This window comes from Streptomyces sp. PsTaAH-124, from assembly GCF_000373685.1.
GTDB lineage: Bacteria > Actinomycetota > Actinomycetes > Streptomycetales > Streptomycetaceae > Streptomyces > Streptomyces andamanensis.
This window is the reverse complement of record NZ_KB892208.1, coordinates 115344-171593: the sequence shown is the minus strand read 5'-3', so window position 1 is coordinate 171593 and position 56250 is coordinate 115344. Positions and strand designations below refer to the sequence as shown.

At 71.9% G+C, this 56250-nt stretch carries 52 protein-coding genes, 1 tRNA gene and 1 riboswitch (1 of these 54 cut by a window edge); of the genes, 21 read left to right on the top strand and 32 right to left on the bottom strand.

The features are described 5' to 3' along the window. Positions 1–120 precede the first annotated feature (120 nt). Complete coding sequence (locus B086_RS0136300; protein WP_026253146.1) at positions 121–1587, bottom strand: sensor histidine kinase; 1467 nt, start codon at positions 1585–1587, stop codon at positions 121–123. Positions 1588–2087: 500 nt separating this feature from the next. After that, positions 2088–2738 (bottom strand): TetR/AcrR family transcriptional regulator, encoded by a 651-nt coding sequence (locus B086_RS0136295; RefSeq protein WP_026253145.1) that lies wholly within the window; start codon positions 2736–2738, stop codon positions 2088–2090. A gap of 93 nt (positions 2739–2831) precedes the next feature. Between B086_RS0136295 and B086_RS0136290 the strand changes: the two genes are divergently transcribed. Both B086_RS0136290 and nagB read left to right on the top strand, forming a co-directional pair. Continuing rightward, positions 2832–3629, top strand: a complete 798-nt coding sequence (locus tag B086_RS0136290; RefSeq protein ID WP_018571351.1) for an SDR family oxidoreductase — start codon at positions 2832–2834, stop codon at positions 3627–3629. A 330-nt stretch (positions 3630–3959) separates the two neighbouring features. Next, complete coding sequence (nagB, locus tag B086_RS0136285) at positions 3960–4745, top strand: glucosamine-6-phosphate deaminase (RefSeq protein ID WP_026253143.1); 786 nt, start codon at positions 3960–3962, stop codon at positions 4743–4745. A 288-nt stretch (positions 4746–5033) separates the two neighbouring features. Here the strand turns inward: nagB and B086_RS0136280 are convergent, their stop codons facing one another. From B086_RS0136280 to B086_RS0136265, 4 genes are all read right to left on the bottom strand, one after another. Next, positions 5034–6542 (bottom strand): glycoside hydrolase family 3 protein, encoded by a 1509-nt coding sequence (locus tag B086_RS0136280; protein WP_018571349.1) that lies wholly within the window; start codon positions 6540–6542, stop codon positions 5034–5036. A 9-nt stretch (positions 6543–6551) separates the two neighbouring features. Continuing rightward, positions 6552–7418 carry a carbohydrate ABC transporter permease gene (locus tag B086_RS0136275; RefSeq protein WP_018571348.1) on the bottom strand — a complete coding sequence of 289 codons (867 nt, stop codon included), beginning with the start codon at positions 7416–7418 and terminating at the stop codon, positions 6552–6554. Next, positions 7415–8401: a carbohydrate ABC transporter permease gene (locus tag B086_RS0136270; RefSeq protein ID WP_018571347.1), complete on the bottom strand. Its 987-nt coding sequence runs from the start codon at positions 8399–8401 to the stop codon at positions 7415–7417. The genes B086_RS0136275 and B086_RS0136270 overlap by 4 nt, the downstream gene beginning before the upstream one ends. 137 nt (positions 8402–8538) lie before the next feature. Further along, complete coding sequence (locus B086_RS0136265) at positions 8539–9822, bottom strand: extracellular solute-binding protein (RefSeq protein WP_018571346.1); 1284 nt, start codon at positions 9820–9822, stop codon at positions 8539–8541. A 463-nt stretch (positions 9823–10285) separates the two neighbouring features. On the opposite strand from B086_RS0136265, the gene B086_RS0136260 reads away from it, so the two are divergent. From B086_RS0136260 to B086_RS0136235, 6 genes are all read left to right on the top strand, one after another. Next, on the top strand, positions 10286–11050 hold the full coding sequence (locus tag B086_RS0136260; protein ID WP_018571345.1) for a GntR family transcriptional regulator: 765 nt from the start codon (positions 10286–10288) through the stop codon (positions 11048–11050). A 149-nt stretch (positions 11051–11199) separates the two neighbouring features. Continuing rightward, positions 11200–11478: a DUF3311 domain-containing protein gene (locus B086_RS0136255; RefSeq protein ID WP_026253141.1), complete on the top strand. Its 279-nt coding sequence runs from the start codon at positions 11200–11202 to the stop codon at positions 11476–11478. Then, the gene (mctP, locus tag B086_RS0136250) at positions 11475–13085 is read left to right on the top strand and encodes a monocarboxylate uptake permease MctP (protein WP_018571343.1); all 1611 of its coding nucleotides are present in this window, start codon (positions 11475–11477) and stop codon (positions 13083–13085) included. Before B086_RS0136255 ends, mctP begins: the two co-directional genes overlap by 4 nt. Before the next feature lie 145 nt (positions 13086–13230). After that, positions 13231–13737, top strand: a complete 507-nt coding sequence (locus tag B086_RS0136245) for a GNAT family N-acetyltransferase (protein WP_018571342.1) — start codon at positions 13231–13233, stop codon at positions 13735–13737. An 87-nt stretch (positions 13738–13824) separates the two neighbouring features. Then, positions 13825–13915, top strand: a riboswitch (cobalamin riboswitch). Positions 13916–14058: 143 nt separating this feature from the next. Further along, positions 14059–16431, top strand: a complete 2373-nt coding sequence (locus tag B086_RS0136240) for a ribonucleoside-diphosphate reductase subunit alpha (RefSeq protein ID WP_018571341.1) — start codon at positions 14059–14061, stop codon at positions 16429–16431. After that, positions 16431–17450 (top strand): ribonucleotide-diphosphate reductase subunit beta, encoded by a 1020-nt coding sequence (locus B086_RS0136235; protein ID WP_018571340.1) that lies wholly within the window; start codon positions 16431–16433, stop codon positions 17448–17450. Before B086_RS0136240 ends, B086_RS0136235 begins: the two co-directional genes overlap by 1 nt. Here B086_RS0136235 and B086_RS0136230 read toward each other — a convergent pair. Further along, complete coding sequence (locus B086_RS0136230; protein WP_199790809.1) at positions 17363–17626, bottom strand: hypothetical protein; 264 nt, start codon at positions 17624–17626, stop codon at positions 17363–17365. The two genes, B086_RS0136235 and B086_RS0136230, sit on opposite strands and share 88 nt — an antisense overlap. 93 nt (positions 17627–17719) lie before the next feature. On the opposite strand from B086_RS0136230, the gene B086_RS46030 reads away from it, so the two are divergent. Continuing rightward, positions 17720–18685: a GlxA family transcriptional regulator gene (locus B086_RS46030; RefSeq protein ID WP_018571339.1), complete on the top strand. Its 966-nt coding sequence runs from the start codon at positions 17720–17722 to the stop codon at positions 18683–18685. 28 nt (positions 18686–18713) lie between these two features. Here the strand turns inward: B086_RS46030 and B086_RS0136220 are convergent, their stop codons facing one another. From B086_RS0136220 to B086_RS0136175, 10 genes are all read right to left on the bottom strand, one after another. Continuing rightward, positions 18714–20120, bottom strand: a complete 1407-nt coding sequence (locus B086_RS0136220) for a cytochrome P450 (protein ID WP_018571338.1) — start codon at positions 20118–20120, stop codon at positions 18714–18716. After that, positions 20117–21220 carry an epi-isozizaene synthase gene (gene cyc1, locus B086_RS0136215; RefSeq protein WP_037874580.1) on the bottom strand — a complete coding sequence of 368 codons (1104 nt, stop codon included), beginning with the start codon at positions 21218–21220 and terminating at the stop codon, positions 20117–20119. Before cyc1 ends, B086_RS0136220 begins: the two co-directional genes overlap by 4 nt. Before the next feature lie 303 nt (positions 21221–21523). Next, positions 21524–22174 carry a peptide deformylase gene (gene def, locus B086_RS0136210; protein WP_018571336.1) on the bottom strand — a complete coding sequence of 217 codons (651 nt, stop codon included), beginning with the start codon at positions 22172–22174 and terminating at the stop codon, positions 21524–21526. Positions 22175–22249: 75 nt separating this feature from the next. Further along, on the bottom strand, positions 22250–23230 hold the full coding sequence (locus B086_RS0136205; protein ID WP_018571335.1) for a tetratricopeptide repeat protein: 981 nt from the start codon (positions 23228–23230) through the stop codon (positions 22250–22252). Between the two features lie 104 nt (positions 23231–23334). After that, entirely contained in the window at positions 23335–24555 is a 1221-nt protein-coding gene (locus B086_RS0136200) for an HD-GYP domain-containing protein (protein WP_018571334.1), read from the bottom strand. Then, on the bottom strand, positions 24552–25934 hold the full coding sequence (locus B086_RS41605; RefSeq protein ID WP_018571333.1) for an HD-GYP domain-containing protein: 1383 nt from the start codon (positions 25932–25934) through the stop codon (positions 24552–24554). Before B086_RS41605 ends, B086_RS0136200 begins: the two co-directional genes overlap by 4 nt. A gap of 132 nt (positions 25935–26066) precedes the next feature. Further along, positions 26067–26396: a mycothiol system anti-sigma-R factor gene (gene rsrA / locus B086_RS0136190; RefSeq protein ID WP_018571332.1), complete on the bottom strand. Its 330-nt coding sequence runs from the start codon at positions 26394–26396 to the stop codon at positions 26067–26069. After that, positions 26393–27088 carry an RNA polymerase sigma factor SigR gene (gene sigR / locus B086_RS0136185; RefSeq protein ID WP_018571331.1) on the bottom strand — a complete coding sequence of 232 codons (696 nt, stop codon included), beginning with the start codon at positions 27086–27088 and terminating at the stop codon, positions 26393–26395. The genes rsrA and sigR overlap by 4 nt, the downstream gene beginning before the upstream one ends. A gap of 320 nt (positions 27089–27408) precedes the next feature. Then, positions 27409–28047 carry an alpha/beta family hydrolase gene (locus B086_RS0136180; RefSeq protein ID WP_018571330.1) on the bottom strand — a complete coding sequence of 213 codons (639 nt, stop codon included), beginning with the start codon at positions 28045–28047 and terminating at the stop codon, positions 27409–27411. A gap of 92 nt (positions 28048–28139) precedes the next feature. Continuing rightward, positions 28140–28958 (bottom strand): SOS response-associated peptidase, encoded by an 819-nt coding sequence (locus B086_RS0136175; RefSeq protein WP_018571329.1) that lies wholly within the window; start codon positions 28956–28958, stop codon positions 28140–28142. A 48-nt stretch (positions 28959–29006) separates the two neighbouring features. On the opposite strand from B086_RS0136175, the gene B086_RS0136170 reads away from it, so the two are divergent. The 4 genes from B086_RS0136170 (at position 29007) to B086_RS0136155 (ending at position 32575) form a co-directional block, all read left to right on the top strand. Next, positions 29007–29729: a M50 family metallopeptidase gene (locus B086_RS0136170; protein WP_018571328.1), complete on the top strand. Its 723-nt coding sequence runs from the start codon at positions 29007–29009 to the stop codon at positions 29727–29729. A 56-nt stretch (positions 29730–29785) separates the two neighbouring features. Continuing rightward, a complete protein-coding gene (aroA, locus tag B086_RS0136165) occupies positions 29786–31117 on the top strand; it encodes a 3-phosphoshikimate 1-carboxyvinyltransferase (RefSeq protein ID WP_018571327.1) in 1332 nt (443 codons plus the stop codon). Positions 31118–31134: 17 nt separating this feature from the next. Continuing rightward, a complete protein-coding gene (gene rsgA, locus B086_RS0136160) occupies positions 31135–32145 on the top strand; it encodes a ribosome small subunit-dependent GTPase A (protein WP_018571326.1) in 1011 nt (336 codons plus the stop codon). Positions 32146–32251: 106 nt separating this feature from the next. After that, positions 32252–32575 (top strand): DMT family transporter, encoded by a 324-nt coding sequence (locus B086_RS0136155; RefSeq protein ID WP_018571325.1) that lies wholly within the window; start codon positions 32252–32254, stop codon positions 32573–32575. Positions 32576–32655: 80 nt separating this feature from the next. On the opposite strand, the gene B086_RS0136150 is transcribed toward B086_RS0136155, so the two are convergent. Then, on the bottom strand, positions 32656–33345 hold the full coding sequence (locus B086_RS0136150; protein ID WP_018571324.1) for a TetR/AcrR family transcriptional regulator: 690 nt from the start codon (positions 33343–33345) through the stop codon (positions 32656–32658). A 161-nt stretch (positions 33346–33506) separates the two neighbouring features. Between B086_RS0136150 and hisN the strand changes: the two genes are divergently transcribed. Beyond that, a complete protein-coding gene (gene hisN, locus B086_RS0136145; protein WP_018571323.1) occupies positions 33507–34307 on the top strand; it encodes a histidinol-phosphatase in 801 nt (266 codons plus the stop codon). A 243-nt stretch (positions 34308–34550) separates the two neighbouring features. Next, positions 34551–34952, top strand: a complete 402-nt coding sequence (locus B086_RS0136140) for a cyclic nucleotide-binding/CBS domain-containing protein (protein WP_026253138.1) — start codon at positions 34551–34553, stop codon at positions 34950–34952. Between the two features lie 130 nt (positions 34953–35082). Here the strand turns inward: B086_RS0136140 and B086_RS0136135 are convergent, their stop codons facing one another. Continuing rightward, positions 35083–36534, bottom strand: a complete 1452-nt coding sequence (locus tag B086_RS0136135) for a catalase (RefSeq protein ID WP_018571321.1) — start codon at positions 36532–36534, stop codon at positions 35083–35085. A gap of 143 nt (positions 36535–36677) precedes the next feature. Here B086_RS0136135 and B086_RS0136130 point away from each other — a divergent pair, with 143 nt between their 5' ends. Beyond that, positions 36678–37094: a Fur family transcriptional regulator gene (locus tag B086_RS0136130; protein ID WP_026253137.1), complete on the top strand. Its 417-nt coding sequence runs from the start codon at positions 36678–36680 to the stop codon at positions 37092–37094. Between the two features lie 168 nt (positions 37095–37262). Here B086_RS0136130 and B086_RS0136125 read toward each other — a convergent pair. The 3 genes from B086_RS0136125 to B086_RS0136115 form a co-directional block, all read right to left on the bottom strand. Further along, positions 37263–37336: transfer RNA gene (locus B086_RS0136125), tRNA-Met, on the bottom strand. 150 nt (positions 37337–37486) lie between these two features. Next, positions 37487–39433 carry an SEL1-like repeat protein gene (locus B086_RS0136120; RefSeq protein WP_026253136.1) on the bottom strand — a complete coding sequence of 649 codons (1947 nt, stop codon included), beginning with the start codon at positions 39431–39433 and terminating at the stop codon, positions 37487–37489. Between the two features lie 214 nt (positions 39434–39647). Next, a complete protein-coding gene (locus B086_RS0136115; RefSeq protein WP_018571318.1) occupies positions 39648–42536 on the bottom strand; it encodes a UPF0182 family protein in 2889 nt (962 codons plus the stop codon). A gap of 174 nt (positions 42537–42710) precedes the next feature. On the opposite strand from B086_RS0136115, the gene B086_RS0136110 reads away from it, so the two are divergent. Continuing rightward, positions 42711–43253 (top strand): PPA1309 family protein, encoded by a 543-nt coding sequence (locus B086_RS0136110; protein WP_018571317.1) that lies wholly within the window; start codon positions 42711–42713, stop codon positions 43251–43253. Positions 43254–43308: 55 nt separating this feature from the next. Here B086_RS0136110 and B086_RS0136105 read toward each other — a convergent pair whose 3' ends face one another. The 4 genes from B086_RS0136105 to B086_RS0136090 all read right to left on the bottom strand — a co-directional run bounded on the left by B086_RS0136105 (position 43309) and on the right by B086_RS0136090 (position 46485). Beyond that, a complete protein-coding gene (locus B086_RS0136105) occupies positions 43309–44406 on the bottom strand; it encodes a PDZ domain-containing protein (RefSeq protein WP_018571316.1) in 1098 nt (365 codons plus the stop codon). A gap of 58 nt (positions 44407–44464) precedes the next feature. Beyond that, positions 44465–44629, bottom strand: a complete 165-nt coding sequence (locus B086_RS45210; RefSeq protein WP_018571315.1) for a hypothetical protein — start codon at positions 44627–44629, stop codon at positions 44465–44467. A gap of 161 nt (positions 44630–44790) precedes the next feature. After that, positions 44791–45252, bottom strand: a complete 462-nt coding sequence (locus tag B086_RS0136095; protein ID WP_018571314.1) for a molybdenum cofactor biosynthesis protein MoaE — start codon at positions 45250–45252, stop codon at positions 44791–44793. A gap of 120 nt (positions 45253–45372) precedes the next feature. Continuing rightward, on the bottom strand, positions 45373–46485 hold the full coding sequence (locus tag B086_RS0136090) for an SDR family oxidoreductase (RefSeq protein ID WP_018571313.1): 1113 nt from the start codon (positions 46483–46485) through the stop codon (positions 45373–45375). A 192-nt stretch (positions 46486–46677) separates the two neighbouring features. On the opposite strand from B086_RS0136090, the gene B086_RS0136085 reads away from it, so the two are divergent. Together B086_RS0136085 and B086_RS0136080 are read left to right on the top strand one after the other, a co-directional pair. Beyond that, on the top strand, positions 46678–48141 hold the full coding sequence (locus tag B086_RS0136085; RefSeq protein ID WP_018571312.1) for a zinc-dependent metalloprotease: 1464 nt from the start codon (positions 46678–46680) through the stop codon (positions 48139–48141). After that, a complete protein-coding gene (locus tag B086_RS0136080) occupies positions 48138–48653 on the top strand; it encodes an NUDIX hydrolase (RefSeq protein WP_018571311.1) in 516 nt (171 codons plus the stop codon). The genes B086_RS0136085 and B086_RS0136080 overlap by 4 nt, the downstream gene beginning before the upstream one ends. A gap of 102 nt (positions 48654–48755) precedes the next feature. On the opposite strand, the gene B086_RS0136075 is transcribed toward B086_RS0136080, so the two are convergent. The 4 genes from B086_RS0136075 to B086_RS0136060 form a co-directional block, all read right to left on the bottom strand. Continuing rightward, a complete protein-coding gene (locus B086_RS0136075) occupies positions 48756–49511 on the bottom strand; it encodes an AIM24 family protein (protein ID WP_018571310.1) in 756 nt (251 codons plus the stop codon). A gap of 16 nt (positions 49512–49527) precedes the next feature. Further along, positions 49528–50208 (bottom strand): AIM24 family protein, encoded by a 681-nt coding sequence (locus B086_RS0136070; protein ID WP_018571309.1) that lies wholly within the window; start codon positions 50206–50208, stop codon positions 49528–49530. A gap of 11 nt (positions 50209–50219) precedes the next feature. Further along, a complete protein-coding gene (locus B086_RS0136065; RefSeq protein WP_018571308.1) occupies positions 50220–52007 on the bottom strand; it encodes a TerD family protein in 1788 nt (595 codons plus the stop codon). 173 nt (positions 52008–52180) lie between these two features. Continuing rightward, on the bottom strand, positions 52181–52777 hold the full coding sequence (locus B086_RS0136060) for a M48 family metallopeptidase (RefSeq protein WP_018571307.1): 597 nt from the start codon (positions 52775–52777) through the stop codon (positions 52181–52183). A 265-nt stretch (positions 52778–53042) separates the two neighbouring features. On the opposite strand from B086_RS0136060, the gene B086_RS0136055 reads away from it, so the two are divergent. Together B086_RS0136055 and B086_RS0136050 are read left to right on the top strand one after the other, a co-directional pair. Continuing rightward, positions 53043–54257 (top strand): TOMM precursor leader peptide-binding protein, encoded by a 1215-nt coding sequence (locus B086_RS0136055; protein WP_018571306.1) that lies wholly within the window; start codon positions 53043–53045, stop codon positions 54255–54257. Then, entirely contained in the window at positions 54250–55614 is a 1365-nt protein-coding gene (locus tag B086_RS0136050) for an ABC1 kinase family protein (RefSeq protein ID WP_018571305.1), read from the top strand. The genes B086_RS0136055 and B086_RS0136050 overlap by 8 nt, the downstream gene beginning before the upstream one ends. A 60-nt stretch (positions 55615–55674) precedes the next feature. Here the strand turns inward: B086_RS0136050 and B086_RS43475 are convergent, their stop codons facing one another. Together B086_RS43475 and B086_RS0136045 are read right to left on the bottom strand one after the other, a co-directional pair. After that, positions 55675–55884: a hypothetical protein gene (locus B086_RS43475; RefSeq protein WP_037888178.1), complete on the bottom strand. Its 210-nt coding sequence runs from the start codon at positions 55882–55884 to the stop codon at positions 55675–55677. A gap of 136 nt (positions 55885–56020) precedes the next feature. After that, a protein-coding gene (locus B086_RS0136045; protein WP_018571304.1) for a hypothetical protein crosses the window boundary here: on the bottom strand, positions 56021–56250 show its 3' portion. It continues 97 nt past the right edge of the window; only the last 230 of its 327 coding nucleotides appear in the window; its start codon lies off the right edge, out of view; it ends in the stop codon at positions 56021–56023.

The following is a 56250-nucleotide window of genomic DNA, read 5'->3' as shown; positions in this document are numbered from 1 at the left end:
TGGCCCCGGACCGATCACGGTCCGGGGCTCTTTGCTGCGCCGGGGACCCGGACTGCCACGCCGGGGACCCGAGTTGCCGCGCCAGGGACCGGGGCGCCGTCACCGTGACGGCCACGACGCCTACTTGGCGGTCCCCACCGGGATGTCGAGCAGGACGCGCGTGCCGCGCTCCGGGGCCGGGACCATGTCGAAGGTGCCGCCCAACTCGCCCTCGACCAGGGTCCGCACGATCTGGAGGCCCAGGTTTCCGGAACGGTGCGGGTCGAACCCCTCGGGCAGCCCCACACCGTCGTCCTGGACCGTCACCAGCAGCCGGCCCTCGCGCGTGCTGCCGCCGCGGACCGCGGAGACCTCGACGGTGCCGGTGTCGTCCTGGCGGAACCCGTGCTCCAGCGCGTTCTGGAGGACTTCGGTCAGCACCATCGAGAGCGGGGTGGCGACCTCGGCGTCCAGGATCCCGAACCGCCCGCTGCGCCGGCCGGTGACCTTGCCGGGCGAGATCTCGGCGACCATCGCCAGCACCCGGTCGGCGATCTCGTCGAACTCCACCCGCTCGTCCAGGTTCTGAGACAGCGTCTCATGCACGATGGCGATCGAACCGACCCGGCGGACCGCCTCCTCCAGGGCCTCCCGGCCGCGCTCGGAGTCGATGCGCCGGGCCTGGAGCCGCAGCAGCGCCGCCACCGTCTGGAGATTGTTCTTGACCCGGTGGTGGATCTCCCGGATCGTCGCGTCCTTGGTGATCAACTCGCGTTCGCGGCGGCGCAGTTCGGTGACGTCGCGGCACAGGACCAGGGAACCGATGCGGGTGCCCTTGGGCTTGAGCGGAATGGCCCGGAACTGGATCACCCCGTCACTGGCCTCGATCTCGAACTCACGCGGGGCCCAGCCGCTCGCCAGTTTCACCAGCGCCTCGTCCACCGGCGCGCGGGAGGGGGCGAGTTCGGCGGTGGCCTCGCCGAGGTGGTGGCCGACGAGGTCGGCGGCGAGACCGAGGCGGTGGTAGGCGGACAGCGCGTTCGGCGAGGCGTAGGTGACCACGCCGTCCGCGTCCAGCCGGATCAGCCCGTCCCCCACGCGCGGCGAGGCGTCCATGTCGACCTGCTGGTCGGGGAAGGGGAAGGAGCCCGCCGCGATCATCTGGGCCAGGTCGGAGGCGCTCTGGAGATACGTCAGTTCGAGCCGGCTGGGGGTGCGCACGGTGAGCAGGTTGGTGTTGCGCGCGATGACACCGAGGACGCGCCCCTCGCGCCGCACCGGGATGGACTCCACGCGCACCGGCACCTCCTCGCGCCACTCCGGATCGCCCTCGCGGACGATGCGCCCCTCGTCGAGCGCCGCGTCCAGCATCGGGCGGCGGCCCCGCGGCACGAGGTGGCCGACCATGTCGTCCTGGTACGAGGTCGGCCCGGTGTTGGGCCGCATCTGGGCGACGGACACATAGCGGGTGCCGTCCAGCGTCGGGACCCACAGCACCAGGTCGGCGAAGGAGAGGTCGGAGAGCAGCTGCCACTCCGAGACCAGCAGATGGAGCCATTCGAGATCGGAGTCGTCGAGGGCGGTGTGCTGGCGTACGAGTTCGTTCATGGAGGGCACGCCTGCGAGCGTACCCGGGCGTTTGTACGGTCCTGAAACACCCGGCGGGGCGAGGCGGCCCGGGGCTCGGCTGGGGCGGAGGGACGGCGGTCAGGCCCCCGGAGACACCCGCGGGCCGCGGCGCCTGGGAGGGACCCTCAGCCCTCCCGGCACCGCAGCCCGGAGCAATATCGGCCGTGGGGTGTGCGGTCCCGGTCGGCCGAAGGATGAGGAGCCGGAGCAGTCAGGGCAGAGAGCACCGGTTCCTCGGTCCGTCCTCCTGTGCGGGGAGAACGGAGGTTCGTGTGTTCACCTCGTGTGCACGGACGGGTCGCGCGGTCCGCGGTCCGGGATCCCCCTCGATTGTGGACTAGACCACTTGGGCCTGTCCATGAGCGGGCAGCTGTTCGTTGTGCTTTCTTCATCGAACGGCGTGATCGAACGGCCGTACAGGACCGGCCGGTCCCGCCGGGCACCGGGCGCTCACCAGGCAGCAGCCTAGCCCGCGCGGCTCAGCGGCGGGGCCAGACGGCCAGGGCAATTTCCGCGACCGCCTCCAGCTCCTCACGGCGTGCGCCGTCGCGCGCCTGCTGGGACATGCCCTGGACCAGTGCGCCGACGTACCGGGCGAGTGCGCCGGTGTCGGTGTCGGCCGGCAGCTCCCCGGCAGCGACATCGGCTCGTATCCGGCTCTCGAACGCGGCGATGTTCTCGTTGCGCCGGGCCCGCAGGGACTCCTCCACCTCCGGGGTCGTGCAGTTCGCGGCCGCGTGGATGACCAGGCAGCCGTGCGGGCGGCCCGGCGCGGTGTACTCGGCCGCCGCCTCGCGCAGCATCCGTTCGACGGCGGCGCGCGCCGTGGGCTCCTCGGCCAGGGCGCGTTCGCCGAAGGAGCCGTACCGCTCGCCGTAGTCGCGCACCACTTCGGCGAAGAGCGCCTGCTTGTCGCCGAAGGCCGCGTACAGGCTGGGGGCGCCGATGCCCATGACCCGGGTGAGATCGGAGACGGAGGTGCCCTCGTACCCGTTCTCCCAGAAGGCGAGGACGGCCTTCTCCAGGGCGGTCGCCCGGTCGAACGAACGCGGGCGGCCACGGCGCCTGGTGGCGGGCACGCGCTCCTGCTCTCCGCCGACCTGCGCTTCTTTCTCCTGCTGTGCCTCCATGGAGTGATTTTATAGCGGCCACTAGAGAACTGTCAGCGGGCTGTTGTACGGTCTTTCTGTAGCGACTGCTAGGGAAATGCGAGGGGGCCTGACATGGGCGCCATGGGAACGGACAAGCGGACCGGCGCGACCGGACGGACAGGCGCGCTCGCGGGCCGCACCGCGCTGGTCACCGGGGCCGGCAGGGGCATCGGGCGGGGCGTGGCCGAGCGGCTGGCCCGGGACGGCGCGCGTGTCGCGGTGCACTACGGCAGGAGCGCGGCGGCGGCCGAGGACACGGTCGCGGCGATCGAGGCGGCCGGCGGATCGGCGTTCGCGATCGGCGCCGAGCTGGGCGGCCCCGGCGACGCCGAGGCGCTGTGGGCGGAGTTCGACCGGCACGCGGACGGTCTGGACATCCTGGTGAACAACGCCGGGATCGGGACGTCACAGCCACTGGAGGAGATCGAGGAGAAGGAGTACGACCAGGTCTTCGCGGTGAACACCAAGGCGCCGTTCTTCCTCGTGCGCCACGGCCTCCACCGGCTGCGCGACGGCGGCCGGATCGTCAATGTCTCCTCCGGCCTCGCGCGTACGGCGGTGATGCCGGACAAGGTGGCCTATGCCATGACCAAGGCCGCGCTCGACGTGTTCACCCGGGACCTGTCCAAGCTGCTGGGCCCCCGCGGCATCACGGTCAACTCGGTCGCGCCCGGGATCATCGACACCGACAACACGGCCGGCCTCCTGCACGGCACACCGGGCGGCTGGGACCGGGCGGCGGCGATATCCGCGCTCGGCCGGGTCGGCGCACCGGCGGACGTGGCGGACGTGGTGGCCTTCCTCGTCTCGGACGGGGGACGGTGGGTGACGGGAAGTTGGGTGGATGCGACAGGGGGTTCGCTCACCTGAGGGGACGGCGGGAAGCCCGGAAAGCTCAGGAAGGCGAGGAGCGCGGGAACGCATAGGAGAGGCATGGACACATAGGAGAGAAGGAGACAGGGGGCGCAGGGGGTGGCGGGACAGGGGGCGGAGGGGTAGAGAGGAGACGGGTGACGAGGCCGCGGCGGGCGGTTCGCGGGGTGGTGGCGGGCGCGCGGGCGCGGTGTCCGTGGTGAAGGACCGATGATCGCGCGGGCCGGGTCCCGGGACCCCGATTCTGCTAGATTGGTCTAAACCACACGACCCCTCCTTTCCGGGTCCGGTCCCCTTCTCGGCTCTCCTCAGATCGGCAGGCCCAGCGTGGAAGTTGTCATCGTTCCGGATGCCAGGGCGGGCGGCGAGCTCATCGCCGAGGCCATGGCGCAGCTGCTGCGGCGGAAGCCCGACGCCCTGCTCGGCGTGGCCACGGGTTCTACTCCGCTGCCCATCTACGAGGCGCTGGCGGCCAAGGTTGCTTCCGGTGCCGCGGACACCTCCCGGGCACGGATCGCGCAGCTCGACGAGTACGTGGGGCTGCCCGCCGACCACCCGGAGTCCTACCGGTCCGTCCTGCGCCGGGAGGTGCTGGAGCCGCTGGGGATCGGCATGGAGGCGTTCTTCGGGCCGGACGGCACCGCCGAGGACGTGCAGGGGGCCTGCGAGGCGTACGACGGTGCGCTGGCCGCGGCCGGAGGGGTCGACCTCCAGCTGCTCGGCATCGGCACGGACGGGCACATCGGGTTCAACGAGCCGTGCTCCTCGCTCGCCTCGCGGACGCGCATCAAGACGCTGACCGAGCAGACCCGGGTGGACAACGCGCGCTTCTTCGACGGCGACGTCGAGCAGGTCCCGCACCACGTCATCACCCAGGGCATCGGCACGATCCTGGAGGCCCGGCACCTGGTGCTGCTGGCCACCGGTGAGGGCAAGGCGGACGCGGTCGCCGCGACCGTCGAGGGCCCGGTCGCCGCGGTCTGCCCGGCCTCGGCCCTGCAACTCCACCCGCACGCCACCGTGGTCGTCGACGAGGCCGCCGCCTCCAAGCTGAAGCTCGCCGACTACTTCCGCCACACCTACGCCAACAAGCCGGACTGGCAGGGGATCTAGGGCCTCTCCCCCTCCCCTTCTCCTCCCCTTTCTCCTCCCTCCGTCCCGCGCGGCCCGCTCCGGCCGTGCGCGGACGAGGTGCGCGAGGCGCCGGCGCCCGGTGAGAGCGACCGGCGCCTTTGCCGTACCCGTGCCTTTGCCGTACCCGTGCCGTCGCCGTGTCCCGCGCCGCCTCGGTGTCCCCTGTGTCGGCTGTGTCGGCTGTGCCGACGTCTCCCGTGCCGGGCGGGATGCCCGAAGGCGCCGGTCCCCAGGGGGTGACCGGCGCCTGTGCGGGTGCGGTGCGGGCTACTTCCCGGCGATGATCTCCGCCGCCGCCAGACCGCAGACGCGGGCGGCGCCGTGGGTGGCGATGTGGAGGGCGCCCCGGGGGGTGGCCTGCGGGACGCCCATCTCGACGACGATCGTGTCGGGGCGGGCCGCGATCAGCGTGTCCAGGGCGGCGGCCATCCAGGGATGGCGGTGCTCGTCGCGGACCACCGCCACCACACGCCGGTCGCCGGCCGCCCGCAGGGCCGCCTGTCCGGCGTCGTCGCCGCTGAAGCTGCCGGTCTCCGTGCCGGGCAGGAGCCGGGACAGTTCGGCGGCCACGCCCCAGGGGGTCTCGTCGCCGACCGCGATGTTGGCGACCGGGGTGAAGGCGGCGACGTAGGGCGCGCGGTCGAGCGGAGTGAACGTTTCCGCGACGGTGACCCGCTGGGCCCGGCGGGCCGCGCGCAGACCGACCTCGGGGTCGGCGACGACGGCGGCGCCGGTGGCCGCCGCCTCGGCGGTCCAGCGGGCGAGGGCACGGACCCGTGCGGCGGCGTCGGCGAGCCGCTCCTCGGGCAGGTCGCCGGAGCGGACCGCGCCGACCAGGGCGTCCCGCAGCCGGTCGACGGTCTCCTCGTCCGCGAGGCCGCCGCCCACGCAGATCGCGTCGGCACCCGCGGCGACGGCGAGGACACTGCCCCGCTCGATGCCGTAGGTGTCGGCGATGGCCTTCATCTCCACGGCGTCGGTGACGATCAGGCCGTCGTAGCCCAGTTCGCCGCGCAGCAGTTCGGTGAGCACCCGCCTGGACAACGTTGCCGGAAGGTCCGGCTCCAGGGCAGGCACCAGGATGTGCGCGCTCATCACGGCCTTGGTCCCGGCGGCCACGGCCGCGCGGAACGGCACCAGGTCGCGTGCCTGGAGCACCTCGGCGTCCACGTCGATGCGGGGCAGCGCGTGGTGCGAGTCGACCGCGGTGTCACCGTGCCCGGGGAAGTGCTTGGTGCAGGCGGCGACGCCCGCGGCCTGGAGTCCGCGGACGTAGGCGGCGGTGTGCCGGGCGACCAGGTCGGTGGAGGCGCCGAAGGAGCGGACGCCGATGACCGGGTTGCCCGGGTTGGAGTTGACGTCCGCCGAGGGCGCCCAGTCGAAGTTGACGCCGCACTCGGCGAGCCGCCGGCCGAGTTCGCGGGCGACGTCCTCGGTCAGCTCCACGTCGTCCACCGCGCCGAGCGCGTGGTTGCCGGGGAAGCTGGAGCCGGTGCGCACCTCCAGGCGCGTGACGTCGCCGCCCTCCTCATCGATGGCGACGAGGACGTCCTCGCGCTCGGCGCGCAACCGGGCGGTGAGGGCGGTCAGCTGCTCTGCGGTGGCGACGTTGCGGCCGAACAGACCGACCGAGGCCAGTCCTTCGCCGAGCCGGCGCAGCAGCCAGTCGGGGGCCGTGGTCCCGGTGAAGCCGGGCTGGAGGACGGTCAGCGCGTCGCGGGCGAGACGGTCGCTCGCCGCGTTGGAGGCGGTGGCACCGCCGGCGAATGTCGTCATCGGGTGGCGTTATCCCTTCACGGCGCCCGCGGTCAGGCCCGCGGCCATCTTGCGCTGTACGAGGAGGAACAGAACGACGATGGGCACCGCCATCATGGTGGCTCCGGCCATCATCGGGGCGTATTCGGTGCCGTTCTTGGTGGTGAAGTTACCGAGCCAGACCGTGGCGGTCTGGTTCTGCTGGCTCATCAGCATCAGGGCGTAGAGGTACTCGTTCCAGGCCTGGATGAAGCCGTAGACCGAGGTGGCGACCATGCCGGGGGCGAGCAGCGGGAAGACCACACGGACGAAGGCGCCGGTGCGGGTGCAGCCGTCGACCATGGCGGCTTCTTCGAGTTCCTTGGGGATGTTGACGATGAAACCGCGCAGCGTCCACACCGTGAAGGGGAGCACGAAGGTCAGATACGTGATGATCAGACCGGTCAGCTTGTCGTACTGACCCAGGTCGTTCAGCAGCAGGAAGATCGGGATGATCATGGCGACCAGCGGCACCATCTGCACCGCGAGGATGCCCACGATCACGATCTTGCGGCCCCGGAAGGCGAACCGGGAGATGGCGAGCGCGGCCAGCGTGCCGACCACGATGCCGACGCCCACGACGACCAGGGACACGATCAGGCTGCGCCCGACCGGGCCCCAGAAGTCGGAGACCTCCAGGGCGCGCTTGAAGTTGGCCGTGGTGAAGCCGGTGGGCAGCAGGCTCGGGTCCGGGTCGATGGCGTCCTTGGCCGGCTTGAACGCGGTGTTGAGCATCCAGTAGAGCGGGAAGCCCAGGACGACGAAGACCAGGAGGCCGAGCAGGTTCCAGCCGAGCTTCGGCGCCCGGCGGCGGCGGACCGCGGGGGCGGCGGTGCTCGTGCCGCTCAGGGTGCTCATTCGACCTCTCCGATCTTCAGCATCTGGCGCATGTACACGGCGACCACGCCCAGCAGCAGCAGCACGGTGATCAGGGCGATCGCCGAGCCCTGCGCGTAGTCGTTGACCACGAAGGCGCGGTCGTAGGAGTAGGTGTTGAGGATCTGGAACTCGGCCTCGGGGTGGCCGCCGCGCATGACGAACACCTGCGGGAAGACACCCATGTCCCAGATGACCGACAGGGTCGTGAGCATCACGAGGACCGGCTTGAGGATGGGCAGGGTGACATAGCGGAAGACACCCCAGGCGCCGGCGCCGTCGAGCCGGGCAGCCTCCTCCATCTCCTTGGGCACCTGCGTCAGACCGGCGCTGAGCGTGATGACGACGAAGGGCACGGCGCCCCAGACCACCAGGAGCATGATCACCGCGAGGCCCTGGGGGCCGCTGGCGAACCAGTTGTGGCCGATCAGCTCGACTCCGGGCAGCTTGCTCAGCAGCGCGTTGAGGATGCCGTAGTCGGAGTCGAAGAGCCACTTGAAGACGGTGGTGGCCACGATGACGGGCATGCCCCAGCTCGCCACCAGCGCGATGTTGATCAGCGTCTTGACCCAGCCGGAGACCCGCTGCTGGAGCAGGGCGAGCGCCATGCCGATGACCATGGTGAGGATCACGCAGCCGGCGGCGAAGACGATGGTGCGCACGACGACCGACCAGAACTCGTCGTCGCTGAGCACCTTGGTGAAGTTGGAGAACCCGACCCAGTCGGCCCCCTGGAAGCCCCACAGCTGCGGCTGCCCGAACTTCTGGAAGGACAGCGTGACCAGCCGCACCAGCGGGTAGGCCATGACCAGGGCCAGGATCAGCAGACAGGGGGCGAGCAGCAGCCATGGGGTCGCCGCGCCGCCCGACGTCCGGTTTCTGCGGGGCCGGTCCGCAGCGGCGGGTGGCGGCGCCTGCCGCGGTGGCGGCACCTTGGCAGGGGTGGTCGTGTCTGCGGCACTCATCGCGCGCTCCTCAGCGGCCGTCAGGTGGTACGAAGGCGAAGCAAGGCAAAGCCCGGCACGGCCGTACGGGGAGCGGGCCCCGTGAGACGGCCGTGCGAGAAGCAGGGCCCCGCCCGCGGCAGGGCCCTGCGCTCAGGTCACTTGGTGTTGATGACCTTGTCGATCGCGGCGTCCGCCTCCTTGGCGGCGTCCTCGACCGACTTCTTGCCGGTGCCGATGCTCTGGAGCATGGTCTGCAACACCTGGGCCTTCTCGACCTGGCCCCAGCCCGGCGCCATCGGGACGAACCAGCTGGACTCGGCCGCGGTGGCCGGGACCGCCGTCTTCGGGTCGCTCTTCAGCGTCGCGAGGTCGGTCTTGTTGTTGGGCAGGTTGCCCTTGGCGATCAGGCCCTTCTGGCCGGCGGTGCCGGTGAAGGCGTTGATCCACTCGGCGGCGACGGCCTGCGCCTTGGACTTGACCGGGACGGCGAGGTCCGAACCGCCGAGGAAGACCGGCATGTTCTTGCCGGACGGGCCGGGCATCACGAAGTTCTCGACCTTGTCGGCGAGCTTGCCGACCTTGTCGTTCTTCGGGTCGGCGGCGGTCGCGCCCTCCCAGGCGGCGGCGAAGATCATGCCGGACTTGCCCTGGCCGTAGACGATGGGCCGGTCGGCCTCGTCCTTGGTCTTGTCACCGTGCATGTACTTGTCCAGGACGGCCTTGTAGTCGTTCAGGCCCTTCAGGGACTCCGGCGAGGAGAGGTTGGCCTTCCACTGGCCGCCGTCCTCCTTGGCGATGGAGCCGCCGGCGTCGTAGACGAAGGACATGGCGGCGTACCAGTCACGGCTGGGCTGGTACCAGGCGCTGAACTTGTCGCCCTGCTTCTTCTGCACCTTGTCCAGGTCGGCGATCAGTTCCTGGTAGGTCTTCGGCGTGGTCTTCACATCGGACTGCGCGAAGATGTCCTTGCGCCAGTTGGCGACGCGGCCACCGGCGTAGTAGGGCACACCGTAGGTCTTGCCCTCGTACGTCACGGAGGCCTTGAGGCCGTCCAGCCACCCGGAGGAGTTGTCGAACTTCGACGCGTCCAGCGGGGCGAAGGCGCCCTTGACCATGTAGCCGAGCATCTCGGTGTTGCCCATCTCGACCACGTCGGGGGCCTTGTCGGTGGCGAGCACCGCGTCGAGCTTGGTGTTCTTGTCCGGCCAGCCGTAGTACTCGTGCTTGACCTTCAGCCCCGGGTGCTTCTTCGCCACCGCGTCGTCGGCGGCCTTGACCAGGTCCGGCCAGTTGTTCTGCGCGTCGACGGTGAGCCAGACGGTCAGCTCCTTGGCGTCCGCACCGTTCGAGCCCCCCTTGTCGTCGTCACTGCCGCCACAGGCCGCGATGGAGACCATCATTCCCGCGATACCGATCGCGGCAACAAGCTTGCGCTTCACGCCACCCTCCTCAGGGATGCCACAAACCCCCCTGCCTCCCCGCGGTTGAGCGACAGTCGGAAGCGTCAGCGCACACCGCCCATGGGGCCGGGACCTGGACCAATGGTGTAGACCAGTACGGGGAGCTTGGCCCAGACCAATAGGGCTGTCAAGGGTGCGCCGACCTGCTCAGGTGCTCCGTTATGGGACCGCGATATGCAGGGACCTTTCATTGCTCATGCGGTCAAACGGACGTCTCCGCTCCACTGGACCACCGGCCGTCACTTCCCCCCGGTCGCGCGCCTGTTCGCGTGGACCACCCGGGCCGGGGACGGGCGATGGACTAGACCAGCGGGGGTCACGGCGGTATACAGAGGAGATCACGGAGCGTGCGGGTGCCACCCGTCACAAGAAGCCGTGCCACGATGTGAGCCGTGGCCGACGGGAGTCGGTCGCTTCGGCACTGGAGCCGGGAAGGCAGAGCATGAGCACCGACGTCAGCAGTGCGGAGAACGAGGGTGGGGCGACCGTCCGTACCGCGCGCGTGCCCAAGTACTACCGCCTGAAGAAGCACCTGCTCGACATGACCCAGACGCAGGCGCCCGGCACGCCCGTACCGCCCGAGCGGACCCTGGCCGCCGAGTTCGACACCTCCCGCACGACCGTGCGCCAGGCGCTCCAGGAACTCGTCGTCGAGGGCCGGCTCGAACGCATCCAGGGCAAAGGCACCTTCGTCGCCAAGCCGAAGGTCTCCCAGGCGCTGCAACTGACCTCCTACACCGAGGACATGCGCGCCCAAGGACTGGAACCGACCTCTCAGCTGCTGGACATCGGGTACATCACCGCCGACGACCGGCTCGCCGCCCTGCTCGACATCACCGCGGGCGGCCGGGTGCTGCGCATCGAGCGGCTGCGCATGGCCAACGGCGAGCCCATGGCCATCGAGACCACGCACCTTTCGGCCAAGCGCTTCCCCGCGCTGCGCCGCAGCCTGGTCAAGTACACCTCGCTCTACACCGCCCTCGCCGAGGTCTACGACGTCCATCTCGCCGAGGCCGAGGAGACCATCGAGACCTCGCTGGCCACCCCCCGCGAGGCCGGGCTGCTCGGCACCGACGTCGGCCTGCCCATGCTGCTGCTCTCCCGGCACTCCCAGGACCGCACCGGCCAGCCGGTGGAATGGGTGCGCTCGGTCTACCGCGGCGACCGCTACAAGTTCGTGGCGCGCCTGAAGAGGCCGATGGACTGATCCCGCCCGGCCCCCGCCGCGCCCCTGCGCCCGGTCCCCGGACGGTGTCCGTGGAACCGGTATCCGGACAAGGGGTTCCGTTCGCTTGTCACCGTGACCTAGATTGCCTGCGCATCGCACCGGTGACCAGCACAGGAACGGAGCCGCACATGTCAGATGGGCCAGGAGTGGGCAAAGGGGTGGTGACACCCCTGCGGGTGGTCATCGGCCTCTGCCTCGTCGCGCCGTTCGTGGCGATGCTGTGGGTCGGTTCGTACGCGAAGACCGACCCGACGTTCATCGGCATCCCGTTCTTCTACTGGTACCAGATGCTGTGGGTGATCATCTCCACGGTCCTCACGGTGATCGCCTACCGGCTCTGGCAGTACGACCAGCGCGGGCGCCGCACCGGTGACTCCGCGTCCGCGAAGGGCGGTGCGGCCCGGTGAAGGACGGCGTCAACGGCGTCGCGCTCGGCGTCTTCATCTTCTTCTTCCTGCTCGTCACCGTCATGGGCTTCCTGGCCGCGCGCTGGAGGCGGGCGGACAACGAGCACAGCCTGGACGAGTGGGGCCTGGGCGGCCGGTCCTTCGGCACCTGGATCACCTGGTTCCTGCTCGGCGGCGACCTGTACACCGCCTACACGTTCGTGGCGGTGCCCGCGGCGATCTACGCGACCGGTGCCGCCGGGTTCTTCGCGGTGCCGTACACGATCCTGGTCTACCCGCTGATCTTCACCTTCCTGCCCCGGCTCTGGTCGGTCTCGCACAAGCACGGGTACGTGACGACGTCCGACTTCGTGCGCGGCCGGTTCGGCTCCAAGGGCCTGTCGCTGGCGGTGGCGCTCACCGGCATCCTCGCCACCATGCCGTACATCGCGCTCCAGCTCGTCGGCATCCAGGCGGTGCTGGACGTGATGGGCGTGGGCGGCGGCGAGAACACCAACTGGTTCGTGAAGGACCTGCCGCTGCTGATCGCCTTCGGCGTGCTGGCGGCGTACACCTACTCCTCGGGGCTGCGCGCGCCCGCGCTGATCGCGTTCGTGAAGGACGCACTCATCTACATCGTCATCGCGGTCGCGATCATCTACATCCCGATCAAGCTGGGCGGGTTCGACGACATCTTCGCGGCGGCCTCCGAGAAGTACAGCAAGGCGGGGGCGGGCGGGCTGGCACCGGCCTCGGGCGGTCAGTGGACGTACGCCACCCTGGCGCTGGGCTCCGCGCTGGCGCTATTCATGTATCCGCACTCGATCACCGCCACGCTGTCCTCGCGCAGCCGCGAGGTGATCCGCCGCAACACCACGATCCTGCCGCTGTACTCGCTGATGCTGGGTCTGCTGGCGCTGCTCGGCTTCATGGCGATCGCGGCGGGCGTGAAGGTGCAGAACGGCCAGCTGGCCATCCCGCAGCTGTTCGAGGACATGTTCCCGGACTGGTTCACGGGCATCGCCTTCGCGGCCATCGGCATCGGCGCGCTGGTACCGGCGGCCATCATGTCGATCGCGGCCGCGAACCTGTTCACCCGCAACATCTACAAGGACTTCATCAAGCCGGACGCGACGCCCAAGGAGGAGACCCGGGTCTCCAAGCTGGTCTCGCTGCTGGTGAAGGTGGGCGCGCTGGTCTTCGTGCTGACCATGGACAAGACCGTGGCCATCAACTTCCAGCTGCTCGGCGGGATCTGGATCCTACAGACCTTCCCGGCCCTGGTCGGCGGCCTGTTCACCCGCTGGTTCCACCGCTGGGCGCTGCTGGCCGGCTGGGCGGTCGGCATGGTCTACGGCACGGTCGCGGCCTACGGGGTCGCCTCGCCGACGCAGAAGCACTTCGGCGGCTCGGCCAAGGAGATCCCGGGCATCGGCGAGATCGGCTACATCGGCATGACGGCGTTCGTGCTGAACGTGGTCGTCGCCGTGGTCCTGACCTTCGTCCTCAAGGCCCTGAAGGCCCCCGACGGCGTCGACGAGACCCGTCCCGAGGACTACACGGCCGACGCCGGGGACGCCGGTGTCTCCGCCGAGCTGCCGCCCGCCACCGCGGGCAGCGCCCACTGAGCGGACGCCCCCCTTCGAGGAGGCCGACGCCCTCGACCGGGCCGACGGGCCGCCGGGAGAATCCGGCGGCCCGTCTCCGTGTCCGTGTCCCTCTCCGTGCCCATCTCCGTCTGCGTGTCCGTGTCCGTGCGGCACACTCGGGGCCATGGACCTCGTGATCAGACCGGCGCTGCCCGGCGAGTACGCCGCCCTGGGCGAGATCACCGCCGAGGCGTACCTCCGGGACGGTCTGCTGGACTTCGGCGCCGATGACCCGTACCTGGCCGTGCTGCGGGACGTCGCCGGGCGGGCGGCGGCCTGCGAGGTGCTGGTGGCCGTGGCGCGGGACGAGGTGCTCGGCGGGGTCGCCTTCGTGCCGTCCGGCGGGCCCATGGCGGACATCGCGGGCTCCGGCGAGGCCGAGATGCGCATGCTCGCGGTCGACCGCGCGGCGCGCGGCCGGGGCGCGGGCGAGGCCCTGGTGCGGGCCTGCGCGGACCGGGCGCGGGCCACCGCGGGCTGTGTCCGCCTGGTGCTGTCCACCCAGCGCACCATGCACAGCGCGCACCGCCTCTACGAGCGCCTGGGCTTCGTCCGCACCCCGCGGCGCGACTGGAACCCCTTGCCCCACCTGGACGACATCCGGCTGCTCACCTACGCGTTGACCCTCTGACACCCTCCGCAGTCGGCGCGACACAACATATGGGGGTGGCTTCCACACCCGGCACAAGATGTATGCTCATCCTCGCTGTCGTCGCAGGGGAATCCGGTGCGAATCCGGAACTGTCCCGCAACGGTGTACTCGTACGCACATGCCCTTATGGCCGCATACGAGCGTCAGTCCGAGGACCTGCCGACAGTGCGCCCGGCCGTCCGGTCCGGGTGTTGGACGTCCGGGCCTCGCGGAATGGGCCGGTGGACGCGGCGCCGTGCGCGCGCGTGTGCCGCTCCCTGCCCTCGGCGAGGCTCCGTGCCGAGCGAGGGAGAGCCACACGTGACCATCGCGCCCGCCGATCCGGTCTCAGCCGAGGGCCGCCTGGAGAACGACGGTCCCGGTGCCGCGCTGCTGCGGACCCTGACCGAGCTGACCGCCGACCTCCCCGACGCCGACCCCGGCCGGGTCGCCGCCGCCGCGCTGCGCGGCCGCTCGGCCCGCGCGGACGAGGCGGAGCTGCGGGAGCTGGCCACCGAGGCCGCGGCCGGGCTCATCTCCGAGGACCCCGCCTACTCCCGGCTCGCCGCCCGTCTGCTGACGCTCTCCATCCGGGCCGAGGCCGCCTCCCAGGGCGTCACCTCCTTCACCGAGTCCGTCGCCGTGGGCCACCGGGAGGGACTGATCGCCGACCGGACCGCCGCGTTCACCCGGCTGCACGCGGCCCGCCTGGACGCGCTGGCCGACCCGGCCGCCGACGACCGCTTCGGCTACTTCGGCCTGCGCACCGTGCACAGCCGCTATCTGCTGCGGCACCCGATCACCCGCAAGGTGATCGAGACGCCCCAGCACTTCATGCTGCGGGTGGCCGCCGGTCTCGCCGAGGACGACAGCCCCCGGGCCGTCGACGAGGTCGCCGCGCTCTACGGGCTGATGAGCCGCCTGGACTACCTCCCCTCCTCCCCCACGCTCTTCAACTCCGGCACCCGCCACCCGCAGATGTCCTCCTGCTACCTGCTCGACTCCCCCAAGGACGAGCTGGACAGCATCTACGACCGCTACCACCAGGTCGCCCGGCTCTCCAAGCACGCGGGCGGCATCGGCCTCGCCTACTCCCGCATCCGCTCGCGCGGTTCGCTGATCCGCGGCACCAACGGGCACTCCAACGGCATCGTGCCGTTCCTGAAGACCCTCGACGCCTCGGTGGCCGCGGTGAACCAGGGCGGGCGGCGCAAGGGCGCGGCGGCCGTCTACCTGGAGACCTGGCACTCCGACATCGAGGAGTTCCTGGAGCTGCGCGACAACACCGGTGAGGACGCGCGCCGCACCCACAACCTCAACCTGGCGCACTGGGTACCGGACGAGTTCATGCGCCGGGTCAACGCCGACGCGCAGTGGTCGCTGTTCTCCCCGGCGGACGTGCCGGAGCTGGTGGACCTGTGGGGCGACGAGTTCGACGCGGCCTACCGCAGGGCGGAGGAGGCCGGGCTCGCGCAGAAGACGCTGCCCGCCCGCGAGCTGTACGGCCGGATGATGCGCACCCTGGCGCAGACCGGCAACGGCTGGATGACCTTCAAGGACGCCGCCAACCGCACCGCCAACCAGACGGCGGAGCCGGGCCACGTCATCCACTCCTCGAACCTGTGCACGGAGATCCTGGAGGTCACCGACGACGGGGAGACCGCGGTCTGCAACCTCGGCTCCGTCAACCTCGGCGCCTTCGCCGACCCCGAGACGGGTGACCTGGACTGGGAGCGGCTGGACGAGACGGTCCGTACCGCCGTCACCTTCCTCGACCGGGTCGTCGACATCAACTTCTACCCGACCGAGCAGGCGGGCCGCTCCAACTCCCGCTGGCGGCCGGTCGGCCTGGGCGCGATGGGCCTCCAGGACGTCTTCTTCAAGCTGCGCCTGCCCTTCGAGTCCCCCGAGGCGAAGGCCCTGTCGACCCGCATCGCCGAGCGGATCATGCTGGCCGCCTACGAGGCGTCCACCGACCTCGCCGAGCGCAGTGGCCCCCTGCCCGCCTGGGAGAAGACCCGCGCCGCCCGGGGCGTGCTGCACCCCGACCACTACGACGTGGAGCTGACCTGGCCCGAGCGCTGGGCGGCCCTGCGCGAGCGGATCGCCGCCGTCGGCATGCGCAACTCGCTGCTGCTGGCCATCGCGCCGACCGCCACCATCGCCTCCATCGCGGGCGTCTACGAGTGCATCGAGCCGCAGGTCTCCAACCTGTTCAAGCGCGAGACGCTCTCGGGTGAGTTCCTCCAGGTCAACTCCTACCTGGTGCGCGACCTCAAGACGCTCGGCGTCTGGGACGCCCGCACCCGCGAGGCGCTGCGCGAGTCCAACGGCTCGGTGCAGGACTTCGCGTGGATCCCGGAGGACGTACGGCGGCTGTACCGCACGGCGTGGGAGATCGGGCAGCGCTCTCTGATCGACATGGCCGCGGCCCGCACCCCGTTCCTCGACCAGGCGCAGTCGCTGAACCTGTTCCTGGAGACGCCGACCATCGGCAAGCTCTCCTCGATGTACGCCTACGCCTGGAAGCAGGGGCTGAAGACCACCTACTACCTGCGCTCCCGTCCGGCGACCCGGATCGCCCGCGCCGCCCAGGCGCAGACCCGCGCCGCCGTCCCCGCCCAGCAGGTGGCCGACCCCGACGCGGTCGCCTGCTCCCTTGAGAACCCCGAGTCCTGCGAGGCCTGCCAGTAATGACCAGCACCACCCGTAACAAGAACCTGCTCGACCCGGGCTTCGAACTGACCCTGCGTCCCATGCGGTACCCGGACTTCTACGACCGCTACCGGGACGCCATCAAGAACACCTGGCACGTGGAGGAGGTCGACCTCCACTCGGACGTCGCCGACCTCGCCAAGCTCACCCCGAGCGAGCAGCACCTGATCGGCCGCCTGGTGGCGTTCTTCGCCACCGGTGACTCGATCGTCGCCAACAACCTGGTGCTCACGCTCTACAAGCACATCAACTCCCCGGAGGCGCGCCTGTACCTGTCGCGCCAGCTGTTCGAGGAGGCCGTGCACGTCCAGTTCTATCTGACGCTGCTGGACACCTATCTGCCCGACCCGGAGGACCGGGCGGCGGCCTTCGCGGCGGTGGAGAACATCCCCTCCATCCGCGAGAAGGCGGAGTTCTGCTTCAAGTGGATGGACTCGGTCGAGAAGCTGGACCAGCTGGAGAGCAAGGCGGACCGCCGGCGCTTCCTGCTCAACCTGATCTGCTTCGCCGCGTGCATCGAGGGCCTGTTCTTCTACGGCGCCTTCGCCTACGTCTACTGGTTCCGCAGCCGCGGCCTGCTGCACGGTCTCGCCACGGGCACCAACTGGGTGTTCCGGGACGAGACGATGCACATGTCGTTCGCGTTCGACGTGGTGGACACCGTCCGCAAGGAGGAGCCTGACCTCTTCGACGACCAGCTGGAGCAGCAGGTCACCGACATGCTGCGGGAGGCCGTCGAGGCCGAGTTGCAGTTCGCGCGCGACCTGTGCGGTGACGGCCTCCCGGGGATGAACACCGAGTCGATGCGGCAGTACCTGGAGTGCGTGGCCGACCAGCGGCTGACCCGCCTGGGCTTCGCTCCGGTCTACGGCTCCGAGAACCCCTTCTCCTTCATGGAGCTCCAGGGTGTTCAGGAGCTGACCAACTTCTTCGAGCGGCGTCCGTCCGCGTACCAGGTCGCGGTGGAGGGCACCGTCGACCTGGACGAGGACTTCTGAGCCTCCCGCTCACGCGTCGCGGACTCCTGGTCCCGGTGGGCCTGCTGTGCCTCCCTGATGCTGCGGTCGATGCGCCGGTCGCGCAGGATGCCGAGCACCGAGGGCAGCACCATCAGGACCAGGAGTCCGAAGGTGAAGAGCATTCCGATCAGGGCTTCTGTCTGGTCTGCGTTCATGGACACCACTGTCGCGCCGGACGCTCCTGACCGTGAGTGGCAGGACTGCCGTAGACCTTCAAATTCCTGCCATCGGTGCGGCACACTGGTGGCATGTTGCAGAACGTGGCCGCCGTCCTGCTGGACGGCGTGCACCCCTTCGAGCTGGGTGTGGTCTGCGAGGTCTTCGGCATCGACCGCAGCGACGACGGGCTGCCCCGGTACGACTTCGCGGTGGTCTCCGCCGAGGGGCCCTCGCTGGGCACCCATGTCGGCGGCCTGGGCATCACCACGCCGTACGGGCTGGACCGGCTCGACGAGGCCGATCTGATCGCCGTGCCCGCCGGGAACGACTTCGCCACCCGGGTCTACCCGCCCGAGCTGCTGGCCGCCCTCAGACGGGCCGTGGACCGCGGCGCGCGGGTGCTCAGCGTGTGCTCCGGCGTGTTCGTGCTGGGCGCCGCCGGGCTGCTGGAGGGGCGGCGCTGCGCGGTGCACTGGCACCACGCGGCCGAGCTGGTCCGGCAGTACCCGCACGCCACGGTCGAGGCGGACGTGCTCTACGTCGACGCGGACCCGGTGATCACCTCGGCCGGCACGGCGGCCGGTATCGACGCCTGTCTGCACATCGTGCGCAAGGAGCAGGGTCCCGAGGTCGCCAACAAGATCGCCCGGCGGATGGTGGTGCCGCCGCACCGGGACGGCGGCCAGGCGCAGTACATCGAGCGGCCGCTGCCCAGATCGCGCTGCGACACCGTGGGCGAGGTACTGGTCTGGATGGAGCGGCACCTCGACGAGGAGGTCACCGTCGAGCAGCTCGCCGTCCGCGCCCACATGTCGCCGCGCACCTTCGCCCGCCGCTTCCAGCAGGAGACGGGCACCACCCCGTACCGCTGGATCCTGCGCCAGCGGGTGCTGCTGGCGCAGCGCCTGCTGGAGGGCACGGACGAGACGATGGACGCGATCGCCGACCGCACCGGGTTCGGTACGGCGGCGGCCCTGCGCCACCAGTTCGTCCGCGCGCTGGGCACCACGCCGAACGCCTACCGGCGCGCGTTCAGGGGCCCGCAGGCCGCCTGAACGCGCGCTCGCCGGTCGGCGGCGGAGGTCAGCGGGGCAGCGCCCGCAGCAGCAGGCGGCGCGGGCGCAGGGTGATCCCGATGCGCGGCCTGGGGTCGGAGCCGGGCGCCTGCTCGAAGCGGTAGGCGGTGGCGATCGCGGCGGTGAGCAGGGTGAGTTCGGCCATCGAGAAGTGGTCGCTCGGGCACTTGCGGTTGCCCACGCTGAACGGGCTCATCGCGTACTTGGGGACCTCCTTGGAGCGCTCCGGGAGCCAGCGGTCCGGGTCGAAGTCCTCGTGCCGCCCGTAGGAGCGGTGGTCGCGCTGGATGGCGTAGGGGCTGTAGATGACGTCCGCGCCGGCCGGAATGCGGTAGCCGCCCAGTTCGGTGTCGGCGACCGTGCGGCGGGTCAGAATCCAGACGGCCGGATAGAGGCGCAGTGTCTCCGTGACGACATTCGCCGTGTACCGCAGTTCTCGGACGTCCTCGAATGCGACAGGGCGGTCGCCCACCACGGTTTTGACCTCGTCGCGGATCTTGTCGCCGAGATCCGGGCGCTCGGTGAGAACGAGAAGCAGCGACATGATCATGGAGCCGACGGTTTCGCTGCCCGGGGTGAGTATCGCGATCACCTGATCATGGATCTCCTGCTCCCCAATAGGCTCGCCATTCTCGTCCTTCGCCTCCAGCAAAGCCGTCAGCAAATCGTCCGGTTTTTGACCGCTTGCCCTCCGGTCCGCGACGATCTCGTCGACCAGGAGATGCAAATCGGCCAATGCGCGGTTGAATTCGCGGTTGGACCTGACCGGCACCTTGTAGAGGGGGCCCAGCGGCACCACCATGCGCTGGTACATGCCGCTGAACAGGGTGGCCAGGGCCGTGCAGATGCGCTCGGCGCGGGCGTCCATGTAGCTGCCGCGCATCAGGCACCGGGCGGCGACGCGCACGGCGACCCGGAAGGACTCCGCGGTCACGTCGAGCACCTGCCCCGAGCGCCACCGCTCGACGAGGGCGTGCGCCTCCTCGGTCATGATCGGCCCGTACTCGGGGAGCACGTCGAGCCGGAAGGCGGGCTGGATGGTGCGGCGCTGGCGCCGGTGCAGCGGCCCGTTGGCGGTGGCCACGCCCTCCTTGCCGAGCAGGCTCTCCAGCGACTCCCACAGCGGCCCGGCGATGATGTAGTCGGGGCTGAGGGCCAGCGCGCCGGTGAGGTCGGGCGCGGTGACGGCGTACACCGTCTTGGGGCCGAGTCTGAGCCGGACCACCTCGCCGTGGTCGCGCAGCCCGCCCAGGAAGGCCAGCGGGTCGCGGGCCAGCCGCAGCCCGTGGCCGAGGAGCGGCACGGCGCCGCCGGCCAGCGGCGGCCGGCCCGGCAGCCGGCCTGCCCGCGGGCCCTGACCCGCCTGTGTACCTGTCTGCGACCCGTCCTCGGGCTTCACCGACTCGACGGTCATTTCTCACCTGCCGCTTCATTGTTGACGTACGGGGGCGTGGACCGGTCGTCCCAGCTGTCGACCATGTAACGGCCGGACTCGTGGTGGAACCAGTAGACGGAACTGAACCAGTTGCGCATATTTCCGAGGCAGGCCCTGACGGCGGAAGCCCATTCCTTTCCCTGCACCGTTCCGTCCGCGAGGCCGTCGGCGAACCGTAATCCCTCCTGCTCCGCGACGAGGAATTCATCAATGCATTCCTCCACCCGGCGGCGGATTTCCGCTATGGCTTCCTCAAGACTCAGTCCCTCGTGTTTGACAAGACTTATCCCGAGGTTGTGCACCTCGTCACCCGCGATCTCCTTGGGCAGTGAACACAGATCGTTGTACCAGGCGGCGAATTCCTGGCTCAGCAGGGCCGGACGCCGGTATGCGGGATGTCTGCGGACGGAATCGGGGAGTTCGGTCCCCGCGCTCGGTTCCAGCAGATCCGTCCAGATCCAGTGGGCGAAGGTGAGGCGGCGCAGCGCGAGGTACTCCTCGACCGTGGGGACGACGCCGTGGGCGCGGTTGTGGAACTCCCGGTCGTAGGCGTCGATCACCGCGTGGAAGTGCCGGGCGAAGCGGGCGTTCCAGGTGTCCGGCAGGAACGCGTACAGCCGCAGCACGCTGTCCGCGAACCCCGCCACCAGCGCGTCCGGGTGGCGCAGATGGTCCCGGGGGGCGTCCAGCGCCGTGTGCAGCGCGCGGCGCAGCCTGCGCCAGGCGCCCGGCCGCCCGTGGACGATGTCCCGGTCGTGGCGGTCGTCCCAGAGGAAGAACCAGGCGCTGTAGTCCGCGATGGCCTGGAGCACCGCGTCCGGGGCGCCGAGGTAGTACCCCGCCATGAGGTCGGTGTAGCGCAGGCCGTCGGCGTGCTGCTCCACCTTGTCCGCGGGCATGAGCCGCTTTTCCAGCAGCCAGCCCCGGGTCTTCTCCTGGAGTGCGGGCCAATAGGCGTGCAACTGCCTGGGAAACGCGGCCTCGATCACCGGGAGGGCGAGCGACGGCGGTACCGCCGCCACCGTCGCCGTGGGTATGGATGTGGATGTCGATGTGGTGCTGTATGGGAAAGCCGGCACGAACAACCCCTCTCAGCCGCCGGTGGCGTCCGCCCCTTCCGCTGTGCCCGGCGCACGCCGTCGCGCATCCCCGCTCTCCCATTCAGCACCACAACTGACCGTTCTGGGAACGGATTTGCTTCACTCACCATCTGGGATGCCGCGAATATCCCCTTGTGTGACTGATTCTGATTCAACAGATGCGCACAAAGGATCGAATGCGCGAGTGACCGGGTGCGGACACAGGGACGGCGCCCGACCGGTAGGACGGTCGGGCGCCGTGTGCCGTACGGGGCGCTGGGGCCCCGGGTGCCGGGAGTGCGCTCAGTCGTTGGCGACGACGGGGTAGCGCGGCTCGTTCTCGGCCATCTGCCGCAGCGCGTCCTTGCGCTCCCGCTTGGAGAGCCGGTCGATGTAGAGGTAGCCGTAGAGGTGGTCGGTCTCGTGCTGCAAACAGCGTGCGAAGTAGCCGGTGCCGCGCACCTTGACCTGGTTGCCCCGCTCGTCCTGGCCGGTCACCTCGGCGTAGTCGGGGCGGGCCAGCGGCGCGTAGGCGGTCGGCACGGACAGGCAGCCCTCGTTGCTGTCGTCCAGCCGGCGCCGGTCCGCGGGCAGCTCGACGGGCTTCGGGTTGCACAGCACGCCGACGTGCCGGACACCCTCGTCGTCCGGGCAGTCGTAGACGAAGACCTTCTTGCCGACGCCGATCTGGTTGGCGGCCAGGCCCACGCCCTCGGCGGTGCGCTGGCTGGCGAACATGTCCGCGACCAGTTGCTGGAGCTCGTCGCCGAAGTCGGTGACGTCCGCGCACTCCTTGTGCAGCACCGGATTGCCGACGACCGTGATCGGCCGCGAGGTGCCCCGCTCGCGCCAGGCCGCCTCGCGCGGCTCGCAGTCCTCCGTGTCCACGACATAGCCCTCGTCGTCGACGGGGAGCACGCCCGCGTGCTGCTGATCGGTGTCCTGCTGCGCCATGACCGACGTACGCCTTCCTGCAAGCCTGAGAAGTTCTGCCCGTACAGCCTACGGGGAGCGGGACGCGCCCGTGGTTCAGCAGACCTCTTCGAGATCGCGCCAGTCACGGGAGTCGGGGCTGTCCGCGACCCAGCCGTCCAGCAGCCCGCGCACCAGCGAGGCCGGGGCCGCCACCCCGCACTCGCGCTCCGGCACCCACAGCTGTCCGTCGGTGCGGTGGCCCAGCGGTCCCGGGTGCCCCGGCTCGCTGTGGTCGTGCGGGTCCAGGTGCTCGCCGTCGCCCTCGTCGGAGGGCATCCGCGACTCCGAGCAGGTACGGCAGAGCAGCCGTACGGAGGAGGACCAGTCCTCGGCGGCGAAGCCCGCGTCGGCGGCGAGCTGTTCCAAGGCGTCCCGGTCGGCCTCGGTGGCGGCCTCCAGCAGCACCACCCAGGTGGGCACCGGCGAGGGCGCCCACAGCTCGATCTCGTCGAAGACGGGGAAGCTGTGCCCGGCCGCGGTGGTCCGCTCGCCGTGCGGCACCCCGTCGTGCAGCACGACCTCGCCCCAGCGCCGCCCGGAGGAGGGCAGCGGGATGGACAGCACCTCGATCCTGGCCGGGTCGAGCCGGCGCCCCCAGACCACCTCGGCCTCGCCCTCCGGCGACAGCCGCACCGCGGCGCTGCCCAGCTCCATGCCGACCGGCTCGCCCGCGGCGGCCGCGCCGCCGGGCACCTTCAGGCCGTACGCCTGCCAGGAGCGCCGGGCCAGCGGCCAGTCCTGGAGCGCGGTGGCGGCGATCCCCACGTTCCACCAGTCGGGCGCCCCGCTCTCCCGCTCCAGCAGGGCCACCGCCCGCAGGCCCGCGGCCCGCGCCTGCTCCCAGTCGTGCCGGAACTTGTGCAGCAGGGCGAGGTTGAACCAGGACTCCGACAGCCAGGGCTCCAGATCGGCGGCGCGCGTCAGCAGCGCGCCCGCGTCCTCGTACCGGCCGTCGCCGATCAGGGTGAACGCGCGGTCGGTGGCCTGCCGCCAGGAGGCGGAGGGCCGGTGCCGTCCCTTGCCGAAGATCCTCACGATTCCCGCCTGCCAGTTCCGTCGTATGGGCTGGCTCTGCCCCCGGACACCCTTTCCTTCGCATCCAACCACGTACGGCTTGAGGGGCGCTCATTACCCATGGGTTACCCCGCTGCGGGAGGAGTCAGACCGTCCCGGGCCAGCACCCGGGCCAGGGATTCCACCACCTCGGCCGCGTAGGTGTCCGCGGTGGCCAGCCGCAGTTCCTCCAGCGCCCGCAGCGGGCCGTGGGGTCCGCCTGCCCGCGCCTTCTCGTCGTAGGCGTTGACGGCCCGCACGATCCGCGCGGCCCGCGGCTGCTCGGCGCACGGGTCGGCCTGCCGCTCCACCACCACCGCGACCTCCCGGTCCACCCCGGCCTGCCGGACCACGGCACCGCCGAGCAGCGCGATCCGCCGCCGCCGGTCGGCCGGCAGGTCCGCCGTGGCACCCGCGGGCACCGGGTCGACCAGGCTGAGCTGGCCGATGTCGTGCATGAGCGCGGCATGCTCCAGCACGGTCAGCTCGGGTTCCGCCAGGCCCATGTCCCGGCCCACGGCCCGGCACAGCGCGGCCACCCGCCGGGCGTGTCCGTGCGGGGTGTACCCGGCGACCTCGGTGGCGCGGGCCAGCGAGGCGATGGTCTGCCGGTAGACGGCGCGCACGGCCGCGTACCGGCGCAGGGACAGCTGGGTGAGCAGCAGCGGCACACAGAAGACGGGCAGCGCCCACAGCCCGGCCACCGCCACCCCCAGGGCCATCACCGCGCCCGTGGCGCACACCGCCGAGCCGATCCCGAGCAGGCCGCGCAGCTCCTCGCGCAGCAGCGGGCCGAACGGCCAGCGGGTGCGGCGGTGCGCGGACGCCGCGGCGAGCACCGCGCCGCACAGCGAGGTGAGCACCAGCAGGGCGACCAGCAGCAGCGCGTACGCGGGGCCGCTCAGCGACCGGAAGGCGCCCTCGTCGTACAGGGGTTGGAAGCAGACGGCGGCGAAGGCGACGGTCAGGACGCGGCGGGTGAGGTGGTCGAGGGTGCCGCCCCGGCCGCGGGCGATGTGCGGGACGCCGCCGAGCAGCGTGGCGGCCAGCACCACGGCCACGACCTGGCAGGTGCCGTGCCTGCTGTGGTGCCCGGCGACCTCGCCCAGCAGCGCGTACGACAGCGCCCCGGCGGCCCCGAGCGGCGCGGACTCGCGCAGTTCGCTCCCGGGCCGGCGGGTGAGTTCCCCGGCCAGGATCAGCACGCCGAAGGCGAGGGCGGCGCCGCGCTCCTCCAGACCGGTCCACAGGGTGACCGCCAGGCAGAGCGCGGCCACGAGGAGGGCGGCGGCGCGCAGCGGGGTCATCGGGGCGGGCCGGGCGACTCAGGCACGGGGGCCGGGTTCGTCGGGGTGTTCGGGGTGTTCGGGGTGTTCGGGGTGTTCGGATTCTTCGGGGTGTTCGGGGTGTTCTCGTCGGCGGTGACCGCCGGGTGCCAGCCGTACCGGTCCAGGGCCCGCACCAGGGCGGCGACCATCCGCGGGTCGAACTGCGTCCCGGCGCAGCGCTCCAGCTCGCCCAGGGCGGCGCCGACCGGCCGGGCCCGCCGGTAGGAGCGGGTGGACGTCATCGCGTCGAAGGCGTCGGCGACGGCGACCACCCGGGCGCACTCGGGGATCTGGGCGCCGCACAGGCCGTAGGGGTAGCCGCTGCCGTCGAGGCGTTCGTGGTGGTGCAGGATCGCGGACCTGGCCTCGCCGAGGAAGGAGATGCCGCGCACCATCTCGTGCCCGTACTCGGGGTGCAGTTCGATCACGCGCCGCTCCTCGGGGGTGAGCGGACCGTCCTTGCGCAGCAGCCGGGTGGGGACGCCGAGTTTGCCGACGTCGTGCAGGATCCCGGCGAAGCGCAGCGTCTCGACGCGTTCGTCGTCCAGGCCCAGTTCCCGGGCGATCAGCACGGAGGCGCGGCCGACCCGCTCGCTGTGGCCGCGCGTGTACCCGTCCTTGAGGTCGACGGCCTGCACCAGGGCCCGGACGGTCGCCCGGTGTGCGGCGCGCTCGCGGTGGTACTGGGCGTACACCCACCAGGAGACGCACATGGGCAGCAGGACGAGGAGGGCGGCCACCGGCCCGTACCGGCTGCGCCACAGGACGGCCATCATCAGTCCGCCGAGCCCGTGCACGGCGATCGGCGCGAGCGAGCGGACGAACCGGCCGCACCGGGCGTGCCGGGCCGCGGCGCCGCGCGGGCGCCCGCCGGGCGGGGATCCCGCCGCGAGCCGCCGGATCCCGCCGTCGAGCACGGTCAGCACCAGGCAGAACGCCGTCACGGCCGCGGCGGCGGGCAGCAGGGCGTAGGGGAAGTCACGGCCGACGACGGCGTCCCGGCCGCCCAGGTCCCCGTGCACGCGGGCGGCGGCCCACCCGGCGAGGGCGAGCTGGGCGGCCCGCCAGATCCGGCGCAGCGCCTCGGGCCGCACTCCGGCCCGGACGAGCAGGGCGCCGGGCAGCGGGACGAGCGCGGCGGCGGGCGGCGGCAACAGGAAGGCCGCGGCCAGCAGGACGGGGTAGAACGGCCCGGCGCCGTGCCGCCGCACGAGCCCGTCGCAGGCCGCCGCGACCGCGGCGAGCGCGAGCACGGCCCACCAGGGCACGGACAGGCCCGGCAGCGGCAGCAGACAGGCCAGGGCGGCCAGGGCGGCACAGGCGGCGTACGCGCGGGCCAGCGGCGGAACCGCCTCCATGACGCCCCTCCCCGGTCGTGCCAGTCCCCGGCCAGTGGGCCGAGCCTAGGGCGGCGGGAGGGGGGTCCGCGGGCCGATAACCCGCGGATTAGCACGTACGGGTGAAGCCGGGGCCGAGGGGAACGCCGGGGTTCAGGACTCCCGGGGGGTCACCGGTGCCGTGGCCACATCGCGGTCGGCGATGACGGGACGGTCGGAGACGGGCTGTCCCGAGCGGATCAGGTCGAGCCGGCCCATCACCTTGGCGCGCAGGTCCGCGGGCACGTCGTCATGGCCGCAGCACCGCTTGACCAGCTTCTTCACGGCCTGCTCCAGGCCGTACTTCTCCAGGCACGGTGAGCACTCGTCGAAGTGCTGCCGGAACTTGTCGCGGTCGACGTCCGGCATCTCGCTGTCGAGGAACTCGTACAGGTGGTCGAGTACCTCACTGCAGTCCGTTTCGTGCGGCTCTCCGCAGCTCATGAGCCCGAGCCTTTCGCTTCGTTCGACTCTCCGGCGCCGGCCGGGACCAGTCCGCGCTCGCGGGCGTAGTCCTCGAGCATGCCGCGCAGTTGACGACGGCCCCGGTGCAGCCGGGACATCACCGTACCGATGGGTGTCCCCATGATGTCCGCGATCTCCTTGTACGCAAAGCCCTCGACGTCCGCGAGATAGACGGCGATGCGGAATTCCTCGGGGATCGCCTGGAGCGCTTCCTTCACGTCCGAGTCGGGCAGGTGGTCGAGCGCCTGCGACTCCGCGGAGCGCAGCCCCGTCGACATGTGCGACTCGGCGCGGGCGAGCTGCCAGTCCTCGATCTCCTCCGCGGCGCTGCGCTGGGGCTCGCGCTGCTTCTTGCGGTAGGAGTTGATGAAGGTGTTGGTCAGGATCCGGTACAGCCACGCCTTGAGGTTGGTGCCCTCGCGGAACTGGTGGAAGGACGCGTACGCCTTCGCGTAGGTCTCCTGCACCAGGTCCTCGGCGTCGGCCGGGTTGCGCGTCATGCGCAGCGCCGCCGAGTACATCTGGTCCAGGAACTCCAGGGCGTCCCGCTCGAAGCGCGCGCTGCGCTGGGCGGTCGACTCCGCGGCCGCGTCCGCACGCGCGCCCCGGCCCTCGGGCAGCTCCGCCTGGCCGTTGTCGGTCCCTGCGTCGGTACCGGGAACCGGACCCACCTCCTCAAGCGACGTCGCGAGACCGAAGGCGGCCCCACTCGTTTCGGAGGATAGACGACGATCCGGTCCGCCCGCCGCCCGAATAGGGGCGGTCTTGGCCGCGTGCAGCACCGACCAGTCGAGGTCGGCTCGGCCCGTGCGGCCTGCGCGTCCGGTGTCGGACACCGCCGGTCGCAGCCCGTCCGCAAGGTCGCGGCGGGTGACGGCCGGGCAGATGGTGGAACCCATGCGGCGGACTTCCTCTCGTGTGGCGTCGGCGCCGGGACATCAGCACTTCTGTCCGCCTCAACAGTGCGCACCGGGCCCGCATTCCCGGGCCGTCACCCGAGTGAGCCGCACCACCGCACGACACCGTCGGTGAGGACGGCCAGCGCCTGTTCCTCGGTGGTCCCCGACCGTTTCGGCACCGCGAAGCCGTGGTCGCCGTACGGGACGGTGATCAGCTCGTAGGGGCCCTCGGGGAACTCCCCGGGCTTCCCGAAGGGGTCGTTGCCGCCCTGGACCACGAGGGTGGGGACCCCGGCGCCGAGCAGTTCACCGGCCCGGGACTTCTCCGGACGGCCCGGCGGGTGCAGCGGGAAGCCGAGGGCGAGCACCGCGTGCGCGCCCAGCAGGGCCGCCGTACGGCAGGCCACGCGCGCACCCGCGCTGCGCCCGCCCGCGACGACGGGCAGGCCCGGGGCGGTGAGCGCGGGCCAGACGCCGCACCAGCCGGTGTCCAGGGTCTTCGGCGCGGGCGCCACCTTCTTGCCCGCCACCCGCCAGGGCTGCTCCACCAGGGCCACGCTCACCCCGTGCCCGGGGAGCGCGGCGGCCAGGGCCTTCAGGTCGCGGGCCTCGATGCCGCCGCCCGCGCCGTGGCTCACGGCGAGGACGAGACGCGGCCGTGCGGCCCGGTGCCAGGTGACGCGGGCGGTGCCCGCGTCCGTCTCGACGGTCTCGGAGGTGTCAGGGCTCACCCCGGAGAGGATGTCAGAAGGGCGGCCGGGCGGCCCGCCCGCGCATCTCCGGCACGGTCGGAAGGCGGCTTGCCCGCGCGTCCCCGGCACGGTCAGAAGAGGGTGCCCTCCTCCGGGGCCTCCAGCTCCTTCAGCAGCTCGGGCCCGTTGTTGCGGACGTTGCTCACCGCGGTGGACACCGGGTAGGCGCGCATCAGGCCCTCGGGCGGCGGCGCCAGCAGCGCGCGCAGGTCGGCGGGGTCCGTGCGGGCCGGGTCCAGCCAGGCGTCCCAGCGGTCAGGGGTGAGCATCAGCGGCATCCGCGGATGGATGTCGGCCAGCGACCGCGGTCCCTCGGCCGGGCCCGCCGCCAGCGGCGCCGTCTCGGCCTCGGTGGTGATCACCGAGCAGGTCACCCACCACGCCTGCGGGTGGTCGTCGGGCAGCGTGCGGTCCCGCCAGAACTCGTACAGACCCGCCATCGCGAACACCGAGCCGTCCGCCGGGGTGACGAAGTACGGCTGCTTGCGCGGGCGTTTGCGCCTGCCCTCGACCTCCAGATCGCGCTCCTCGGCGCCGGTGACCCACTCGTAGTAGCCGTCGGCGGGCACGATGCAGCGCCGGGCGGCGAAGGCGCGGCGGTAGGACGGCTTCTCGTGCACGGTCTCCGCGCGGGCGTTGATCATCCGGGCGGCGCCCTCGGGGCTCTTCGCCCAGGACGGCACCAGTCCCCACCTCAGCTTGCGCAGCTGCCGAACCGGACGCCCGTCCCCGGCGTCCTTCAGAGGACGGTCGAGGACGACGGGGACCTCCTTGGTGGGGGCCACGTTGTAGTCGGCCGCCAGGATCTCCTCGGGCCCCTCCCACTTCTCGATCCCGAAGACCTGGACAAGGTCCCCGGGACCCCGGCTCGCTGCATACCGTCCGCACATACGTGCCACACTGCCAGACTCCGAACGACGACAGGGAGCCCCTCAGGAATGGACAGCCTCGCCGCCGTCGCGCTGCCCGGCCTCTGGGACCGGCTCGTCGGCACCCAGCCCGACCCGGACCTGTGGGTGGTGCTCGCCACCGCTGCCGCCGCCCTCGCGGTGGTGGTCCCGCACACCCTGTGGCGGATATCCCGCAACGCCATCACCATCGCCCACGAGGGCGGCCACGGTCTGGTCGCCCTGCTCACCGGCCGCACGCTGACCGGGATCCGGCTGCACTCCGACACCAGCGGCCTCACCGTCAGCCGCGGCAAGCCGTACGGCCTCGGCATGATCCTCACGGCCGCGTCCGGCTACACCGCTCCCCCGCTGCTGGGGCTCGGCGGCGCCGCCCTGCTGGCCGCCGGGCACGTCACGCTGCTGCTGTGGGCGGCCACGGCACTGCTGGTGGCGATGCTGGTGATGATCCGCAACGCCTACGGGGTGCTGACCGTCGTCCTCACCGGCGGCACGTTCCTGCTGGTGTCCTGGCTGGCGGGACCGCAGGTGCAGGCCGCGTTCGCGTACGCCGTGGTCTGGTTCCTGCTGCTGGGCGGGGTGCGCCCCGCCTTCGAACTCCAGGTCAAGCGCTCACGCGGGGGCGCCGGCGACTCGGACGCGGACCAGCTGTCCCGGCTGACGCACGTCCCCGCGGCCCTGTGGCTGTTCCTCTTCCACGCGGTGTCGCTGTGCTCGCTGATGGGCGGGGGCCGCTGGCTGCTCGGGATGTGATCGTCCGCAGCGCCGTGGGGAGGGCCGGGGCGACGCCCTCCTTATAGAGTGGGCGCATGGCCCCGAACCCCGCCCACACCGCCCTCTGGCCCGCCCCGCACGCGAGCGGAGCCGTCGACGCGACGGTCCACGTGCCCGGGTCCAAGTCGGTCACCAACCGCGCCCTGGTCCTGGCCGCCCTGGCCTCCGAACCGGGCTGGCTGCGCCGCCCGCTGCGCTCCCGGGACACCCTGCTGATGGCCGGCGCGCTGCGGGAGATGGGCGTCGGCATCGAGGAGACGGTGTCGTCCAGCACCTCGGGTGCGGGCGGCTCCGGCGAGGCGTGGCGGGTGATCCCCGCCGGACTGCACGGCCCCGCCACGGTCGACGTGGGCAACGCCGGCACCGTGATGCGCTTCCTGCCGCCGGTCGCCGCGCTCGCCGACGGCCCCATCCGCTTCGACGGCGACCCGCGCTCCTACGAGCGTCCGCTGCACGGCGTGATCGACGCGCTGCGCGCCCTCGGCGCCCGGATCGACGACGACGGCCGCGGCGCGCTGCCGCTGACCGTGCACGGCGGCGGGGCCCTGGACGGCGGCCCGGTGGAGATCGACGCCTCCTCGTCCTCCCAGTTCGTCAGCGCCCTGCTGCTGTCCGGACCGCGTTTCAACCAGGGTGTCGAGGTCCGCCACACCGGGGCGACGCTGCCGTCGATGCCGCACATCCGGATGACGGTGGACATGCTGCGCGCGGTCGGCGCCCAGGTGGACACCCCGGAGTCGGGCGGCGAGCCGAACGTGTGGCGGGTCACCCCGGGCGCGCTGCTCGGCCGGGACCTGACCGTCGAGCCGGACCTGTCGAACGCGCAGCCGTTCCTGGCGGCGGCGCTGGTGACCGGCGGCAAGGTCGTCGTCCCCGACTGGCCGCAGCGCACGACCCAGCCCGGTGACCGGCTGCGGGAGATCTTCACCGAGATGGGCGGCTCCTGCGAACTGTCCGACCAGGGGCTGGTGTTCACCGGTTCGGGTGCGGTGCACGGCATCGACGTGGACCTGGGCGAGGTCGGCGAGCTGACCCCCGGCATCGCGGCGGTCGCCGCGCTCGCCGACTCCCCCTCGACGCTGCGGGGCGTGGCGCATCTGCGGCTGCACGAGACGGACCGGCTGGCCGCGCTCACCAAGGAGATCAACGAACTCGGCGGCGATGTGACCGAGACCGCCGACGGACTGCACATCCGCCCGCGGCGGCTGCACGGCGGGGTCTTCCACACCTACGAGGACCACCGCATGGCGACGGCCGGTGCGATCATCGGCCTGGCGGTCGAGGGCGTGCAGATCGAGAACGTGGCGACGACGGCGAAGACCCTCCCGGACTTCCCCGAGCTGTGGACCGGGATGCTCGGGTCGTAGGGCGCAAGGAACACGTCATGCGCCGCTACGGCAAGCACACCGACGAGGACGACATCCGCTCCCGGCCCAACCGCAAGGGCAACCGGCCGCGCACCCACATCCGCCCCAAGCACGAGGACGCCGCCGAGGGCATGGTGCTCACCGTCGACCGGGGGCGGCTGACCTGCCTGGTCGACGGGCGCACGGTCGTCGCGATGAAGGCCCGCGAGCTGGGCCGCAAGGCCGCGGTCGTGGGCGACCAGGTGGCCCTGGTCGGCGATCTGACCGGCCAGAAGGACACCCTCGCCCGCATCGTCCGCATCGAGGAGCGCTCCTCCGTCCTGCGCCGCACGGCCGACGACGACGATCCCTACGAGCGCGTGGTCGTCGCCAACGCCGACCAGCTGGCCATCGTCACCGCGCTGGCCGACCCCGAGCCGCGCCCGCGGCTGATCGACCGCTGCCTGGTGGCGGCGTACGACGCGGGTCTGACCCCGCTGCTGGTGATGACCAAGTCGGACCTGGCGCCGCCGGACAAGCTCCTGGAGCTGTACGGGGCGCTGGACATCCCCCATGTCGTCACCAGCCGTGAGGAACTGGAGAGCGGCGGTGCGGCGGACCGGGTGCGCGCGCATCTGGGCGGCCGGGTCACGGCGTTCGTCGGGCACTCCGGCGTCGGCAAGACCACGCTCGTCAACGCGCTGGTCCCCGAGGAGCGACGGCGCACCACGGGACATGTGAACGCGGTGACCGGCCGGGGCCGGCACACCACCACCTCGGCGCTGGCGCTGCCGCTGGCGGGCGACGCGGGCTGGGTCGTCGACACCCCGGGCGTACGGTCCTTCGGGCTCGCCCACATCGACCCGTCCCGGGTCATCCTCGCCTTCCCCGACCTGGAGCCGGGCACCGAGGGCTGCCCGCGCGCGTGCAGCCACGACGAGCCGGACTGCGCGCTGGACGCCTGGGTGGCGGACGGCCACGCCGATCCGGCCCGGCTGTACTCGCTGCGCCGGCTGCTGGCCACCCGGGAGCGGACCGAGGGCGACTGAACCGGGCCAGGGCGCCCGCGTTGTTTGGCAGCCCCGCGGGCAGGTAAGTGCATAATCGCACCGAGCCGGAGCGGCCACGGAACGCGCACACACGGGAGGACAGCACATGGCGTGGCTGCTGGTCATCGTCGCGGGACTGCTCGAGACCGGCTTCGCCGTCTGTCTGAAACTCTCGCACGGCTTCACCCGGCTGTGGCCCACCATCGCCTTCGCCTGCTTCGCCCTCGGCAGCTTCGGTCTGCTCACCCTGTCGCTGCGCAAGCTGGACGTAGGTCCCGCCTACGCGGTGTGGACCGGCATCGGCGCGGCGGGCACCGCGATCTACGGGATGATCTTCCTCGGCGACCTGGTGTCGACGCTGAAGATCGTCTCGATCAGCCTGGTCATCTTCGGCGTGATCGGACTCCAGCTCTCCGGTTCCTCGCACTGAGCCGCCGCGCGGGCGCGGGGGACCGGTGTCGTCGCGGGGGGCGGTGTCGTCGCCGGGGCCGGTGTCACAGAGGGTCGCCGTCACAGAGGGCGGCGGCGCAACGCTCCGCGCACCAGCGCGGCGACGTCGGCCTCTTCCGGCGGCGCGGCCACACAGGACAGCGCCAGCCTGAACACCAGTTCGCAGACGTCCGCGAGTTCGGCACCGTCCGCGGCGGGGGTACGCGACACGCCCGGCGCGCACGGCACGTCCGCTCCGCCCCGCGCGTCCCGTCCGCCCGGCACATCCGCTCGTCCCGGCCTGTCCCGGTCCTGCGGGCCGGACAGCGCGGCCACGGCCCGGTCGCGGACGGTCGTGAGCAGATCGGCGGGCGAGGGCAGTGCCCCGCGCCGGGCCGGGACGGCACCGAAGGGTGCGGCCGCCGACGGCCTCGGCACGGGCAGCCGTTCGTCCCAGCACCCGGTCAGCATGGCCCGCACCACCGCGTTGCCGTGGGCGGCCGACGCGGTCCACTCGGCCACGGCCGTCAGGCGCCGCACCGGATCACCGGCACCCGCCAAAGCGCGTTCCACACCGGCGAGATAGCCGTCCGCCTCGCTCCTGACCAGGGCCCGCGCCAGACCGTCCTTGCCGCCGAACTCGTTGTAGAGCGTCTGCCGCGACACGCCCGCCGCGGCGGCCACGTCCACCATCCGCACCGCGGACCACGGCCGCCGGGCCAGCGCCGTACGCGCGGCGTCCAGCAAGGATTCCCGCGCTGCCGGCATCATCGCCTCCCGGGGACGCGTGCAGGTCCCGTACGACGGCTCTGGGACCACAGGTTTGGCGCGCAAGAGGGCACTGTCAAGACTCCGCGACGGCATCCGGCGGACACCCCGCGTTCAGCTTCCCCTGTGGCATTGCGTCACCTCGGCCGGATACCGTTCCCCGCATGCCCGACTATCTCGACGATCTGCGCCTGGCCCACGTCCTCGCGGACGCGGCGGACGCCGCCACGATGGACCGCTTCAAGGCCCTCGACCTCAAGGTCGAGACGAAGCCCGACATGACCCCGGTCAGCGAAGCGGACAAGGCCGCCGAGGAGCTGATCCGCGGTCAGCTCCAGCGCGCCCGGCCGCGCGACGCGGTCCTCGGCGAGGAGTACGGCGTCGAGGGCACGGGCCCCCGGCGCTGGGTCGTCGACCCGATCGACGGCACCAAGAACTACGTGCGCGGAGTGCCCGTCTGGGCCACGCTGATCGCCCTGACCGAGGCGGGCGAGGGCGGCTACCAGCCGGTCGTCGGCCTCGTCTCCGCGCCCGCGCTGGGCCGTCGCTGGTGGGCGGCGAAGGGACACGGCGCGTTCACCGGGCGCAGCCTGTCGCAGGCCTCCCGCCTCCAGGTCTCCCGGGTCTCCTCGCTGCCGGACGCCTCCTTCGCGTACTCCTCGCTCAGCGGCTGGGAGGAGCAGGGGCGGCTGGACGGCTTCCTCGACCTGACCCGCGAGGTGTGGCGCACGCGCGCGTACGGCGACTTCTGGCCGTACATGCTGGTCGCCGAGGGCGCGGTGGACATCTGCGCCGAGCCCGAGCTGTCGCTGTGGGACATGGCGGCGAACGCGATCGTCGTCACCGAGGCCGGGGGCACCTTCACCGGCCTCGACGGCCGTCCGGGACCGCACAGCGGCAACGCGGCGGCCTCCAACGGCCTGCTGCACGACGAGATGCTGGGGTATCTCAACCGGCGCGGCTGAATCACCACCGGCGCGGCCGGATCGCGGCGGACGCCCGTGCGCGCCCCCGTCCGGCCGCGCACGCCCTCTTGTTGTACCCCGTCCGGCCTGCGACTCTGGGAGCCCCCTCACTTGTGAACAAGTGAATCCCCCCTCACGCGGGCCGTTCCCGCACGGGAGGCGCGCGCTTCGCGCCTCCCGTGCGGGAGTGTGCTCCGCGTGGATTCCTTGAGGAGGTGGCTCCGCCCCATGCCCGTCCCTCCCCTGCTCGTCCGTGACGCCATGAGCACGGTGGTCCTCACCATCGGCCCCGCCCACACCCTGCGTGAGGCCGCCGTCCTGATGTCCGCCCGCGGTGTCGGCGCCGCCGTCGTGCACGACCCCGACGCCGACGGCATCGGCATCCTCACCGAACGCGACATCCTCAACTCCGTCGGCCTGGGCCAGAACCCGGACGCCGAGCACGCCCACGCCCACACCACCACCGATGTGGTCTTCGCGGCCCCCGCCTGGACCCTGGAGGAGGCGGCGGGGGCCATGGCGCGCGGCGGCTTCCGCCATCTCATCGTCCTGGACGGCGGCGAGCCGGCCGGTGTGGTCTCGGTCCGCGACATCATCCGCTGCTGGGCGCCGGTGCGGCGGTACCCGGCCCGGGTACCGGTCTGAGCCCACGCGACGGACGCGGACGTACGGCGACGGACACGGGCGTACGGGCGGCGAGCCGGACATACGGCGGCGGGCCGGGTCCCCGAAGGAACCCGGCCCGCCCGTCCCGGCAAACGGTCCAGTGCCGGAGTCAGCCGCGCAGTGCTCGCACGGCGGCCTCCAGCCGCTTGCCGAAGTCTCCGTCGGCCTGACGGAAGTTGCCGACCGCGCGCTCGACGATGTCCTCGCGCGAGACCTGGGAGATCGCCCCGGCGAGGTTGCCGATCAGCCGGTCCTTCTCCTCGTCCGTCATCAGCCGGTAGAGGTCGCCCGCCTGGACGAAGTCGTTGTCCTCGGCGTGCGCCGGGGCCGCGTGGTCGCCGGTGGCCCCGGTGACCCCGACGGGCTGCCACAGCGGCCGGTCCGTCTGGAACGGGCCGCCGAAGCTGTTCGGCTCGTAGTTCTTCGCGCCCTTGTGCCGGCCGTCGTACAGGAAGCCGTCCCGGGCGTGGGAGCGGGCCTCGGTCGCGTGCGGGCGGTTCACCGGCAGGTGCCCGGCGTTGATGCCGACGCGGTAACGGTGGGCGTCACCGTAGGCGAACAGGCGGCCCTGGAGCATCTTGTCCGGGGACGGACCGATGCCGGGCACGAAGTTGGCCGGGGTGAAGATCGACTGCTCGACCTCGGCGAAGACGTTCTCCGGGTTGCGGTTCAGCTCCAGCTTGCCGAACTCGATCAGCGGGTAGTCCGCGTGCGGCCACACCTTGGTCAGGTCGAACGGGTTGAAGCGGTACCCCGCCGCCTCGGCCGCCGGCATGATCTGCACGGACACCGTCCAGGACGGGAACTCGCCGCGCTCGATCGCCTCGCGCAGGTCGCGCTGGTGCGAGTCGGGGTCCTTGCCCGCCAGGACGTCCGCCTCCTCGGCGGTCAGGGTCTTGATGCCCTGGTCCGTCTTGAAGTGGTACTTGACCCAGAAGGACTCGCCGGCCTCGTTGTTCCACTGGTAGGTGTGCGAGCCGAAGCCGTCCATGTGGCGGTAGGAGGCCGGGATGCCGCGGTCACCGAAGAGCCAGGTCACCTGGTGGGTGCTCTCCGGGGACAGGCTCCAGAAGTCCCAGACGTTGTCCGGCTCCTGGCTGCCCGTGTACGGGTCGCGCTTCTGGGTGTGGATGAAGTCGGGGAACTTGATGGCGTCCTTGACGAAGAACACCGGGGTGTTGTTGCCGACGAGGTCGTAGTTGCCCTCCTCGGTGTAGAACTTCAGCGCGAAGCCGCGCGGGTCGCGCACCGCGTCCGCCGCGCCCAGGTTGCCCGCCACCGTGGAGAAGCGGAGGAAGGTCTCCGTCTCCTTGCCGACCTCGGAGAGGAACGCGGCACGGGTGTACGCGGTGACATCGGCGGTGACCGTGAACGTGCCGTAGGCGCCCGCGCCCCGCGCGTGCACCACGCGCTCCGGGATGCGCTCGCGGTTGAAGTGCGCCAGCTTCTCCAGCAGGTGCTGGTCCTGGACGAGAACCGGGCCGCCGACGCCCGCGGTCTCGCTGTTCTGGTTGTCGGCTACCGGAGCACCGGCCTCCGTGGTGAGCGGCCCCTGGGTCACGTCGCCTCCTGCGGCAATTTCTGTCGTACCTGTCGCTTGGCCGAAGCCAGTCCCGATCCTACAATGGACAATGTCTAAGTCAAGTGGAGCTCCAAAGTCACACTTGTTCGGGATCTGTTCTCGCTGCTGTTAGGCTGGTGTCTATGAGTGACCTTCTGGAACGGCTGCGGGGACGCGGGTGGCGCATGACCGCGCAGCGGCGCGTCGTGGCCGAGGTCCTGGACGGCGAACACGTCCATCTGACGGCCGACGAGGTGCACGCCCGAGCGGTGACGAGGCTCCCCGAGATCTCCCGCGCGACCGTCTACAACACGCTGGGCGAGCTGGTCACACTGGGCGAGGTGCTGGAGGTCAGCACCGACAAGCGCGCCAAGCGGTACGACCCCAACGCGCACCAGCCGCACCACCACCTGGTCTGCGCCGGCTGCGGCGCGATCCGCGACGTCCACCCGAGCGGCAACCCGCTGGCCGACCTCCCGGACTCGGAGCGCTTCGGCTTCACGGTCTCGGACGTCGAGGTGACGTACCGCGGGCTCTGCCCGAACTGCGCGTCCACCTGACGCGCCCCGCACGCGGAACACGGCGAAGGGCCCGGCACCGAGAGGTGCCGGGCCCTTCGCCGCACCCGACCGGAAGCCGTCCCACCGGAAGCCCTCACCGCACCGGAACACGCACCCGAACGCACCGAGGGCCGGAACCCTGATCGGATTCCGGCCCTCGGCCTTCAGTAGCGGGGACAGGATTTGAACCTGCGACCTCTGGGTTATGAGCCCAGCGAGCTACCGAGCTGCTCCACCCCGCGTCGATGAATAGAACACTACGTGACCGGGCGGAGAAGAAGCAAATCGCCTCCCCTCGGCCCCGCCCGCACCGCCAAGCCGTGCCACCTCGCGGTCCTCCGCCGCCCCGCGGAACCGTCCGGCCGCGCGGGCCGGCGGCACCTCGCGGAGCGTCACGCCGACAGCTCCTCGCGCAGCGCGTCCCGCAGCCGCGCCGCCCGCTGGGCGACCTCGCGCGGCCCCAGCGCCACCGCCCGGTCGGCCCACCGCTGCCCCTCGGCCAGCTCGCCCCGCCGCGCGCAGACCAGCGCCAGCCGCAGCGCCGCGCGCCCGTGCCCGGCCTCCGCGGCCCGGGTCCACCACAGGACCGCCTCGGGCTCGCTGCCCTCGCGGGCCAGCAGCAGACCGAGGTTGAACGCGCCGTTGCGGGACCCGGCCTCCGCGGCCTCGCGATACCAGCGCGCCGCCTCGACGACGTCGCCGCGCGCCGCGGCCAGCATGCCCACCCGCACCTGGGCCCGGCGGTGCCCCTGGGAGGCCGCCCGCTCGTACCACTCCTCGCACTCGGTCTTCTCGTGGACCGCCGGTTCCCCCAGTTCGTGCGCGGGCGGCGGGGGGCGGCGCGCGTCGAGGACGCTCGCCAGCCGGTAGGCGCCCTCCGCGCTGCCGCCGCCGGCCGCGCAGCGCAGATGCCGCTCGGCCGCCCGCTCGTCGCCCGCGCGCAGCCGGGCCATGCCCACCTGGAGGGCCGCCTCGCTGTGCCCGGCCGCCGCCGCCTGCTCGTACCAGCGCAGGGCGTCCCGCTCCAGGCCGCGCCCGGCGTAGAGGATGCCCAGGTTGAAGGCGGCGTCCACGCTGCCCGCCTCGGCCGCCTTGGAGAACCACGGCTCAGCACCGGCCGTGTCCCCGCCCTGGAGCAGCAGGACCGCCAGCGCGTTCGCGGCCTCGCGGTGGCCCGCGTAGGCCGCGCTGCGGTACCACTGCTCGGCCTGCGGGGTGCGGCCCTGCTCGGCGCAGAGCAGGGCCAGGTTGTAGGCGCCGTTGACGTCCCCGGCGTTCATCGCCGCGCGGTACCAGCGCTCGGCGGTCTGCGTCTCGCCGCGCTCGGCGTGCAGCGCGCCCAGCGCGTTGGCCGCGTTGCCGTCGCCGTCCTGCGCGGCCCGCAGCCACCACACGGCCGCGCTCTCGGTGTCCCCGGCGTCGCGCAGCAGGAACCCGAGGGCGCAGGCGGCGCGCGCCTCGCCGTCCTTGGCGGACGTCAGGTACCAGCGGCCGGCCTCCTTCAGCTCGCCCCGCTTCTCCAGGATCGCCCCGAGGTGCAGCGCGGCACGGCGGTGGCCGCGGGCCGCGGCCTGCCGGTACCACTGCTCGGCCGCCGCGGACGGAGCGGCACCGTCCGCCGCCGGGTCCGGCGCGGCCCGCCGGTCCACCGCCCTGGCCAGGCGGTACGCCGCCTCCCGGTGCCCGCGCTCGGCGGCCACCCGCATCCAGCGCTCGGCGTCCGTGTCGGCGCGGTGCTCCAGCAGGTCGGCGAGGGCGTAGGCGCCCAGGACATGGCCCTGTTCGGCGGACTGGCGCAGCCAGTACTCGGCGGCGGGCTCGTCGCCGCGCTCGCGGTGGTGGCGGCCGAGCGCGTGCGCGGCCGGGGCCGACCCGGCGACGGCGGCGATACGCCACCAGCCGGCCGCCTCCTCGGGGTAGCCGCGCTGCTGGAGGAGGACGCCCAGGTTGTTGGCCGCGGCCCGGTCACCGGCCGCGGTGGCGGCCCGCAGATGGGGTTCGGCGCCGTCCAGGTCGCCCCGGCGCAGCAGCATGGCCCCGAGGACGCTCATCGCCTCGGTGTCGCCGGACTCGGCGGCGAGCCGGCGGCGCGCCAGCTCGGCGACCTCCTCGGCGGCGGCCCCGGTCTCGTCCGCCGCGGTCTCCCGCGCCGCCGTGCCGTCCCCGGTTCCGTCCTCGGTCCCGTCCGTGCCCGTCACCTCCGTACCGGGCGCGCGGGTGCCGGTCCGGTACGGGTCCACGCTCCCGGACTCCTCGGGCCCCTGGGTCGGCCCGGGGTCGGAAGTCTGCACAAATCGCCCTGTCTCGAACAGAGTTACCTTGTCCCCCATAACGTCCATCGTCGCACCACCCGCAACCCGGGTACACCTGGTATACCGCAGCCAGTGAGGTCACTTCAGCGTTTTGTCGACATGCCCACAGAGAGACAAGTCAAACACAGATCGCCCAACTCCCCACGGCGGCACGGCGGTCGTGGGCCACGCGACGTGAGTCCGCGCAGCGCGAAGGCCCGGATCCGTCCAGGGACCCGGGCCTCCGACTCGTTCGGGAAATTCAGCTCCCGTTCTTGCCGTTGCCCTGCTTGCGGGCCGCCTCCTGCGCGTCCTCGGCCTGCTGGAGCGCCTTCTGGAGGTCCTTCTGCGCCTTGCCGTAGGCCTCCCAGTCGGACGGCTTCTTGTTCAGCGCCGTCTGGCCCTCGTCGAAGGCCTTCTGGGCCGCCTCCAGGGCCTTCTGGACCGTCGGGTTGCCTGCGGCCGGCGGTGTGGTGCCGGTGCCCTTGTCCGGCGGGTTCGCTGCCCCGCCGGCCCCGAAGACCTTGTCCAGCGCCTGGTCGAGGGTGTCCTCGAACGCGGTGGCCCCGCCGTAGGTCACCAGGACCTTGCGCATCAGCGGGTACTTGAGCTGACCGCCGCGCACATAGACCGGTTCGACATAGAGGAATCCGCCGTCGAGCGGGATGGTCAGCAGATTGCCGTACTCGATCTCCGAGTCACCGCCTCTGATGAGTTTCACGAACTCGGCGATGTTCTGCGAGGAGTTGGAGTTGAACTGGCTCTGCACCTGTTTGGGGCCGCCGACCGTCGTGCTCTTCGGTTTCAGGATTCTGATCTTGCCGTAGTCGGGCGTGCCCGCCTGCGAGTCGACCGCCATGAACGCGCTCAGGTTGTCCCGGCCGCTCGGGGTGAACGTCGTGGTGAGCGAGAACGCCTGGGAGTCCTGGCCGGGCATCTTCATCGTCAGGTAGTACGGCGGCACCGCGTTGCCCGACTTGTTGGTCGGGTCGTCGGGCACCTGCCACACCTCGCTGCTGCTGAGGAAGGTCTGCGCGTCCTGGACGTGGTACCGGGTGAGCAGCTCGCGCTGCACCTTGAACAGGTCCTGCGGGTAGCGGAGATGGTCCATCAGCATCGGGGAGATGGCCGACTTGGGCTGCACCGTGCCCGGGAACGCCTTCATCCAGGTCTTCAGGACCGGGTCCTCGGTGTCCCACTGGTACAGCTTGACCTCGCCGGTGTAGGCGTCGACGGTCGCCTTCACCGAGTTGCGGATGTAGTTGACCTGGTTCTGCTGGGCCACCACCGCGCGCTGGTTGTTGTTGTACGTCAGCGAGTCGGCCGTGGTGTCGCCCAGCGTCGTGCGCGAGGCGTACGGATAGCCGTTGGTCGTCGTGTACGCGTCGACGATCCACTGGATCCTGTTGTTCACCACCGCCGGATACGCGTCGCCGTCGATGGTCAGCCAGGGCGCCACCGCCTCGACGCGCTCCTTGGGCGTGCGGTTGTACAGGATCCGCGAACCGTCCCCGATGGCGCCGGAGTACAGGATCTGCGGCTCGCCGAACGCCAGCGCGTACGCGGCCCGGTTGACCGGGCTGGACAGGCTGACCCCGCTCTTGCCCTGGTAGCTGGTGGTCGTCTCGCCGTCGTTGTTCGAGTAGTCGATCTCCTTCTGGGGACCGCCGACGATCGAGTACGTGGTGGTCTTCTCGCCGTAGTAGACGCGCTGCTCGTACGAGCCGAGTTCGCCGGTGGCGGGCAGGTTCTTCTCGGTGAAGACCGGCTCGCCGTTGCTGGCCTCGGTGCCCTTGGCGGCGACGACGCCGTAGCCGTGGGTGTACCGGAAGTGGCTGTTGATCCAGTTCTTCTTGATGCCGTCGAAGTTCAGCTCGCGCAGACCGACGACCGTGTCCTGGACCTTGCCGTCCTTGGTGGGATACCGGTCGACGTCCAGATTGTTCGGGAACGCGTAGAAACCGCGGATCTGCTGGATCTGCTGGAACGTGGGCGAGACGATGTTCGGGTCGAGGATGCGCACACTCGCCGTCTTGTCCACCTGGCCGCGCAGCGTCGACTTGTCCTCGGTGCTGCTCGTGCCGTCGTAGTCCGAGACGTCGGTGTGATCGATGCCGTACGCCTCACGCGTCGCCTTGATGTTCTTGGCGACGTACGGCGCTTCCTTGGCCTGCTCGTTGGGCTGGACCTGGAACTTCTGGACGATCGCCGGGTACAGGCCGCCGATGAGGACGGCCGAGAGCACCATCAGACCGAAGCCGATCACCGGGAGCTGCCAGGTGCGCCGCCACAGCGTGGCGAAGAACAGCAGCGCGCAGATCACCGCGATGCAGAACAGGATCGTCTTGGCCGGCAGATAGGCGTTGGCGTCGACGTAGCGCAGACCCGTCCAGTTGTCGGTGGCCTTGAAGTCGCTGGACTTGACGGCCAGCCCGTACCGGTCGAGCCAGTACGCGACCGCCTTCAGCGCGACGAACACGCCGAGCAGCACCGACAGGTGCCCGGTGGCCGCGGCCGTGGCCCGCGCACCGGGGCTGGTGATCCGCAGCCCGCCGTACAGATAGTGGGTCAGCACCGCGGCGATCAGGGACAGGATCGTGGCGGCGAAGCCGAAGCCCAGCAGGAAGCGGTACCAGGGCAGGTCGAACGTGTAGAAGGAGATGTCGAGGTGGAACTGCGGGTCCGTCCGGTGGAACGGCACGCCGTTGACCCACAGCAGCCAGGTGCGCCACTGGCCCGCGGCGGAGGCCCCCGCGATCAGCCCCACCACGGCGGTGATCCCGCACAGCAGCCACTTCTTGTACGGCGCGATGCCCATCCGGTAGCGGTCGAGGTTCTGCTGCTCCATCGACATGGCGCTCAGCGGGGGCCGCAGCCGGTGCGCCAGCCAGACGTTGAACCCGACGGCCGCCGCCATCAGCAGGCCGAACACCAGGAACAGCCCGATCTTGGTCCACAGCGTCGTGGTGAACACGGACGAATAGTGCACCGACCGGTACCACAGCCAGTCCGTCCAGAAGCCCGCGAACATCGTGAACGCGATGCCGAGAGCGGCAAGGACGCCCAGGACGATCAGCAGGGTCCGGGCTCGCCGGGACGGGCGGCCGACTCTGATCCGCGGCCCGGACGGGCCTCCGCCGCGGTCCGGCATCTGGAAAGCCAAGGTGCGCACCTCGAAGTTCGCTGGTGGTTCGCTGTCGTTGCGTCTGGCCCCCGTGTCCGCGGACCGTACGGAGCGCCCGCGGTCACGGGCGCCCACCTATGCAACTTACTCACCGTTTATTCGGTTCCCGATTCCGGCCGGGAACGAGGCAGGATTGTGACCATGTCCAACACTCCCATGGCAGCGAACCCCCTCACCCGGGCCGTCCTCGAGATCGACGAGTACGCCTCCGGACTCGGCTGGGACCAGCCCGCTCGCCTCTTCGCCCTCGTCGACACCGCGCGGCTGCGGTCCGAGGAACCCGCCCTCGCCGCGCAGCTCGGTCTCCAGGACGAGCAGGAGACCTCCGGTCTCACCCCGATCGAGCAGGAGGAGGTCCCCGCGGACCGGCCGCTCGACGAGTTCCTCGCCACCATCGCCTGGCCGGGCGCGGTGGCCGGCTGCGCGCTCACCGTGGAGCGCCTGATGCTGCCGCCGTCCGCCGAGGCGCAGGTCCCGCAGGGCCTCGACGAGGCGAAGCTCGCCCGGTGGGTGGCCGCCCACCCCGAGCGCCAGGAGGTCCGTATGACGGTCGCGGTGCTGCGCGACGGCGCGCGCGAGTCGGCGCTGCGCCTGCGGGAGAAGGACTCCGCCACGGACGTCCTCACCGGCTCGGAGCTGGTCCCCGGTCTGGCGGAGGCGCTGGCGGCCACGTTCGAGGAGTGAGTGCCTGACGGGCCGCTCCCCGGGGGAGCGGCCCTTGGGGCCGGGGGCGGTCCGCTCAGCCCTTGGCCGAGCAGGTCGGCAGATCGGCGGTCTTCCCGGAGCGGATGTCCTTGAGCGCGCCGAGGGCGTCACTGATGGTGCCGACCTTGACCAGGGTCAGCCCGGAGGGGGTGTCCGCGGCCGCCGCCGCGCAGTTGTCGGCGGGCGTCAGGAAGTACTGGGCGCCCTTGTCGCGCGCGCCGATGGTCTTCAGCTCGATGCCGCCGATCGGGCCCACCTTGCCGTCGTCGTCGATCGTCCCGGTCCCGGCCACGAACTTCCCGCCGGTGAGGCTGCCCGGGGTGAGCTTGTCGTAGATGCCGAGGGCGAACATCAGACCCGCGCTGGGGCCGCCGACGTCCGCGAGCTTGATGTCGATCGTGAACGGGAAGGTGTGGTCGGTCCCCGGCGAGATGCCGACGACGGCCCGCTGGGCGCCCCCGTCGTGGGACCGCGCGGTCGTGATCGTCACGTCCTTGGTGGCCGTCGCCGTCCTGTGCGCCTTCTCGGCGGCGGCCTGGTCCTTGGCGGGCACGATGGTGAAGACGGTCTTCTCGCCCGGCTTGTGCTTGGTGACCAGCCCCGCCACGTCGGAGGGCTGCTTGACGGGGGTGCCGTCCACCGCCTTGATGACGTCACCGGCGTGCAGCCTGCCCTGCGCCGGGCTGTCCTTGACCACGGTGGCCACGATCACCCAGCTCTGCACCGGGATGCCGAGCTTCTTCAGGGCGGCGACCTTGGCGCTCTCCTGGGACTGGCTGAACTCCTCGGCGTTCTCCTGGGTCGACTGCTCCTCCGTCTTGCCGTCCGGGTAGAGCGTGTCGTGCGGGACGATCCTGTTGTCGTGGGCCAGCCAGCCGTAGACGGCCTCCACGAGGTTCATCCGGTAATCCGGGCTGGTGACCCGCACGGTCGTCATGTTGAGATGGCCGTCCGTCGGGTACGTCTTGTGCCCGTCGATCTGAAGCACCGGCTCGCCGTCGTGGTCGCTGAGGGTGTTGACCGTCGGTCCCGGGGACATCTCCGAGTACGGCACCTGGAGGAACACTCCCGCGCACAGGAGCGCGATCAGCATCAGGGTGGAGGCGAGCATCGTCGCGGTGCGGCGTGGCATGACACGACAGTACGGGACCGGGCTGTCGGCGCACCGTCAGGGCCGCCGCGGGGTCCGGTCAGGTGCCGGAGGTGGACCGCTCCATGGCCTCGCGGAACCGGGCGTAGCCGTCCAGTTCGGGCCCGTCGCTGCGGATTCTGCGGGTCCGGTTCGCCCAGCTCCCCCACAGCCCGGCGACTATCCCCGCCACCACCGGTATCAGCAACCAGGCGAGTGCTCCCACGCCGACCTCCCTACCCCGATCGACCGATCCCGACCGACTGATCAGCAGATTAACCATCCGCACTGACAACGCTCGGGCCAGGGGGCCGGTTACGCAACCGGGGGCCGGGCGCGGGAGCGACTCCGGACCGGGGTGCGGGTCCTCGGGGCGGCGCTCCGGGTTCAGCAGGCGCCGACCCACTCCTCGGTGCCGTCGGAGAACCGCTGGTGCTTCCAGATCGGCACCTCGTGCTTGAGGTCGTCGATCAGCTTCCGGCAGGCGGCGAACGCCTCGGCGCGGTGCGGGCACGACACGCCGACGACCACGGCGAGGTCCCCGATCCCCAGATCGCCCACCCGGTGCACGGCTGCCAGGGCCCGCACCGGATACTCGGCCACCACCTTCTCGGCGACGCGCCGGATCTCCTCCTCGGCGCTGGGGTGGCAGGAGTACCCCAGGCCGTCGACGTCGGCGCCCCCGTCGTGGTTGCGCACGGTCCCCACGAACAGCGCCGTCCCCCCGGCCGCCGCGTCGCCGAGCGCCCGGAAGACCTCGTCCAGGGAGAGCGCGGTGTCCCGGACGCCGATGAGCTTGATGGGGTCGTCGGCGGTGTGCTCGCCGGGGTGATCGGTGGTGGGTGCCATGCTCTCCATCGTGCCGCACGCGCGCGAGGACGCGGAATAGCGTGATCGCCCGGCACGCGCGCGTGGAGGTTGGAGCCTCCTACGACCGGCCGACGGCCCGCCCGGCCGGGCGCGGGCCGCTCAGATGCGGCGGCGGGCCTTGCGTGCCCGCCGCACCACCGCCGCGGCGCCCAGCAGCGCGACCGTCGCGCCCGCGGCACCGGCCGCCGTCGCGTCCTTGCGCCCGAGCCGCCGCCCGGCCACCGTGTGCCGCCCGGCGACCTCCTCCAGCAGCTCCGCGAGGACCTCCTCGTTGGTCCACTTCGGCCGCCATCCGGCGTCGTGCAGCCGGCTGCCGCTCACCACCCAGGGGTACATCGTGTACGCCAGGTCACCGGCCGGGGACGGGGTGAGCCCGATCCGGTGCAGCCGGGCCGCCGCGCCCAGCGCGACCGCCGACGGCAGCTCCATGCGCCGGATCCCGCTCAGCTCCTCGACCTCCTCCTGCTCCAGCCAGCCGTCGCAGCCCACGGCCAGCTCGCCGTCGGCCTTCTCCAGCACGGCGTACTCCAGCGCGCTGCACAGGTCCTCGACATGGCAGAACTGCCAGGCCGGCCGGGACCCGGCCACCACCAGCAGCCGCGGCGACTCGAAGTACCTGGTCAGCGCGGTGTCGGTGCCGCCGACCAGGACGGCCGGGCGCATCACGGTCACATTGAGGCCGGGGTGCGCGCGGGGAGCGCGCCGGGCCAGCCGCTCGATCTCCAGCAGGTCGCCGACACCGGTGGCCTCGGCGGTCGCGCGCAGCTCGGCGTCCTCGGACAGCGGCAGCTCGTTCTCCGGCAGCGCCCCGTAGACCATCGCGGAGGTGCACAGCACCACCCGGTGCACCCCGGCCGCCGCCGCGGCCGTCAGCACCGTCTGCGTGCCCCGGACGTTGTAGGCGCTGCGGGCGGCGGGGTCGCTCTCCAGATCGAGGTCGAGCGCCAGGTGCACCACGACGTCGGCGCCGCGCAGCCGCTCCGCGATGGCGGGGTCGCGCACGTCCAGGACGTGCCACTGCGCCTGGGCACACTCCCCGCGCCGTTCGTCGATGGCGATGACCTGCCGGACCTCGGCGGATGCGGCCAGCCGCTCGGTGAGCAGGGCGCCGACACCGCCCGCGGCTCCGGTGACCGCGACGACGGGCCCGCGCGCGGCGGGCGTGTTTTCATGGTTTCGCGCTGCGCGAACCTGTGGATCTGGGGAACTCACCGGGCGTCTCCAGCGGTTGTCTTCCATACGGGCGCGAATGACGCGTACGTACCAGGTGGCATCCATCCTGCCGCAGGCGTTCTGTCGGCGAAGCACCGAGGCCCGAACCGCTCGCGGTGTCTAGGCTGGGTGGTGTTGTCGGGCAGCCGCGCCGCCGGAGAGAACCGGTGGCCTTACCAGCCGAGGAACCCCGTGAGTGACACCCCATTCGGATTCGGCCTTCCGCCGGAGGAGCCGGACGACGGCGACGAGGGCAAGAAGAAGGACCAGGAGAGCGGTGGTGGGCAGGGACCGGCCAACCCGTTCGGTTTCGGGTCGCCCGGAGCCGGAGGCTTTGGCGGGCCCGGCGCCGACAATCCGCTCGCGGCGATGTTCGGGTCGCTGAACCCCACCGACCTGGGCGCCGCCTTCCAGCAGCTCGGCCAGATGCTCTCCTACGAGGGCGGCCCGGTGAACTGGGACATGGCCAAGCAGATCGCCCGCCAGACGGTCGCCCAGGGCACGTCGGACGGCACCAACGACGCCAGCGTCGGCCCCGCCGAGCGCACCGCCGTCCAGGAGGCCGTCCGCCTGGCCGACCTGTGGCTGGACGACGCCACCTCCCTGCCCTCCGGTGCCGCCTCCACCGTGGCCTGGTCCCGCGCGGAGTGGGTCGAGGCGACCCTCCCGGCGTGGCAGGAGCTGGTCGACCCGGTCGCCGAGCGCGTCGGCAACGCCATGGGCGATGTGCTGCCCGAGGAGATGCAGGCCATGGCCGGCCCGCTGATCGGCATGATGCGCTCCATGGGCGGCGCCATGTTCGGTACGCAGATCGGGCAGGCCGTGGGCGTGCTGGCCGGCGAGGTCGTCGGCTCGACCGACATCGGTCTGCCGCTCGCCCCGGCCGGCAAGGCCGCGCTGCTCCCGGTGAACGTCGAGAAGTTCGGCAAGGACCTCGGCGTGCCCCAGGAGGAGGTGCGCCTGTACCTGGCGCTGCGCGAGGCCGCCCACCAGCGCCTGTTCGCGCACGTCCCGTGGCTGCGCTCGCACCTGTTCGGCGCGGTCGACGGGTACGCGCGCGGGATCAAGGTCGACACCGCCAAGCTGGAGGACGTGGTCGGCCAGTTCGACCCGCAGAACCCGGAGCAGTTGCAGGACGCCCTCCAGCAGGGCATGTTCCAGCCGGAGGACACGCCGGAGCAGAAGGCCGCCCTGGCGCGGCTGGAGACCGCTCTGGCGCTCGTGGAGGGCTGGGTGGACGCGGTGGTGCACGCCGCCGCCAAGCCCCGTCTGTCGTCCGCGGACGCGCTGCGCGAGACGCTGCGCCGCCGCCGCGCCTCGGGCGGCCCCGCCGAACAGACGTTCGCCACGCTGATCGGTCTCGAACTGCGTCCGCGACGCCTGCGCGACGCCTCCCGCCTGTGGGCCTCGCTCACGGACGCGCGCGGGGTCGAGGGCCGGGACGCCCTGTGGGCCCACCCGGACATGCTCCCGACCGCCGCCGACCTGGACGACCCGGACGGCTTCGTGCACCGCGAGCAGCTGGACTTCTCCGAGCTGGACAAGATGCTCGGCGAGGCGGCGAGCGGCAAGCCCGACCTGCACAAGAAGGACCCGGGCGAGGGCAGGGCCCCCGAGGACGGCGCCGGCGACGGCAAGGACGACGGCACCGAGTGAGCCTCTTCGACGACACGGTCCTCGTACTGAAGGGCTACGAGGACCAGACGGAGCTGCGCCAGGTCTACCTGGACCATCTGGCCGCCCACCCGGACGGCCTCTGGAAGGCGTGCGGGGACGGGCACATCACGGCGAGCGCGCTGGTGGTCGACCCGGAGCACGGCCGGGTGCTGCTGACCCTGCACAAGAAGCTGCGCATGTGGCTCCAGATGGGCGGCCACTGCGAGCCGGAGGACGCCACCCTGGCACAGGCGGCTCTGCGGGAGGGGGCCGAGGAGTCGGGCATCCCGGGGCTCTCCCTGCTGCCCGGCGGCCCGGTCCGCCTGGACCGGCACCTCACCCCGTGCGCCTGGCACCTCGACGTGCAGTACGCCGCGATCGCCCCGCCCGGGGCCGTCGAGGCGATCAGCGACGAATCGCTGGACCTGCGCTGGTTCGCCTACGACGAGGTGGGCGGCGTCGCGGACGACTCGGTCGTCCGGCTGCTGGAGGCCACGCGCGCCCGGCTCTGAGGCGGAGACAGAGGTAAGGGGCGACCACCAGGGTGGTCGCCCCTTACCTCTGCTCACTCTTCTGTCCGACGCTCGGGCTTCTGTCCGACGCTCGGGCCGGGCTCAGCTCCAGGCGTTGCCCTGGTTCTGCCCCCGGGCGCCCTGCTGCCCCATGCCGAACTGCGCGGCGAGGCCCTGCCCGATCGCCGCGTTCTGCGGCGGCAGCAGCTCACTGGGCTGGACGAGCGCGTAGCCGCTGCCCATGAAGCTCAGCTCCCAGCCCTCGCCGGTGTTGCCGCGGCGCCGCCACACCCCCGAGGAGTGCGTCTGGGCCTGCATCTGCACGCGCAGCCCGGTGGACCAGGCGACGATCGCGTCGGCGTCGCAGTTGACGTACTTGTCGGGCGTCACCTGCATCATCAGCGGCGCCCCGGAGGTCATCAGGGCCACCTTGCCGTGTCCGGTGATGTTCAGCTGGTACTTCCCGGAGCCGGAGATGCCGTACATGCTGTCGACGGCGATCACCTCGTGGTGCAGCGAGGAGTCCATCGCCAGGACATAGCTGCTGTCGACGGTGAGGCCGTCCTGCTCGATGTCCATGATGTGCACGTACTGGCCGAGATTGGCCAGGTAGACGGTGCCCTGCCCGTGGCAGCGCATCAGGTCGAGGCCCTCGCCCGTGTAGGCACGCGCGTGCCCCTGGTTGCTGCTCTGGTACTCGGCGTCGAACTCGACCATGCCCTGGTAGGCGACCATCGTGCCCTTGCGGGCGAGGATGTCGTCGTGGCCCTCCATGACGACGCGCAGCATCTGCTTGTTCTGGAGGCCCCAGCGGTCCTGGGTCTGGACGTCGTTGAAGGCGAAAAGCGGGCTCTGCATTGTCCTTCTCTCCCCCTCAGCCCCGGACCCGGAGGCGGTCCGTGCTGTCCTCGCTGGGCTGTACGACGACGATGCCCTGCCCGGAGAACGCCATCTGGTACGCCTCACCGCTGCCCCGTCCGATCAGGGACTGCGCCTTGAAGCTGCGCTTGCCCTTCACCTTGAGGTTCGGCGACCAGGCGACCAGGGCGTCCGGGTCGACGTAGGTCTCGTTCTCCCCGCCGCCGCAGTCGACGACGATCGGCTTGCCCCGGGAGGTGAGCGCGACCCAGCCCTGCCCGGAGATCTTGGTGTTCCACAGGCCCTGTCCGGCGAACTTCGCCAGCCCCTTGACCCGCTCGACGCCCCACTGGAGGTGCGCGTCGAAGGCGAGCAGGTTGGTGGCGTTGACGGAGATCGCGTCGCCGCCCAGGTTGATGACGACGACGTCGGCGCCGTAGTCGGCGAGGTAGAGCAGACCGTCACCGGTGCACTTCATCAGGGGCGCGCCCTCGCCGGTGATCCAGTCACGGGCGATCTGGCGCACGGCCGGCGGGTTGGGCTCGTACTGCACGAACCCCTCGTAGGCGACCATCGAGCCCACGCGCGCGAAGAGGTCGTTGCCGGTCTGCATGGCGACCTTCAGCATGTGGCTGCCGTGGTTCTCCATGCGGGCGGTGACGGGTGCGGGGGCGTAGCCCGCGAGCGGCTGGTTCATGACGGGCTCCCTCAGACCTCGTAGGGCTGGACGACGACGAAGTTGCCGGGCGCGGCCCGGAACTGGAGGTTGACGCCCTCCCCGGTGTGGCCCGAGTAGGCGTTGCGGTGCATGCGCACCTGGCTGGAGACGATCACCTGCGCGGCGGCGGACCAGGCGACGACGGCGTTGGAGTCGACGAACGTCGTCGGGGTGACCGGCAGGACGACCGGCGTGCCGTGCGTCTTGACGACCACGGTGCCGGTGCCCTGGAACTGCATGGTGAACAGGGCACCGCCGGGGATGCCGTGCCCTTCGATGCGGCGGACCTCGTACTGGAGGCTCTCGTCGAAGGCGAGGACGTTCTCCGCGGAGACGCAGATCGCGTCGCCCTGGAGCTCGACCGGGTGCAGATGGGCGGAGTTCTCGGCGAGGAACACCTGTCCCTGGCCGGTGCAGCGCATGAGCTGCATCTCCTGGCCGGTGGCGTTGCCGACGATACGGCCCGCGAAGCCCGCGCCCTTGTAGCTGAAGTCGACCTTGCCCTGGTAGAGGACCATACTGCCCTGCCGGGCCAGGACGGGCTGGCCGCCCGTGCCGAGGTCGGCGCGGATCAGCTTGCCGTTCTGGAGGGTCCAGCGCTGGCCGGTGGGCGTCTCCTTGAACTGCTGGAGCGCGGCGGCCACCCCGGCGCCCTGCGGAGCCTGCGCGGCGGCCTGCGGTGCGCCGTAGGGCGTGGGCTGGCCGGGCACCTGCCCGAACGGCGGCTGCTGTCCGTAGGGGGGCTGCTGCCCGTAGCCGGGCGGCAGCGGGGGCTGGCCGTATCCGGGCGGCGCGACCGGCGCGTGGGCGGCCGGGGGCCGGCCGTAGCCCGGAACCTGCTGGCCGTACGGCGGCTGCTGGCCGGGGTGCCCGTACGGCGCGGGGGCCGGGGCCGGCGGCGGGACAGTGCCTCCGGGCGGGGCCATGGGCGCGATGATGGTCGGCGCGGCGTGCACCGAGGGGGCGGGCGCCGGAGCCGGGGGGCCGGGGGGCGGCGGGGTCGAGCCCGGGGGCGGCGCGAAGCCCTGGGCGGCGGGCTGCGGCACGGGGGCCGGAGCGGGCGCGGGGGCCGGAGCGGGCGCCGGTGCGGCGGCTGCGGGCGCCGGTGCGGGAGCCGCGGGTGCCGGTGCCGCGCCGGGGGCTCCGAAGGCGGGCGGGGCGGCGGACTGGGCGGGCGGGGCGAAGCCCGGGACCGCGCCCGGCTGCGCCTGCTGCGGAGCCGGTGCCGGTGCCGGAGCGGGTGCCTCCTCCTCCAGCACCTCACCGCCGAAGTTCTTCAGCAGCGCTTCCAGGCCGCCGTCGAACCCCTGTCCGACCGCGGCGAACCGCCAGACGTCCTTGAGGTAGATGTCGCCCAGCATCACGGCCCGCTCGGTGGAGAACTCGGCGCCGGTGAAGGAGTACCGGCCCACCTCCTCGCCGCCCGCGACGATGCGCAGGTAACCGGGGGCCACCTGCGACATCTGCCCGGCGCCGTCGAGGGTCGCCGTGAAGGACAGCTTCTGGATCCCCGGCGGGATCCGGTCGAGCGTGACCCTGAAGGACTCCGTGTCACCGGCCTGCGCGCCCAGCAGCTGGATGGCCTCCTCCGGGGACTTCGGCTGGTTGAAGAAGACGAAGTACCGGTCGTCCGAGAGCCTCTCCTCGGCGTCGAGGCCGAAGCAGCTGATGTCGAAGGTCAGTCCGGGGCCGGAGATCTGTACGCCCACGTACAGATCCGTGCCCGCGGTCAGGTCACTGATCCTGGCCTTGTGGCCGCGTTGGAATTCCCTGGGCATACGTAACGACCGTCCCCCATCCCGAGTGCGAGTGCGTCGCGCCAGGCTAACGGCAAACTCCGACACCCGACCAAGCCGGTACAGACCCGGTACACAATCCCCGCCCGGCCGTGGCGCACGGTGCCGCGCCCCCCGGAGGGGTCACCTGCCGCGCGCCCGGCGGGGGCGGCCGGTCACTCGTCGCGGTCGCCCGGCGGGTGCGGCAGGCGGGCGGCCGCGGCGACCCCTTCGAGGTAGCCGCGCGCCCGCTCGGTGCGCGGATAGGCGTCCAGGAGCCGCCAGAAGTCGGGGCCGTGGCCCGGCACCAGCAGATGGGCCAGCTCGTGCAGCAGCACGTAGTCGACGACGTACTCGGGCATCCCCTGGAGGCGGTGCGAGAGCCGGATGCTGCCCTCCGCCGGGGTGCACGAGCCCCAGCGCGTGTTCTGGTTGGTGACCCAGCGGACCGAGACAGGCCGGGCCCGGCCGTCGTAGTACTGCGCCGAGAGCCGCTCGGCGCGCTCGGCCAACTCGGTGTCGCCGAGCGAGCGGCGGCTCTCCTGGGCTGCCAGCTTGTCGAGCATGACGTTCACCCAGCGCCGCTCCTCCGCCTCGGACATCCGGGCGGGGATGAGCACGACGGTGCGGTCGCCCTCGCGGTACGCGGAGACGGTCCGGCGGCGGCGGGCGCTCCTGCGGACCTCGATCGGACTCGCCGCCGAGCCGCTCGGCGGCGGGCTCGTCTTGCTGCGCTGCGGCGCTCCGGCACGGTGCAGTGGGTCGGCGGACACGCCCCGACGTTACCGGGTGCGCACGGCGGAAGTCCCGGGTCCGGGACGGTTCCGCGTCGATCCCCCACCGACGGTCCGATTCGTATGACGAATACCCCCTGCCTGTGGACAACTTTCCGCACCGCCCGGCCGGACCGGGCATGCTGGCACTCGTCGGCGGAGCACCGACCGGCTCCACCGGCCCGCCCGCTTTCTCCTCTCTCGTCGCACTCATCTCTCTCGTCGCACTCGTTCACCTTTGTCCATCCGGCTACGGGGGCCGCTCATGCATCCGATGGTGAAACCCGCGCTGCGGCGCGGCTGGCGTGATCTCAACACTGTGCAGTTCGGGATGTCACCCGCGCACGCGCTGACCCTGGGGCCGGTCGACACCGCCACGGGCAGCTTCCTCGAACTGCTCAACGGCACCCGGGGGCTGCCGCTGCTGCGCGAGGAGGCCCACCGCATGGACCTGCCCGAGGGGCACGTCGACCTCCTCGTGCGGCGGCTGGCCCGCGCGGGCCTGCTGGACGACGCCCGGGGCGGCGGCGCGGCGGCCGCGGAGCTGCGGGCGAAGCAGGAGGTCATGGACCGGCTGGCACCCGACCTCGCCGCGCTGTCCGTGGTGGCCCGTGAGCCGGACGGGGCGATCGAGCGGCTGGCCGCCCGGCGCGGTATGCGGGTGCGGGTGCGCGGTGCCGGCCGGGTGGGCGCCGCGCTGGCCGCGCTGCTGTCCGGCGCGGGGGTCGGCGAGGTCGAGGTGCTGGACGGAGGATGCGTGGAGCCGTGGGACGTGGCCCCGGGCGGGCTGCCCGCCGAGGCCGTCGGCGAGCGCCGGGACGCCGCCGCCCGCCGCGCCGTGCGCCGCGCCGCCCCCGGCCGTCCGGAACGCCGCACCGCCGGGACGCCGTCCGGGGCGGACGAGGCCGGGCACGCGCTGGTCGTCATCGCCCCGCGCGACGACGTCGCCGTGCACGCGCCCGACCCGGCCGTGGCGGCTCCCCTGATCGCGTCGGGCACTCCCCATCTGTACGCCGGGATCGTGGAGGCCACGGGAGTCGTGGGCCCGCTGGTCCTGCCCGGACAGACCGGCTGCGCCGAGTGCCTGCACCACGGGCGCACCGACCGGGACGAGACCTGGCCGCGCCTGGTGGCGCAGTGGCGGTCCGGGCGGCAGCGCCGGGTGCGCCCCTGCGACCTGGCCCTCGCCACCACGGTGGCCGGGCTGGCGGCGGCCCACGCGCTCGCCTTCCTGGACGGGGAGACACCCTCCAGCACCGGTGCCCGCTGGGAGGTGTCCGCGCCCGCGCTGAACTGGCACGGGCGCCCGGTGTGGCCGCATCCGGACTGTCCGTGCGGGGCGGCGCGGAAATCCGTGGTGGAAGACACCTCAAAGGAGGGCGGCGCACGCGCGACAATGGCTGAGCAACGGCCGTCGTCCGCACCTCGCCGTCAGGCGGAAGCGACGCGGCCTGCTGGGACTTGGAGGGCGCATGTCTGATCTTCCCCGGAAGGCGGTCACCCGGACCGCCAAGCTCGCCGCGCTCCCGCTCGGTTTCGCCGGGAGGGCGACCTGGGGACTCGGCAAACGGATCGTCGGCGAGTCCGCCGAGATCGTCGGCCGGGAGCTCCAGCAGCGCACCGCCGATCAGCTGTTCAAGGTGCTCGGGGAGCTGAAGGGCGGGGCGATGAAGTTCGGGCAGGCCCTGTCCGTCTTCGAGTCCGCCCTGCCCGAGGAGGTCGCGGGTCCCTACCGGGCGGCGCTGACCAAGCTCCAGGAAGCCGCCCCGCCGATGCCGACGCGCACCGTGCACGCGGTGCTGGAGGAGCGACTCGGCGCGGACTGGCGTGCGCTGTTCGAGGAGTTCGAGGACAAACCGGCCGCTGCGGCGTCCATCGGGCAGGTGCACCGGGCGGTGTGGCACGACGGCCGCGAGGTGGCGGTGAAGGTGCAGTACCCGGGCGCGGGCGAGGCCCTCCTGTCCGACCTGGGCCAGCTGAGCAGGTTCGCCCGGCTGCTGGGACCGCTGATCCCCGGCATGGACATCAAGCCCCTGATCACCGAACTGCGCGACCGCGTCTCCGAGGAACTGGACTACGGCCTGGAGGCCCAGGCCCAGCAGGCGCACGCGGAGGAGTTCGCGCAGGATCCCGACGTCCTGGTCCCCGCGGTGATCCACCAGTGCGAGCAGGTCCTGGTCACCGAGTGGATCGACGGTGTCCCGCTGGCCGAGGTGATCGCGGACGGCACCCAGGAGCAGCGCGACCGCGCCGGGCAGTTGCTCGCCCGCTTCCTGTTCTCCGGCCCGGCCCGCACCGGCCTGCTGCACGCCGACCCGCATCCGGGCAACTTCCGCCTGCTTCCCGGCGGCCCGGACGGCGCGGAGGACTGGCGGCTCGGCGTCCTGGACTTCGGCACCGTCGACCGGCTGCCCGGCGGCCTGCCGGAGCCGATCGGCGCCTCCCTGCGGATGACCCTGGACGGCGAGGCCGAGGCCGTCTACGACATGCTGCGCGCGGAGGGCTTCGTCAAGGAGACGGTCGATCTGGATCCGGACGCCGTGCTGGACTATCTGCTGCCGATCATCGAGCCGGCCCAGGCGGACGAGTTCACCTTCACCCGCGGCTGGATGCGCAGCCAGGCGGCCCGTGTCGCCGACATCCGCTCGCCCGCCTACCAGTTGGGCAAGCGGCTCAATCTGCCCCCGTCCTACCTGCTGATCCACCGAGTGACGCTCAGCACGATCGGTGTGCTGTGCCAGCTGGGCGCCACCGTGCGGCTGCGGGACGAGCTGGAGGAGTGGCTGCCGGGCTTCGTCACCGCGATGGAGGACGAGGAGGCCGCCGCCGAGGTGTGACCGGTCAGGTCCCGGCGGGCCCGGGTCAGGTCCGCGCGGGAGGGCGGCCGGTGTCCGCGGTCACCATCGGGCGGAGTCGAGCCGTCCCTCGATCGACCTGAGGTGTGCGCGGGAGCAGGCATCGCAGAAGTAGCGGCGGACACCGTCCTCGACGGAGCAGGTCCAGGTGGGAGGCGGTTCGTCCGCCGGGGTGCCGCAGTGCGCACAGCTCACGGACGGGCGCGGTGCGTGCTCGCCGCCGTGGTCGAGGTCTCCGGGAGGACGCGTCACCCGGCGACGATACCTCCGGTCCGGCAGAGCGCGGGGACAACGCACCGCGGGGGCCGGTCCGTACGGACGGACCGGCCCCCGCGGGCATCAAGCTCACCTCCCGGCCGGGAGGTCACCGCCGAGCGGTGTGGGCGGATCAGTGCATGACCGCCATGGCGAGCGCGCGACGGGCACGCCGTGAGGCGCGCTCGGCACGGCGCTGCATCCGGCGGGCGGCCACCACGCGCAGGGCGTGGCGCTCGCGGTCCGCCTCGTGCAGCCGCTCCTGCATATGCGCACGAGCCATGGCTTCTGGGATGAGTTGCATCTCGCGGGTCCTGTTCTGACGCGAGTCGTTCGCGCCGGTGGTGGTGACGTCTTCGGTGG

Bases quoted from the DNA above. Each gene is read 5' to 3' on its own strand.
- B086_RS0136300 (WP_026253146.1), bottom strand. From the start codon at position 1,587: ATGAACGAACTCGTACGCCAGCACACCGCCCTCGACGACTCCGATCTC.
- B086_RS0136295 (WP_026253145.1), bottom strand. From the start codon at position 2,738: ATGGAGGCACAGCAGGAGAAAGAAGCGCAGGTCGGCGGAGAGCAGGAG.
- B086_RS0136290 (WP_018571351.1), top strand. From the start codon at position 2,832: ATGGGCGCCATGGGAACGGACAAGCGGACCGGCGCGACCGGACGGACA.
- B086_RS0136280 (WP_018571349.1), bottom strand. From the start codon at position 6,542: ATGACGACATTCGCCGGCGGTGCCACCGCCTCCAACGCGGCGAGCGAC.
- B086_RS0136275 (WP_018571348.1), bottom strand. From the start codon at position 7,418: ATGAGCACCCTGAGCGGCACGAGCACCGCCGCCCCCGCGGTCCGCCGC.
- B086_RS0136270 (WP_018571347.1), bottom strand. From the start codon at position 8,401: ATGAGTGCCGCAGACACGACCACCCCTGCCAAGGTGCCGCCACCGCGG.
- B086_RS0136260 (WP_018571345.1), top strand. From the start codon at position 10,286: ATGAGCACCGACGTCAGCAGTGCGGAGAACGAGGGTGGGGCGACCGTC.
- B086_RS0136255 (WP_026253141.1), top strand. From the start codon at position 11,200: ATGTCAGATGGGCCAGGAGTGGGCAAAGGGGTGGTGACACCCCTGCGG.
- B086_RS0136245 (WP_018571342.1), top strand. From the start codon at position 13,231: ATGGACCTCGTGATCAGACCGGCGCTGCCCGGCGAGTACGCCGCCCTG.
- B086_RS0136235 (WP_018571340.1), top strand. From the start codon at position 16,431: ATGACCAGCACCACCCGTAACAAGAACCTGCTCGACCCGGGCTTCGAA.
- B086_RS0136230 (WP_199790809.1), bottom strand. From the start codon at position 17,626: ATGAACGCAGACCAGACAGAAGCCCTGATCGGAATGCTCTTCACCTTC.
- B086_RS46030 (WP_018571339.1), top strand. From the start codon at position 17,720: ATGTTGCAGAACGTGGCCGCCGTCCTGCTGGACGGCGTGCACCCCTTC.
- B086_RS0136220 (WP_018571338.1), bottom strand. From the start codon at position 20,120: ATGACCGTCGAGTCGGTGAAGCCCGAGGACGGGTCGCAGACAGGTACA.
- def (WP_018571336.1), bottom strand. From the start codon at position 22,174: ATGGCGCAGCAGGACACCGATCAGCAGCACGCGGGCGTGCTCCCCGTC.
- B086_RS0136200 (WP_018571334.1), bottom strand. From the start codon at position 24,555: ATGACCCCGCTGCGCGCCGCCGCCCTCCTCGTGGCCGCGCTCTGCCTG.
- B086_RS41605 (WP_018571333.1), bottom strand. From the start codon at position 25,934: ATGGAGGCGGTTCCGCCGCTGGCCCGCGCGTACGCCGCCTGTGCCGCC.
- rsrA (WP_018571332.1), bottom strand. From the start codon at position 26,396: ATGAGCTGCGGAGAGCCGCACGAAACGGACTGCAGTGAGGTACTCGAC.
- B086_RS0136175 (WP_018571329.1), bottom strand. From the start codon at position 28,958: ATGTGCGGACGGTATGCAGCGAGCCGGGGTCCCGGGGACCTTGTCCAG.
- B086_RS0136170 (WP_018571328.1), top strand. From the start codon at position 29,007: ATGGACAGCCTCGCCGCCGTCGCGCTGCCCGGCCTCTGGGACCGGCTC.
- aroA (WP_018571327.1), top strand. From the start codon at position 29,786: ATGGCCCCGAACCCCGCCCACACCGCCCTCTGGCCCGCCCCGCACGCG.
- rsgA (WP_018571326.1), top strand. From the start codon at position 31,135: ATGCGCCGCTACGGCAAGCACACCGACGAGGACGACATCCGCTCCCGG.
- B086_RS0136155 (WP_018571325.1), top strand. From the start codon at position 32,252: ATGGCGTGGCTGCTGGTCATCGTCGCGGGACTGCTCGAGACCGGCTTC.
- B086_RS0136150 (WP_018571324.1), bottom strand. From the start codon at position 33,345: ATGATGCCGGCAGCGCGGGAATCCTTGCTGGACGCCGCGCGTACGGCG.
- hisN (WP_018571323.1), top strand. From the start codon at position 33,507: ATGCCCGACTATCTCGACGATCTGCGCCTGGCCCACGTCCTCGCGGAC.
- B086_RS0136130 (WP_026253137.1), top strand. From the start codon at position 36,678: ATGAGTGACCTTCTGGAACGGCTGCGGGGACGCGGGTGGCGCATGACC.
- B086_RS0136120 (WP_026253136.1), bottom strand. From the start codon at position 39,433: ATGGACGTTATGGGGGACAAGGTAACTCTGTTCGAGACAGGGCGATTT.
- B086_RS0136115 (WP_018571318.1), bottom strand. From the start codon at position 42,536: ATGCCGGACCGCGGCGGAGGCCCGTCCGGGCCGCGGATCAGAGTCGGC.
- B086_RS0136110 (WP_018571317.1), top strand. From the start codon at position 42,711: ATGTCCAACACTCCCATGGCAGCGAACCCCCTCACCCGGGCCGTCCTC.
- B086_RS0136105 (WP_018571316.1), bottom strand. From the start codon at position 44,406: ATGCCACGCCGCACCGCGACGATGCTCGCCTCCACCCTGATGCTGATC.
- B086_RS0136095 (WP_018571314.1), bottom strand. From the start codon at position 45,252: ATGGCACCCACCACCGATCACCCCGGCGAGCACACCGCCGACGACCCC.
- B086_RS0136075 (WP_018571310.1), bottom strand. From the start codon at position 49,511: ATGCAGAGCCCGCTTTTCGCCTTCAACGACGTCCAGACCCAGGACCGC.
- B086_RS0136070 (WP_018571309.1), bottom strand. From the start codon at position 50,208: ATGAACCAGCCGCTCGCGGGCTACGCCCCCGCACCCGTCACCGCCCGC.
- B086_RS0136065 (WP_018571308.1), bottom strand. From the start codon at position 52,007: ATGCCCAGGGAATTCCAACGCGGCCACAAGGCCAGGATCAGTGACCTG.
- B086_RS0136055 (WP_018571306.1), top strand. From the start codon at position 53,043: ATGCATCCGATGGTGAAACCCGCGCTGCGGCGCGGCTGGCGTGATCTC.
- B086_RS0136050 (WP_018571305.1), top strand. From the start codon at position 54,250: ATGTCTGATCTTCCCCGGAAGGCGGTCACCCGGACCGCCAAGCTCGCC.